Raw genomic sequence first — 57,671 nt, 5'->3', positions numbered from 1 at the left:
AATGGAGGCCATGCGCCAGCAGCAGCCACGCGTCAACCTCCCTAATCCCTTATTTTACAAACGTAGCAATGGCGTCGGCGACGGCGGGGAGGATGGTGCTGTTGGGAGCGGTGTAGCTGGCGATGTTACCTGCGCGGTCGGCGGGTCCGGCTTTCAGCACGTGGTTCATACCGTCGATGAGCAGCAGTTGGGCGTCGGGGCGGGCAGTTTTGAGGCGTTCGACCTCGCTCACCGGCACCTGAATGTCGTGCCGTCCCTGAATCAGCAGCACCCGCCCTTTGTAGGCCTGTAGGCTGCGGGCGGGGTCATAGCGCATCCACGAAATCAGATACGGCTGATTGACGGGGCTGAACAAACTGGCCAATGGGGCCACGGGTTTCTGCACGCGCTGCCCCGCCCGCAGGGAGTCGAGATCGCGTTGGGCGAGGGCCAAATTGTCGCCCGAAATGCCCGCGTCGGCAAACTGCGTTTTGAGTACGTCGGCGATGTTTTGCCCCGCCCCGGCAATCGACACAAAGCGGTCGACGTTGGTTTGCGCCGCGGCCAGCATCCCCACCAGCGACCCTTCGGAATGCCCCGCCACGATCACCCGCGAAAACCGTTTATCGGCCTGCAATTGCCGGATAAAGCCAACGGCGTCGCTCACCACGTAGTCGAACGACAGCCCCGGCTTGATCAACTGCGTAGCCGCCACGAAGCTGTTGGTGCCGCTGAGCCGTTTGTCGTAGCGCAGCACCGCCACACCCCGTTTGGTGAGGCTGTCGGCCAGTTGGCGGTACATGTTCAGGTTGGCGCCGGGGGCATTGCCGTTCCGGTCGGTGGGACCGCTGCCCGCGATCAGCAGCACCACGGGCAGCGGCTGGGTGGCGTTGGCGGGCAGGGTGAGCGTGCCGTCGAGCGTGACGCTGACGCCCGCTGGCTGGGTAACAACGTACCTGACGGGCTCTTCGGTCTGGGCAAAGGTGCGGCCGGCACCGACCATGAGCAGCAAGGCTACGCATAGTCCCTGCTTAAACAGTCGGTAGGAGTAGACAAACGGGATAATCGCCAGCACCATCGGCACCGCAATGGCCAGCGCGATCTTGAGCGATGTGGGCAGGAAAAAGTTGATCACAAACGCCAGCAGCCCCCCCGCTACCCAGAGCTTACCCGCGAGGCGGTGCGTTTTGCGCCAGTTGGTGTCGCTGTTGAGCGTCCAGGGCGTGCGGATGCCTACGACGTAGTTTCTGGGTACGTTCAGCATGACGTTGCCAATGCCCGCGAACAGCAGAAAAACCGTCGACAGAATCAGGTTGATGACGGCTGAACCGGTCTGTTGCGTGTGGATGATGTAGAGAATCACCGTGGCTATCCCGGCCAGAAACAGATTGATCGTGAGGCGCATCGGTCCGTAGATCGCTGGTGTCAGGCGGCCGGTGGGGTCGATCGCGGGCAACACGCGCAGCAGGCCGTAGAGTAGCCCCATGCCGAGTACGTACCCGATAGCCAGTCCTTCTTTCGAGGAATATCCGTCGGGCTGGCCGGTCGGTCCGAAGTGCGTAGGTACGTTGGCAGGGAACTGGGTATAGATGGCCGCCAGATAGAGCAGGGGCAGGGCCGTTATGGCGATGAACACCCATTCGGGCGTTGGCGACGAGGCCGTTTGTGAACTTGTAGACGAAGACATGCTGGTGAGGTATTTAATCGGTACGTGGGGATGGATCGGACGAGGGCAGGTCGGACGGGGTTGGCGGCGACGTGTTCAGGACCGATGATCCCGTAAACCCCATGAGCCAGGCCAGCAGCTCGTCGAGCACGGTGGTGTTGAGCCGGTACGTAATAAACTGTCCCTGTTTGGTGGAGTCGACGAGGCCCGCCTGCCGCAGCAGGTCGAGGTGGTGCGAAATGCTGGGCTTGCTCATGTCGAACTGCTCGGCGATTTCGCCCGCTGTCAGGTCGCCCTGCCGAAGTAGCTCCAGAATCTGCCGACGGGTGGGGTCGTTGAGGGCTTTAAACAGTGCGTTCATGGTATGCTTGTATAATTAGCCAAATGTCTAAATACTAATTGAAAAAGCAAGGGATACTGTGATAAATGGTTGACAATAAAGGCTGATAGGGGTAAACGAGCGGATGGAGTCACACTTGCCGAGGTGAGGCTTCGTATAGCGTCTTCACGAAAACGTAGAAATTCAGTAAGCTATATAGAGGATGTAGTGAGTTATATGATTGGTAATGAATGATTTAATTAATGATTTTTTGTCATCCCGACGATAGGAGGGATCTTGAACTAACCTTGCTACGAGTTAGGAAACCTCAAGATCCCTCCTATCGTCGGGATGACAAAAAACCATTACACCTTAAAAACGACGTTCATAACTCCCGTTGGTCAGTTTTACCCCTTGCTACAAATAAGCCCGTAGCTTCTCGCGCAGGTACGTATTCAGTTGAGGGCGGGGTACGCCTAGGTACGTGTCGATGGCCTGATACAGGACGGCATCGGTGCGGCCCGCGTTCATGACCTGTTTCAGCAGGGGATAGTCGCCTTTCTCGTGTATTAACTGGCAGAGCAGCCCACCCAGCGCGTAACGGTAGTCGGTGTATTCGTCGAGGTTGCGCAGGGTCAGCAGGTTGGCGAGGTTTAGCTCAGGGTGCTGTGTCAGGTACGTTGCCGTGCGGTGCAGATGCCAGCTTAGCGGTTGGCCCCGGCTTCCGCCCAGCCAGGTGGCCACGCCCTCGACCACCCACGGGTGCTGGTTGGGAAAGTGCGGATTGAGCAGCACGTGTACCACCTCATGCGGGTAAAATTCACCCAGTCCGCTGCAAAAAACGCGGTTGTCGACAGCCCGGCCGGTGGGTTTACTGGCTCCGCTGAGGGTGGCTTCGTAGTCGATCCCGCGCAACTGGCGCAGTTCTTCGGCCGTATCGGCGAGGTAGTATTCGATGGCTTGGGGCGGAACGCTGAAGTCGCGGCACAGTTGCTCGATGAAGTCGTTGAGCTGCAGGGCTTTGCGCTTGTCGAAGACGTGGTAGCGCGGGAAATAATACTGCACATAACCGACCCGCAGTCCTTGCCACAGTTTGTCGCGGTTGATGGGCAGGGCGTTGTAGAGCTGCCACGGGGCGGTGGCGTCGGCGGTGCCGGGGCGGGCGTAGACGTTGGTGATGGCTACGAGGTTGGGGCTGCGGCCCTTGGGGTTGTTGCCACCAAACAACGACTTGATCTGGTACAGGCCGTTGTAGTTGACCACGCTCAGGATCTGCACGGGATAGCCCCGGTAAAGCGTCGGCTCAAACTCGCGCTCGAGCAGGTCGAACCGGCCGCCAAAGGCCGCCGCTGCCTGCTTTTCGGCGTCGTTCCAGTACGGATTGTCGTAGAGGCTGTCAGGACGCGAGCGCAGGTACGTTGTCCAGAGGGTCACCGCCTGCCGGATGTCGGACTGCGTGGTATCGACCAGCGGGTGCAACGAAATACTCGATTGGGCAACCGATTGACACACCACCAACAGGCTAACCCAGAGAGTCAGCATCAACCCGTTGCCCTGTCGCTTCATCGAACCGTGTCGCGTTTCATCGTTCCCTGGCTGGAATCGGGTGGCAGGGGGGCTTTGTCCATGTTGCGCCGACGGTCGGGAAGGGTGCCGTATTTGGGGCTGGGCATGGGCTTGGCGGTGCCCCGGCTGCGGCGGGTAGGCATGGTTTCGGGCTTTGGCTGCGGCTTTTTGACCATCATGGAGTCCTGCGCCTGTGCCGCCGTAGCGACAAGCAGCCCCAGGCCAAGTAGGAGTGCGTTGATTTTCATGGCGTTGAGTTGGGTTGGACCGGCCCGACGGGGTTGCCGGGCCGTTCTTCTAAAACGCTCAGACTGATACGGTTGTTGCCAGAAACCGATCCAGCAGGGCAACGTACCCGGCAATGCCCTCCTCGATTTCGTGGAGGTAGATGAATTCGTCGGCGGTGTGGGAACGCTCCGAATGGCCGGGGCCGCACTTGAGCGACGGTACCGGCATCAGCGCCTGATCCGATAGGGTGGGGGAGCCGTAGGTGGTGCGTCCCAACGCCAGGCCCGCCTGCACCAGTGGATGCTCGACCGCAATGCCCGACGACCGCAACCGCACCGAGCGCGGCGTGACCTCCACCGTGGGTACGTTGGCGCGTACAATGTCGAGCACCTCTTCCAGCGTGTATTGTTCTGTCACGCGCACGTCGACGGCGAACGTGCAGGTGTCGGGCACAACGTTGTGCTGCGACCCGGCGTTGATGATCGTCACGGTCTGTTTCACCGGTCCCAGCAGCGGCGACACTCGCGGGTACTCGTACGTCTGAAACCAGTGGATGGCGGGTAGTGCTTTGTAAATAGCATTGTCGCCTTCGTTGCGGGCGGCGTGTCCGGCCCGGCCGCGCACGGTGCAGTCGAGTACCAGTAATCCTTTTTCGGCAATCGCCAGTTGCATTTGTGTGGGTTCACCTACGATGGCCAGATCAATGGGCGGCAGGTCGGGCCAGAGCTGTTCGATGCCTCCCCGCCCCGAAATCTCTTCCTCGGCACTTGCCGCCATCACCAGGTTATGCGACAGATCGGCGCGGTCGTAGAAGTGCACAAAGGTGGCCAGCAGACTCACCAGACAGCCGCCCGCATCGTTGCTGCCGAGGCCGTAGAGCTTGCCATCGGCCACCGTGGGGCTGAACGGGTCGCGGGTATACGAGGCGTTGGGCTTTACCGTATCGTGGTGCGAGTTGAGCAGCAGCGTTGGTTTAGCCGGATCAAAGTGGCGGTTTTTTGCCCAGACATTATGCCCGTTACGACCATACGGAACCCCGTGCTCAGCCAGATACGTGGCGATGCGGTCGGCGGTAGGGCCTTCATCCCGGCTAAGCGACGGGGTGGCGATCAGGTCTTTCAATAACGAAACGGCGTCGTTGACAAGAGCAGGCGGGAGATTCATAACCGCGAAAGTACAGGGATAATGGACAATGCACGATGTACGATGTACAATGAGAAATGAAGATCGACCACTCATTATACATCGTGCATTGTCCATCGTACATTATACATCGTACATTATACATCGTACATTGTCCATCGTGCATTATCCATTATCCAACACCACCTTCGCCGTGACCAGCAACTGTCCGGTATGGCGCATGCTGTGTTCGGCGGCGTGGAAGAGTAGCCCGCCAACGGTGGAGGGCAACCCGGCGCGGCCAACGGGGCGGAACTCGGTCAGGGTAGCGGGGTCGGTTTGGTAAAGAGCCGCCAGGGTGCGGTCGGTTTGGTGGCTGAGGCGGTCGAACAGCGCTGCTACGGTGTCCTGCCCGGTGGTGGGTTGGCCTTCCTGTTTCAGCGCGGCAAACTGCTCGTCGGTCAGTTTCTCGCCACGGGCGTAGGTGAGCATCCGATCCTGCACGCCGGCGATGTGTTGGAGGTGAAACCCCACCGACGCCAGCCCGGCAGGACGTACCCAGAGGGCTGAATCGGGGAAACCGACGAGGGCGTGCCGGATGTCGTCGCGCGCCTGCAACAGGGCGTGGGCGGCAGGTTGCAGCAAGGCGGGTACGTTGGGTAGGGGGCCGCGGAGCCAGTATTCAGGTACGTTGGTTGGCTGATTCATGGGGTGTTGTGGTTTTTGTATCTTTGTAACAAACGCATACTGGCATGACACTCAGTCTCGAAAACCTGCCCCAGGAGCAACTGGAAGGAATGAACGTCAAATTTGGTCTCGACCGAATGGACGATGATGCCTTCTATGATTTTTGCCGACTCAACGAGGAACTCAAGTTGGAACAAAATCCAGATGGTACCATTGTTGTTATGCCAAATACAGGCGGGAAAACCGGAAATCGGAACGCGGCGCTTACCTACTTCATCTATGGATGGACCATGCAATCTGGCGGGATCGGCTTTGACTCGTCTACGGCGTTTAAACTGCCTAATGGGGCTACGCGTTCGCCTGATGCCGCCTGGATCAGCGATGACCGCTGGGCTTCCCTGACCGACAAACAGCGGGAGAAATTCCCGCCGCTGGCCCCCGATTTTGTGGTCGAATTGATGTCGGCGAGTGATCAGTTACCAAAGGCCAAAGAGAAGATGCGCGAGTATATCGACAATGGGGTTCAACTAGGGTGGCTCATCGATCCTGTTCGGCAGGAAGTATTCATTTACCGGGCCGATGGGACCATCAGTAAACACACTGATTTTGAGCAACCCCTGACCGGCGAGACTGTGTTGCCGGGTTTTGCCTTCGACCTACGTTTATTACTGCGTTAAAGGACCATTGGCTCAAACTTTTACCGCAAACAGGCCGTTTCCTATACATATGGAAACGCTCGAAAAAATCCGTAAGGCATACACCGAGTATGTCCTTGAAAACGGCAAACAACCCACCTCCGTCTTCCAGTTTGCAAAAAAGCTGAAAATCACCGAGAGCGAGTTTTACGACCACTACGCTTCCTTCGACGCCGTCGAAGCCGACGTGTGGGCGACCCTGTTCAACGACACCCTCAAACTGCTCGACGCCGACCCGACCTATCACACCTATTCGGTGCGGGAAAAACTGCTGGCGTTCTACTACACCTGGATCGAACAGCTTAAGGCGCAACGCAGCTTCGTGGTCTACAGCTACGGCAACCTGCGGGCGGGCGGCGAACTCGCTGCCGATTCGCCCCGTGCCCGGCTGGCGATGCGGGGTCGGCCGTCGGCCGGTCGGCAGGTGCTGATGCCATTCAAAGAGGTCTTTTACGACTACGCCCGCGATCTGCTGGCCGAGGGCCGCGAAAGCCGCGAAGTGGAACCCCGCCCGTTCCTGACGGACCGGTATCCTACGGCGTTGTGGACGCAGGTGCTGTTCATTCTCGATTTCTGGGTGAAAGACGTGAGCAAGGGCTTCGAAAAAACGGATACGGCCATCGAAAAATCGGTCAACACGACCTTCGATCTGATCGGTCGCTCGCCCCTCGATACTCTCTTCGACTTCGCCAAATTCGCGTACCAGAACCGATAAAAAGGAATGTACAATGAACGATGTATACTGTACAATGGCTACGCAGTCACTTGGCAAAGTCAGTTCAGTTGTACATTATACATCGTTCATTATACATTCTAAAGCCCTTTTGGCCTATGAAAACGCAAAACTCCGTTCCAACCAGCAAAGTAGCCCGCGCCTCGCAGTTTGTGAAGGCAGGAGTGAAAGTGGGGGGCAACTACATTAAGCATTACACCAAAAAGCTCGTAGATCCCGACTCGGTAACGCGCGAAGACCTCCACGCCGATAACGCCGCCGACATCTACGACGCGCTGAGCGAGCTGAAAGGGTCGGCGCTGAAAATGGCGCAGATGCTGAGTATGGATCGGGGGCTGCTGCCAACGGCCTACAGCGACAAGTTTGCCATGTCGCAATACTCGGCGCCCCCACTCTCGGGGCCGCTGGTGGTGAAAACCTTTCGCACTTATTTCGGAAAAGCACCCGGCGAACTGTTCGATACGTTTGATGCGATCTCGGTCAACGCGGCGAGCATCGGGCAGGTGCATCAGGCCTGGAAGTGGGGCAAAAAGCTGGCCGTCAAGATTCAGTATCCCGGCGTGGCCGACAGCGTCACCTCCGACCTGAAAATCGCCAAACCCCTGGCCGTACGACTGCTGAACCTCGACGAACGGCAGATCGATCGGTTTATGGGTGAGGTGGAAAGCAAGCTGCTCGAAGAAACGGATTACGACCTCGAACTGCGCCGGTCGGTGGAGATTTCGGAAGCCTGCGCCCACATCGACGGGCTGGTGTTTCCTAAGTACTACAAGGAACTGTCGAGCAAGCGCATCCTGACGATGGACTGGCTCGACGGGCTGCACCTGAAAGAGTTTCTGGCCACCAACCCGTCGCAGGAGGCCCGCAACCGCATTGGCCAACTGCTGTGGGATTTTTATGACCATCAGATTCACAACCTTCGGCAGGTACACGCCGACCCACATCCCGGCAACTTCCTGATGCGTCCTGATGGTACGATGGGCGTTATCGACTTCGGCTGCGTGAAGGTCATCCCCGATTACTACTACGACAATTACTTCCGGCTCATCAACCCCGATACGCTGAAAGACGAAGCCCTCACGCAGCAGATTTTCCAGAACCTGGAGTTTCTGGTGCCACAGGATACGCCGCAGGACCGCAAGTTTTTCTCCAACCTGTTTGTGCAGATGATCGAGATGCTGGGCGCGCCCTTCGCCGTCGATCGCTTCGACTTTGGCGACGACGAGTACTTCACCAAAGTGTACACCTTCGCCGACCAGCTCTCGAAGCTGGAAGAACTGCGTTCATCGAAAGTGGTGCGTGGCTCGCAGGACGGCCTCTACGTGAACCGGACCTATTACGGCCTCTACGCCATGCTCAACGAGCTGAAGGCGGTGGTCGATACCAGAAAGCCCGAGTGGCTAAAACCCCAAAACGAACTGGTGGCCTAGCGTATGTAATTTCTGTGCAAACGTCCACTAGACTGACTTTAGTGGACGTTTGTTGCTTCTATAAAGCAGCAAGTAGCGCGAATTCTTACGCCGAGGCCGTACGAACGCGTAACTCTCTCAATTACCTAACCGGATTTTGCCTGTACCTTGTAGCTGCATGTTACCGCTGCCAATTAGTTTGATGCTTTTAGCCTGTCCAGTGTATGCATCAGGAACGGTGACCGTATGTGCATCCAATATGTGAATGGAACGTGTACTATCTGGTATACAGTTGCATGTCCAAGTATAAGGCTGATTCCAGCCACCAGACTGTACTGATTCCACTGTATCATTACCACCAGTGTAGCAGCCGCTTGAACCGCAGTCGAATTCATACGCGCCCATATCGACCCGCCCTCCCCGCAGGCGCGGGTTGCCGTCCAGATCGGTGGTGGTTAGGTACATCGCTGTGGCCGGGTCGCCCGCGTTGATAGCCGGGCTATTGGTGGAAAGACGATAGTTGCTACTTTGTGCATTGATAAAAACGGGGTCCCGCGCCAAATTGTTGGCCCCAATATAGATCACTGGGTCATATCCCTGAATGAGCGAATAGTTAGTGAGGGGGCGGTTACTGTATTCGGAACCGTAAACAGCATGGTATGCTGGCGACGTTGGGGCTGTATTTCCCCACAAAATACAATTGGTGAGGCGGGTAATTGTTGCATTTGGGAAAGTGCTACCAGGTCTCGCCTGACCAAACTGATCATTGTAGAAAGCACCTCCTACCACTGACGCCGCATTGTTGGTAAAGGTACAGTTGATAAACACCTGCTCCGTCCATTTGGCGATGGAAGTGCTGTAAACCGCGCCCCCTCGATAAGCCGTGTTTCCCGAAAAGAGACAGTCCCGGTACTGCGCGAGCGTACAACTCGAAGCATCAATAGCCCCACCACCGCCCGATGGCGACGTATATATCACGTTATTGCCGATAAACTGGCACTGACTAATCTCAATTGGCTGGGTGCCGGTAACGAGGGCTCCGGCCAAAAAGTAGGCTTGATTTCCAATGAACTGACAGCGGGTTATACTTACTTGATTGCCAGTGGCTCGTTCTAGGTATCGTGCCGAAACGGCTCCACCTTCCTGAGCTACGTTGCGCTCAAAAGTCGTATTGCTAATGTAAGTAGCCAGTGTTCCTCCCTGAGTCACCAGACTAACGGCCCCGCCGTACCCTGCCGTACTGCCTTGAAAAACACTTCCTTCGATCCGTAACTGGCATATAGCACCATTGTTGGCCTGAAAGGCTATGGCTCCGCCGCCGCTCAGACTTGGCAAAATCATATTGTCGATGAATTGGCAATTTGTAACTTGAATGGTAGTAGTGACCGCGGCCGAATAGATGTCGAGACCCGCTCCACTGTGGACATCATCGAAAAAAAAGACACTCCCGCGCCTGATAGTGAGCTGATCAAACCTGACTGCGCCGTTTACATCCCGTACCTGTATAACCTGCTTACTATTATCGGTGGCATCATTGGGTATACCAATATCGCCTGAGAGCACAGTCTCATAGGTTGTAGGTGTCCTAGCATCGGGCGTCGACTCAATTCCTGCAAACCCACCATATAGCGAGACTCCCGATGCGATACTGAAGGAGGCAGAGCGGTCGAGTGTCGTGGTCGGTTTGTACGTACCAGCTGCTATCCAGAACTGCGTTCCGGCCGCGGCGGCTGGTAGCCGGTTGGCCAGCAACGTACCTGGCAGGGCGTTGGCCCACGACGTACCTGAGCCGTCGCCGCCGCCCGTTTCGGTTACGTAGATAATGGATTGGGCGTTAGCCAGCAAACAAAAGAAAAGAAAGCAGTTGAGCAGGAGAAAGCGCATAGAGTAAACGGCCACATCTATATAGACGGTCAGGCTTAATCGGGTCACAAACTATGCCAGTAAAGATCGATAAATGACCGATTGTGCGCTATTTATTGACAAAATAAGCATAACGTACAGCGTCGCCTATGGCAGGAAACCGCTCGGGTTCACTCACTTGCTGAGGCTCAGTGCGTAGGGCCGCCCGACCGGTCGACGCAGCCGGTGAGGGCGCGGTAGGTATGGTAAGCGGCCTTCCAGATGTGGCCTTTGTTGCCCGTGCGCCGTTGCGGGTCGTTGTCGAGGCCTTCTTCATACCAGTCGCCGTGTTGGTGGTCGATCAGGTACGTTTGGGTGTAGGTCCAGAGCCGTTTGTACTTATCGAAATAAGCCATCGGGTCGTTGGGGTAGAGATCGGCCATCAGCAGCAGCGTGTTGAGTCCTTCGGCCTGCGACCACCAGTTTTTGCTCTTGTCGATGATGGTTATGGTAGGCTTGTCCTTAAAATAGTACCCCTGATCGTAGAAGCCGCCCACTTGCTTGTCCCAGCCATTGGCCAGTGCGTGATCGACCATCCGCTTGCCTACTGCCCGCGTTTTGGCATCGTTTTTCAGGCCCAGCGCGTGCGAGGCTTCCAGCATTAGGTACGCCGTTTCGACGTCGTGCCCAAACGAGACGTGGTCGATGTAGCGATGCTTCAGCACCACCGCTTCCGACGAATCCCGGAATGAAACCGGCGTCCAGTCGGGCTGGAAAAAGAGTACCAGATTGCCTTTAGGCGAGGTGATCACGTCGCGCACCAGGTGGAGCATCTCGTCGAGGCGTTGGCGCACCAACGGGTCGGGCCAGACAGCATACAATTCGGTAAAGGCTTCGAGCAGGTGAATCGAACTGTTCTGATCCTTATAACCCAGATCCGACGTCGAGGCCACCGTGGCGTCGCGCCGGATGGGCGTGCCATCGCGGCGCAGGTGCTGGAAATAGCCTTTGTGCACCGGGTCATGGCTGTGCTGTTCGAGCCAGCCAAACGCCTTTTTCGCCAGCGTCAACGCCGCTGTATCGCGCGACTGATGGTAGTAGGCACTGAGCGCATATAGCCCAAACGCGTTGCCATAGGCTTCTTTGTTGGCAGGTCCTTTTACCTTCCCGGTCCGGTCGACGAGCGTGTAAAAGCCGCCGTATTCCTTATCCCACAGCATATCGCGCAAAAAGCGAAAACCATGTTGGGCGTTGGCTTTGTAGTGCGCTACCGACGGATAGCGTTCGGCGGCTTTGGCGGTGGTCCAGGTGTGGCGGGCCTGCGTCACAATCATCTTGTCCTGCGGGCCCGTCGGCTTGAAATCGTAGGTAAACGTGCTCAGAAAACCGCCGTATTCGGTGTCGACCGCCTGCGGATACCATTTGTTGAGCATCTCCTGCCGAATGGAGCGTTCCATCTCGGTGGCAATGCGGTTTCGCTCGGCCGATGGCGATTGAGCCAATCCAACCTGCGTGAGGCTCAGCAGGCAGAACAGGCCGCTCTGGTGCAGGAACGGACGGAATAGGTTGAGTAGACGCATACGGAAGAGGAGATGCTATACGACAAGCAAAGCAACCGCCCCCGCTACCCTAACCAACCGGAAAACACAGTCCCTCGGAACGTACCCAGCCGATGGACCTCACTCGATCAGAGAGCGGCGCTGCACCGCGACAGGCGTATTGAGCGACGAAGCCGTGGCGACGTACTCAAACGCACCCAGACTGACGGGTTGGCCCGGCTGCCGAACGTACCCGGCCAAATCGCTCGCGGGCAAGTCAAACGCCCGAATCGATCCTTTAAACAAGGCCGGGCTGTCGGGGCGAAGCCGGTAGTCGCCGCCCGAGGCATCCACAAACAACGGATCGGCGACCCGGTTGCCTTCGCCGGGAAAATCGCCTTCGATAAGCGAATAGGTTACCCGGGCCTCGGCTCGTTTGTCGCCCAACGGTTGTGCCCCGAAAAAAGGCGTATCGGGCGCCACGTTACCCCAACTGATGCAGTTGACGAAGAAAGCTTTCGTCGCCGATACGCTGAGGGCGATGGGCCGCCGTTCATGGCGCGACAGCCGGGCGCTCATCACCCCGCCACGAACGGCGGCGCTGTTGTCGGCAAAGGTGCAGTTGATAAACGTGGGCGCGGTCGGGCGCTCATCGGAAAGGCTCTGAACAACCCCGCCCTCGTCGGCCCGGTTGCTGGCAAACAGGCAGTTCTGAAACGTCGGGCTATTGTTGAAACAGAACACCGCCCCGCCACCGCCAGCGCCGGTTGTCGACACCACTTTGTTGCCGATGAACGTGCAGGCTTCCAGTTTCTCGACGCCACCGCCCGTGGTGATGCCGCCGCCCGTTGCTTCGGCGACGTTGCGGCTGAAGGTACACTTACTGAGGGTCAGTAGGTTGTCGGGCGAATGCTCGACAAACCGGCTCGATACAGCCCCGCCTTCCTGCCCCGTATTCTGGTCGAACGTGGAGTTGGTGATTGTCGTGGTGAACGTGCCGCCCTGCGTGCTCAGGCCAATAGCCCCGCCGTAGCCCGCTTCGTTGCCACTGAAAAAGCAGTCGTTGATCGTCAGCGTCGAGCGGGCGTTGGTTTCGGTCAGCAGCGACAGCGCCCCGCCGACCGTCAGGCCCCGGTGTATTTTGTTGTCGATAAACCGGCAGTGCGACAGCTGAACGGTCGAGAGGTTCAGCGACGCTTCGATGCTGAGCCCCGCCCCGCCAAAATGGCCCTCGTCATACGATTGAATACGCCCGTCGCGGATCGTCAGGTTGTCAAGTATGATAGGGTCTTGATTGTCAATGACCTGTACGACGTGGAAGCTGTTGTCGGTGCTGCTGTTTTCGTCGCCAATATTCCCCGACAGAATCGTTTCGTGCTGGCCGGGTGCTCGTGTCGCCAACGCGGTTTCGGTGCCCACAAACCCACCGTAGAGCTGCACGCCCGATGCCAGCACAAACGAGGCGTTACGATCGGTGGTGACGGTGGGGTAGTAGGTGCCTTCAGCCAGCCAGAACTGCGTGCCGGGCCGGGCGTTGATGAGGGTGCTGGTGAGGCGCATGCCCGACAGCGCGTTTTTCCAGGACGTACCTGACTCGTCGCCGCTCCCGAACGGGGTCACGTAAACAACAGGCGGTGGCGTACTCGCTGGCGCAACGAGCAGGTAGTAGAGCAACAAAAGGTAACGCATGAGTTAGGCTGTGGGATAAAGCTGGATAAAACAGGTACATCGGCCATTTGCTACACACAGGCAATAATATGATACTATTTGTTATTCGCTACTGCCGATAAGCAAAATAGGTGCCGTTTTTGCTCTGTAAGCCAGCTTTTTACAGGTGGCTGAAGGGCTTTGCTCGAAACAGGAAGGCAACAAGCCGCCTGCGGTTTCTGAAACCGAATTAACAAGCGACCAGACTGCATGGGGAGGATGTTGCGCGTTCATCCTGTAGTGCCTGCTGGAATCATGCCAACCTACGCGCCTGATTGACACCCTACCGAAGCTCTACACCCTCTTGACGCGGAGCAAAGGGGGCGAGTCACAAAACCGGAACGAGTCATATGAACTTTTACCGTTCAGCCGTTTTTCGGTGGCTTTGGACGCAAAACCTCCGCCGGATTATCGTTATTTTACAGCCTGACTACCCCACGTACTGTAGATCAAACCTGTCTGTGAAGCCCCGTTTCGACGATATTTTTATGGAGTTGGCCGTCAATCTGGCCAAACGCTCGCACTGCATCAAAGCACAGGTGGGGGCCGTACTGACCAAAGACACGCGCATTATTTCGATTGGCTACAACGGTCCGCCCGCCGGTACGCACAACTGCGACGAGGAATTCCCGGAGGTGGGCTGCCCCCGCGACTCCAAAGGCTCGTGTTCGCTAGCCCTCCACGCCGAGCAAAACGCCATTCTGTATGCCGTCAAAAATGGCTCGACCATCGACGGAGCTACGCTTTACGTGACCCTGTCGCCCTGCATTGCCTGCGCCCGTATCATTTACAGCATGAAAATCGACCGGGTCATCTACTTCCATTCCTATGCCGAATACAAAGGCATCCCGTCAGACGAAGGCGTGGATTTTCTGCGGAAATTCGGGGTGAACGTTGAACGATATACGCCAACAGAAGGCTTTCTGGTGCAGGATCAGCCCCCGTTGTCGGCTGCGGCGCTGACCAACGTACCCAGCCCGTCGGCCTTATGAACCTGCTGGCCCACGCCTGGCTCTCCGACCGCAACGACGCCTGGCTGATCGGAAACTTCATCGGCGACTTCATCAAGGGCGATCCGGCTCATCCGCGGCACGGGCTGCTGCCCGGCGAAATCAACGGCGTCCGGATTCACCGCGCCATCGACTCCTTCACCGATACCCACCCCGACGTGGCGGCGGTGCGCGAACTGCTGCATCCGCGCTGCCATAAATACGCCGGGGTCGCCGTCGATGTGTTCTTCGACCATTTTCTGGCGACCCAGTTCCGCGAGGTGACCGGCGACGACCTCATCGAGTTCACCACCTGGTTTTACTACACCCTACGTATCCACACCGACCGCCTGCCACCCGGCGCGGCCCGCATGGCGCACTACCTGATGGAGCAGGATTGGGTACGTAGTTACCAGACTACGCAGGGCATCGACCGCGCCCTCAGCGGCCTTTCCCGACGTACCCAGTACCCGTCGAGCCTCGACACGGCTGTTGAGGACCTCATCGCCCACTACGATCAGATCAACACGCATTTCCATCGTTTCTGGCCCCAATTGGTGGCTCATATAGCGCTTACCATCAGCATACAACCATGAAGTCGTTTTTACTCCGTTATGCCCTTTCTGTTCAGTACTGTTTATTGGCGGCTGCGGCCGGTTATGGTCAATCAACGCCGCCCCGTTCGATGTCGGTAGAAAAAGGCGTGGCCCAGACGCTGGCGCAGGCGCGGCGGCAGACCGTCAGCCAGTTGGCCTATGCGCTGCGGTTTGAACTGCCTGCCCAAAAGAGTCAGCCGATTCCGGCGAGCGAAACCATCCGGTTTACGTGGAAAAAAACGGCGGCTCCTCTCCAACTGGATTTCAAGGAGCAGCCCGATCAGTTGCAACGCATCGCGGTCAACGGCAAAACCATCCCGATTGTGTTTCGCGATGAGCACATCCTGATCGAACCAACGTACCTGAAGGCGGGCGCCAATACGGTGGCCATCCAGTTTACGGCGGGCGATCTCTCGCTGAACCGCAACGACGATTACCTCTACACGCTGCTCGTGCCCGACCGCGCCCGCACGGTGTTTCCCTGCTTCGATCAGCCCGATCTGAAAGCGTCGTTCCAGCTCACGCTGACTCTTCCCCGGCAATGGCAGGCCATGACCAACGGCGCCCTCCAGGACTCGGTGGTGGCGGGCGACCGGAAAACGATGACATTCCGCCCGAGCGAGGCTATCAGCACGTACCTGTTTGCCTTCGTGGCGGGCCGCTTCACGGTGGTGACCGACAAACCCGGCAACCGCCCGATGACGCTCTTTCACCGCGAAACCGACACCACTAAAATCCGGTTGAGCGTGCCGTCGCTGTTTACGCTGCACGCCGATGCGCTGCGGTTTCTGGAAGACTACACCGCCCGGCCGTACCCGTTTCATAAATTCGATTTCGCTGCTATCCCCGACTTCCAGTATGGTGGCATGGAACATGTCGGCGCCATCGATTACAAACTGTCGAGCCTGTTTCTCGATAACGGCGCGACGCGTGACCAGCAGATTGCGCGGGCTACGCTCATCGCCCACGAAACGGCGCACATGTGGTTTGGCGATCTGGTCACGATGCGTTGGTTCGACGATGTGTGGCTGAAAGAGGTCTTTGCCAATTTTATGGCCGATAAGATCGTGGAAACCGCCATGCCCGGGTCGAACTACGACCTGCAATTTGTGGTCGATCACCTGCCCGCCGCCTACGCCGTCGACCGCACGGAAGGGGCCAACCCCATTGGGCAGCCACTGGCCAATTTGCAGGAAGCCGGGTCGCTCTATGGCGGCATCATCTACCACAAAGCCCCGATCATGATGCGGCAGCTGGAGCGGATTATGGGCAAAACGGCCCTGCGCGATGGCCTGCGTGATTACCTGAAAACCTACGCCTTCGGCAACGCCACCTGGGCCGACCTCATCGCCATTCTGGATGCCCGCACGCCCGTCGATCTGCAAGCCTGGAACCACATCTGGGTCCGCGAGACGGGTCGCCCCAAGGTGACGTTTCAGCTTGATCAGCAGAACGGCAAAATCAGTCGTTTTGTGCTGACCCAGACGGGCGAAGACGGCACTCGCCGCCAATGGCCGCAGGGATTCGAGGTCGCGCTGGTGTACCCCGACCGGGTGGAGGAACTGACTGTCGCCATGAACGGGGCCGACGTGACTCTGACCGAGGCTGTTGGTAAAGAAGTGCCCGCTTTTGTGTTGCTCAATTCGTCGGGGCAGGGCTACGGGCTGTTTCAGGTCGATACGGCTATGCTGCGTCGCCTGCCCACGTTGAAAAACCCGGTCATGCGGGCATCGGCCTACATCAACCTGTACGAAAACATACTGGCGGGGCAGGTTATCAGTCCGGCACAACTGGCCGAACTGGAACAGACGTTGCTGACGACCGAAACCGAAGAACTGAACCTACGCCTGCTGACGACCCACCTCGGTAACCTTGTCTGGAGCTTTACCCGCCCCGAAGGTCGGCTGGCGCTGGCGACGGCGGTGGAACAAACGGCGTGGCAGGCGATGGAAAACCAACGGACCCCCGGCACCCGCAAGCTGCTGTTTCGGCTCTATCAGCGCGTCGCTTTCAGTAAACCCGCGCAGGATCGGCTCTATGCCATCTGGCGCGACCAGAAAGCCCCGACGGGCGTCACGCTCACCGAAGACGACTACACGTCGCTGGTTCTGGCATTGGCCGTGCGCGACTACCCCGCCAACGACCTGCTGACGCAGCAACTGGTGCGGATCAAGAACCCGGACCGCCGCAAACGCTTGCAGTTTATGATGCCCGCGCTGTCGGGCAACGTAGCCGATCGGGATGCGTTCTTTGCGTCGCTGGCCAGTGCTACTAACCGCGAGCACGAAGCCTGGGTGACCGAGGCGCTAGGCTACCTGCACCATCCGCTGCGCGCCGCTACGTCGGCCCGGTACCTGCCTCAAAGCCTGGCCCTGCTGGAAGAGATTCAGCGCACGGGCGATATTTTCTTTCCGGCCTCGTGGCTGCAATCGACGCTGGGCGCCTACCAGACACCCGAAACGGCCCAGCTCGTGCGTCGGTTTCTCGCCGATCACCCCAACTACAATACCCGGTTGCGCGAGAAACTGCTGCAAGCCGCCGACACGCCCTTCCGCGCCAGCAAACTGTTGTATTGATTGACGGTTTTGTCATCCCGACCGGGGCGCGCAGTCGCAAGGAGGGATCTTGAGGTTTGCTTGTTTGAGCATTGTGCTACATCAAGATCCCTCCTCACGTCGGGATGACAAAGTAGTCAGATGACAAAAATTGCCGCCATCAACCCTTTAACGATAAACCAAACGATGTACACACGCACGCTTGCCTTCTTCATCAGCCTGTTCCTGACGCTGAATGGCTTTGCCCAATGGCAGCCGCAATCGGTCGGGACTACGGCACACTTCCGGTCCATCAGCGTACCCAGCGCCACGGTGGCCTGGATTGGCGGGACCAAAGGCACCTTTGTCCGAACCATCGATGGGGGACGTACCTGGCAGACGGGCAACGTACCCAATGCCGACGCCTGCGATTTCCGGGACGTGAAAGCGTTCGATGCGCAAACCGCTTTTCTGATGAGCGCCGGACCCGCCGAAAAAGGGCAGGCCCGCATCTACAAAACCACCGATGGCGGCCAAACCTGGACCATCCAGTACCAGACCGAACAACCAGGCGTCTTTTTCGACAGCATGGATTTCTGGGATAAGCAGCACGGTATGGCCGTGAGCGACCCCGTGGATGGCCGGTGGTTTATCGTGAAAACCGACGATGGGGGACGTACCTGGCAACCGATACCTGCCGCGTCGCTACCGCCCATGGAGCCCAACGAAGCGGCGTTTGCGGCCAGTGGCACCAACCTCATCGTGCAGGGTACCCAACACGTCTGGATTGTGTCGGGTGGGGGACCGGCCGGGCGTGTCTTCCGGTCGACCGATCGGGGACGTACCTGGGCCGTCAGCACCACGCCCATTCCCGGCGGCGAAATGACCGGCCCGGTGGGAATGCAGTTTCAGAACAAAGACTTGGGCATGGTGATTGGCGGAACGTTCAAACCGCAAACCGAACAGCCTCAGCCCAACGCCGCCATCACCCGCGACGGGGGACGTACCTGGCAGCCGATCACGCAACTCAACCCGGCGGGGCTTAAAGAATCCGTGGCTTTCCTGCCGGGCAACCGTATACTTGTGGTTGGTTCGTCGGGAACGACGCTCTCGGCCGACGGGGGACGTACCTGGGAGAAGCTCGACACCGAACCCTATTATTCGGTGGCTTGCGTGGGCAACACCTGCTACGTCGTCGGCGCCAAAGGCCGCGTAGGCAAGCAGGTATTTAAGTAACGCCCGGCTCCAGCCGGCGGCGCCTAGCCGGGGGCGCCTAGCCGGGTTGGAACAGGTTATTAATCGTACAACCCTGGGGCCGGGCGTTACGGTAAAGTCGTTACCAGCAGGTTTTTCTGCTCGATGCGCGACAGCTCGGTGAGTTTACCGGCAGCGTACTTCTGGTCGTAGTGCTCGACGGAACTGGTATCGCCCTTGTCACCCTGGTAATTGATGTAATTCTGAAACCGGATCCCCCCGACCACGACCGGGTTGATGGCTTTACGGAACCGCGCCCCGCCTTCGCTATAGGCGAGGTAATCCATCGTGTGTGTTTTCTGGTTGAACCAGTAATAAAACGTGTCGCCGTGGTCTTTACCACCGCCATCGGCCCGGAAACGAACCCGGACTTTATCGTACCGCTGCCCGTCGACAGTGCTTTCGCCCACGTGCTCGGCAATCACCGCCGGGTCGCGGAGTTTGAACGGCAGCAGCACAAAATAGGCCACCGAGTTGACGGCCCGGCTGTAGCGCCCATATTCCGTCGTGTCCAGAATTTGCAGGCGGCCGTTGAGCGTGCGCCGGAACGAATTGTTGGTAAGCACCTCGCGGACCGTCGTGCCCGTTGAGTCGCGGTGGGTACGTTCGTAGTGGAAATGGCCTTTCTGATGCGCCAGCACCAGATGGTAATTCCGGAAATTGAAAGCGATCTGTTTGTTCTGCCAGGCATCGCCACCGTGGGCTTTGATGGCCTGCTCGATCAGGTTGTCGGCTTTGTCCTCGGATTGTTGGCAGGTGATGAGCAGAAACAGGCTGGGAAACAGGAGCAGTAGGGCGCGCAGCATACGGTCGATCGGCGAAAGGTCTGCCGAAGCAACACAGGGCAACCGCGCATTTGTTCGGGTGGGCGCGGCAGTGGGTCGAAAATTGATGGTGCCGAAAACAGCCGCCGCCCGACCGCGTGGCCCGACCGCGTATCTTTGCAGCCCGGTGCCCGGTTGGTGCACCACCTGTTAGCCGTTACTGCCTTGAGTGCCACCGTCGACACCGTTCTGAAAGACATCCGCAATAAGCGCATTGCGCCCGTTTACCTCATTCATGGCGACGAGCCCTATTACCTCGATCGCATCGCCGACGAGCTGGAAAAGGTGGTCGTGCCGGTGGCCGAGCGGGGTTTCAACCAGTTTGTGCTGTTCGGAAAAGACGCCGACGTGGGGGCCGTGCTCAACAATGCCCGCCGCTACCCGTTTATGGCCGAGCGGCAGCTGGTAGTGGTCAAAGAGGCGCAGCAACTGGCGGGTATCAAGGAAAAGCCGGGGCAGCAACTGCTCGAAAGCTACGCCATGGAACCGCTGGGCAGTACCGTGCTGGCAATCTTCCACAACGAGCCACTCGACGAGCGCAAAGCTTGGGTAAAGGCGTTTGCCAGTAAAGGAATATTGCTGAACGCCAAGAAGTTATATGATAACAAGCTGGTCGATTGGGTGGGTGAGTATTGCCGCGGGCGGGGTGCCAAAATCAGTCCGAAAGCCTGCCAGCTACTAGTCGACGCCATCGGTAACGACCTGAAACGCATGGCGGGCGAGGTCGACAAAATCCTGCTGAACCTGCGCGTCGATGAAGAGATTTCGGCCACGACCGTCGAGCGGCTGGTGGGCATCAGCAAGGAGTACAACGTATTCGAACTTCAGAAAGCGCTCACGCAGCGCGACGTGGTGAAAGCCAACCGCATTGTCGATTATTTCGGGAAGAACGCCAAAGACAACCCCGCCGTGGTGGTGCTGGCGCAGTTGTATCAGTATTTCAGCCGGGTGTTGCTGGTACAGGCGAGCAAAGATCAGAGCGAACGCGGGCTGGCGCCGGTGCTGGGTGTGAACCCGTTTTTTGTCAAAGATTACCTGGCTGCCGCCCGAACGTACCCGATGGTGAAAGTGGCCGATATTATCCATGCCATCCGCCGCGCCGACGCCCAGAGCAAAGGCATCGACGCGGCCACGATGAGCGAAGCCGACATCCTGAAAGAACTGGTCTTCGCCATTCTACACTGATCGCTTAGCGGCCAGCGAACCGTCCGAACGTACCCGGAAAGAGTCAATTGGTGAAACAGGCGTCGCCTTTGTCGCCCATATAAGCCCCCCAACGAACGGTTTTGGCGGGTAAGCCACTCAGCGACCGGCGGGCAAAGTAGGTGACGGGTGCCGGCAGTGGGCGCATAACATCCACGCCGGGGTAGCTAACCGACGTGGCCCCCAACGCCCCATACAGCACATCAACCGAGCCGTCGTTGTCGAGGTCGCCGATGTAGGGCGTGATGGCAAAATTGGCGCCGGGCAGAGCGTCGCTGATCCGCGATTGGGTGTTGTTTTTGATATCGAACCCAATGAGTTTGCTCTCTACTTTCGACTGCGGCCCGTGCGGATCATCATCTTCGTTCACGTTCAGCACCACGTCGTCGAAGCCATCGTCGTTCATGTCGAGCGTGAGGGGCGAGCCATAGGAGAACCCCATCGTGGCGTATTCATGCACTGGCCGCCCCGTGGCTCCGTCGAGTAGAAACTGAATGCCCCGCCCATAAACCGGGTACGTTCCTACGGCATACGAGACAAAGAAATCCGGGATGGAGTCGTTGCCAGTGAAGTAACCCACGGCGGGCATGCTGTAGGTTTCGGCGCTGGGCGCCGAAAAGGTCCAGAGTACCCGGTCGGTTTTACCATCGATAGCCAGGGTGCGCGCCGCTACCGTCGTAACGAGGTAATCGGGCGTGCCGTCCCGGTTGAGGTCGCAGACCAGCGGAGGGGCCACCACCCCTTTCCGGGCTTCGGCCACCAACGGCCGGGCGTTCGACAAATCGTTGTGAAAAAGATCACCCAGCGTAGCCTTATACAGGCAACCGCCAATGGCTTCGCCGCCCGTGCCGATCAGCACCAGCCATTGGGCGGGGTCGGTCCCTCGTTTGACCACCACGGGCGAGCAATAGGTTTCTTTCCCGTCAGGAACGCGCGCTTCGTGCAGCACCTTGCCCGTGCGCGTGCTCAGGAGCAACAGGCGACCAACGGGCCGGGGCGATTTGGTGTCCATGATGCTGGCGTCGCCGCCGTTGGCAATCAGCAGGTCGTCGAGGCCGTCGGCGTCCTGATCGGGAATGAGCTGCCCATTGGTGAAGTTAAACCAACCCGCCCGTTTGTGGGCCATGCTATCGGTAGCGGTAAAAAATTCCCAGATGAGGTGGCCCGTTTTGCCGTCGATCGCCTGTAACTCGGCAGAACGGCCACCGATGATGACATCGGGCGTGTGGTCGCGGTTGATGTCGAGAAACGTAGCTGAGCCAAAAATCTGGTTGCGGCCCGGCGTGTGCCAGAGCAAATGCCCATCCCGGCCGTCGAAGGCAAGCACCGCCGAATCGGAATGAGCCCATTCGGGCCCGCCGCCACCCAGAACGATGTCGCCAATGCCATCGCCTGTCAGATCGGCAACGCGCGGCGACGAGGTGGCCTGCACACCGGGCAGCGTAATTTGCCAGTCATTTTTCTTAGTTGTACAACCAATTACCAAGTATAAAATCACTAAAATACATAGGTAAACTATACTATATGCGTACCGAAACCCCGTAAAATTGCTCTTCATAACGATACACTTTACCTGATAGTATTCAAATATAGTGATCGAGATTAGTCCAAATGGTACGTATAGAGTCTCAACGTTCAGTTAAAGTTACAGAAGCTAGTCAGCGCGTTTACGTAGCCTGCTGGTTTTGGGCGTTGAGCTGATTGATGAAGTCAGCTAGTTCAGGTACGTTCAGCAGGGCGTCGACGGCGACGCGCTCGATCGCCTGCTGAGGCATGTAACCTACCTGCGCCGTATCAGGGTGCTGAACTATAGCCAGGCCGCCCGCCCGTTTGATGGCGTTGAGGCCTTCGGTGCCATCGGCGTTGGCCCCCGACAGTAATACGCCTACTACCGACGAGCCATAGCTATCGGCCAGCGACTCGAAGGTGACGTCGATGGCGGGGCGGCTGTAGTGGACTTTTTCGGAGTCGTCGAGTGAGAAGGTGCCGTCGCGTTCCAACAGCAGGTGATAATCGGCCGGGGCGAGGTAGATGTGGCCCGGCAACAATTCGGTTTTTTCGTCGGCTTCCTGAACGGGTAGCTTCGTGCGAAGCGCCAGCAGTTCGGCGAGGGTGGAGTCGGCGGTGTTTTTGCGATGTACGACAACCACGATGCCCATCGACAGGGGCAGCTGTAAGGCAGGCAGCAACTGAAGCAGCACGTCGATGCTACCCGTCGATCCGCCAATCACAATGACTCGATAACCCGGTTTTACTATACGCTCCATCACCCCACTTTCCGCCATATTTTTTCACTGCCCAACTGCTTGTATTTCGCCTGAATGCTCGAAAAACGGAGCGTTTCTTTAGCGCCCAGTGCCAGATAGCCGAGGGCACTCAGGCTGTCGTCGAACAGCGTCAGTACCCGCTGTTGCAGGTCTTTGTCGAAGTAAATCAGTACGTTACGGCACAAGATGAGGTCAAACTCGTTGAACGAACCGTCGGATACCAGGTTGTGGGTAGAATAGACCATGCGCGTGGCTAGCTCTTCGTCGAACTTGGCGTGCCCATAATGCGCCGTGTAGTAGGTTGAAAAATCCCGAGTGCCACCCGACAGCTGGTAATTTTCCGAATACTGCTTCATGTTCGACAGCGCAAAAATGCCTTTGCTCGCCGCCGCCAGCACGTCGGGATTCAGGTCGGTGGCATAGAGCAGCGCTTTGTGCAGCAGGCCGGCTTCGCGCAGCAGAATGGCCATCGAGAACACTTCTTCACCGGTGGAACAGCCCGCGTGCCAGATCCGGATGAATGGTTTGGCCGTAAGCGTGGGCAGTACCTCCGTGCGCAGGCATTTGTAGAAGGCCGGGTCGCGAAACATCTCGGTGACGTTCACCGTCAGCTCGGCCACGAAGCGCTTCAGGTAGTCGGCGTCGGAACGTACCCGGTAGCGCAGTTCGGCAAAACTGGGAAACTTGTCGAGCAGCCACAACCGGTTGATCCGCCGTTTCAGCGAAGCCCGCGTGTATCGGGTAAAATCATACCCCGACAAGTCCATGACGTCTGTTAGCAATAAATCGACTTGTTCCTCCTCAATCATACTCCTCGTTAACTACGTGGCAACAAACTCAACAGCCGATCCACGTCGATCGGTTTGGCAACATAATCCGTAGCTCCCGCCTGCAGGCACTTTTCGCGGTCGCCCACCATCGCCTGCGCCGTTACGGCAATAATCGGGGTCTGACGGCGACTGTCGATATTTTTGATGCGCGGAATGGCTTCGTAGCCATCCATATCAGGCATCATCATGTCGATCAGGATGGCGTCGACGACCTCATCTGTTTGTAACATCGTGAGGGCGTCCCGCGCATTCAGGCTCGACAGACAATCGAATCCTTTGGCCCGCAACGTGGCGGTCAGGGCGAAGATATTCCGCGCGTCGTCGTCGATAATCAAGACTCGTTTTTTGCTCATATGGTTTGCAGGGCTTAGGGCCGGTCATACAGCCAGACACGCAGCAGCGATACGAGCTGATCGATGTCGACCGGTTTGGTGATGTAGTCAGACGCACCGGCTTCGATGCATTTTTCGCGGTCGCCCATCATGGCTTTGGCCGTTACGGCAATGATTGGCAGGTTTTTCCACTGGTAATGCTCCCGAATTGTCCGGGCGGTTTCGTAGCCGTCCATCTGCGGCATCATCATGTCGAGCAGCACGATGCCGACGTTCGGGTTTTCGCGAAGTTTTTGCAGGGCTTCCTTGCCGTCCAGCGCCGGAATGACCGTCATGTTGTACTGCTCCAGCGCTTTCGACAGCGAGAAGATATTCCGCACGTCGTCGTCGGCCACCAGCACGGTTTTTCCGTTGAGCACCTGGGTGAGCGCCCCCAGTTTTTTGGTGGGGCCGTTGTTTGCTGCCTGCTTGTTTTCTTCGACCAGGTGCAGGAACAGCGATACCTCGTCGAGCATTCGCTGGTAGGAGTGGGCCGTCTTCACGATAATGGAATCGGCATACTGCTTGATCTTCAACTCCTCGGTCATCGACAGGCTCTTGCCCGTGAAAATGATGATGGGCAGGTTCTCGAGCCCCGGATTCTTCTTGGCGACTTCGAGGGTTTCGTAGGCCTTGTGATCGGGAATGCCCATGTCGAGAATCACGCAGTCGACCTCGTTGCGTTTCAGCGCGTCGATCCCCTCGTTGATGTTGCTTTTCAGCTCCGAGTTGATGTTGAAGGTTTCGAGGAAATAAGCCAGCGCTTTGGCGTGTTTGGGGTTGTCTTCGATGATCAGCACCTTTTTGGGGTCGCGATCGAGTACGTATTCGATCTTCTGGAAGACTTCCTGCAACTGCTCGAAGGCCATTGGTTTATCCACGAAATCGATGGCGCCCTTCAGCCGGCTTTCGGTTTTCAGCTTGTGCGACGACATGATGTGCACCGGAATGGGCCGGGTACGTGGGTCGGCTTTCAGCGCGTCCATAACCTCCCAGCCACTCATAATGGGCAACTGAATGTCGAGCAGAATGCCCAGGGGTTTGTACTGCGCCGCCAATTTCAGACCTTCGTCGCCCCGCACCGACACCAGCCCTTTGTAGCCTTTGCGGCGGGCGTAGTCGAGCAGCGACTTGGCAAAGCTGGTGTCATCTTCAATGATCAGGATGATCTTATCGCCTTCGGCAATGGTGGCCCGATCGTCGGGAATGGCTTCCGGGATGGTCGGGCTAATGTAGCGTCGGTCGGGTTGGGCCGGTGCGCTCTCGGTGGGCGGCGGTGTGGGCGTGGCCGGTGCCGGGAAGGCGGGCTGAATCGGTTGAGCGGGTAATGTAACGAGTACGTCGGTGGTGAGGGGTAGCCGAAGCGTAAACTCGCTGCCTTCGCCCACGGTGCTTTTTAGCGTCAGGTCGCCGCCGAGTAGCTTGGCCAGTTCGCGGCTGATCGACAGGCCCAGTCCCGTGCCGCCGTATTTCCGTTTGGTGGAGCCGTCGGCCTGCTGGAAGGCTTCAAACACCAGTGGTTGTTTCTCGGGCGGAATCCCGATGCCGGTATCTGACACGGCGAAGCAGAGTACGTTGGCACCGGGCCTTTCGCGGCTGATCGACAGGCCGATATGGCCCGCCGCCGTAAACTTGAGGGCGTTGGAAAGCAGGTTTTTCAGGATCTGCCCCAGGCGCATCCGGTCGGTTTCGATCGGGCTGGGTACGTCGGGAGCCACGTTAATCGCGAACTCAAGCCCTTTTTCTTTAGCGAGCAGGCCAAAGAGGGCCTGTAATTCGTCGGTGACGTCGGTGACGGCTACCTCCTGGAAGTCGAGTTTCATCTGCCCTGCCTCGATCTTCGACAGGTCAAGAATCTCGTCGATGAGCCCCAGTAACCCGTTGCCCGATCCCTGAATCACCTTGGCGTATTCGACCTGATCGTCGGTCAGATTTTCTTCGTTGTTTTCGGCCAGCAGGCGGCTCAGCAGCAAAATGGAGTTGAGCGGTGTGCGCAGTTCATGCGACATATTGGCCAGGAACTCCGACTTATAGCGGGTGGCAAGCTCCAGTTCGTCGGCCTTTTTCTGGATGTCGCTGTTGCGTTCTTCCAGCAGCATACCCCGTTCTGCGAGCTCGGTGTTGGTTTGCTGCAACTCTTCCTGCTGCACACGCAGTTCTTCTTCCGACGCCTGTAGTTTCTGGGCCTGCATTTCCAGTTCGGCGTTGAGGTTTTCCATCTCCGAATGCTGCACCTGCAATTCTTCGGCCTGCACCTGGGTCTCTTCCAGCAGACTCTGGAGCCGGATGAAATCGAGCGTGGCATTGACGCCAATGGCCATCATTTCGCTGTTCTGCTCCAGGAAATGGACTTCCTGCTCGGTAGGCTGGCGCAATAGCCCCACCTCAACGGCTCCCACGCAGGTGCCGTCGTAAACCAGCGGCGTGATCAGCACGGTATTCGGCGGGGTAGCGCCCAGCGATGAATTAACCGGGCTGTAATCGGCAGGCAAGCCCGATACGATCATGGTTTTCTGGGTGGCGATGGCTTGCCCAACCAGCCCTACGCCGGTCTGCACGGTGGGCGGTGCCTGTTGCGCCGCGTAGCTGCCTGCCAGTTTGAAGGTGCCGTCGGTATCGGTCAGGTACAACGTACCCAGCGGTGCTTGCAGGTAGTTGGCAATGGCGTCGATGAGGCGGGCCCCCAGCTGACCCAGCCCTTTTTCGCCCCGAATAGCCTCGCCCAGGGCCACCACCCCCTGTTGCAGCCAGTTTTTGGTTTTCAGGTCGGTAAACGTCTGTTCGAGGGAGGCGGCCATACCGTTGAGCGCTTTGGCAATCCGGCCCAGTTCATCGTCCTGTTCGTCGGTGCTGCGCACGTCGTAGTGGCCGTCGGCAATCTGGCGGGTGATGCCTTCCATCACCGTGATGCGGTGGCTGGTTCGGCGGTATTCGGCTTCGGCGGCCAGTTGTTGCGCCAGCCGGGCATCCATATCCCGTTTAATGCGGACATACGCAAAGGCGGTGATCAGGATGGAGATAATGGCCGAGAGAATCAGCAGGTAAGGCGTGAAGACAATGTAAGTCTGCTGCTGATCGGTCCGGCGTTTGAGCAACGTCTGCTCTTCCATTTTCATCCGGTTGATCTTCATCCGCAGGTCGTCCATAATCGTTTTGCCACGCAGCATTTCTTTGTTACGGTTCACGGTATCCCGGCCGAAATAGGGGTTGCGCTCGGTCAGTTCGATAGTGCGCCGCATCTGCGCAAATTTGGCGTCATACAGGGCCTTGATTTCAGTCAGTGCTTGCTGCTGCACGTCGTTGTCGCGCGTGAGGGTGCGCAGCTCTTCATAGCTGTTCTGCACCTTTTCGTAACTGCCGGTATACGGTTGCAGAAAGCTGCGGTTGAGCGTCACGAGGTAACCCCGCTGCCCGGTTTCCGCATCTTTCATGTACGAAATAATATTCTCCGATTCGAGCAGTACCTGATTGGTATGATTGACCAACTGCGAGTTGTTGATCAGCTGCCGAATGCTGTAAAACGACGCCATCAGGCTAATCAGCAGCAGTACTGTGGAGACGGAGAAAACAACCTGAAGTTGTCGAATAACCGAGTTGGCTAATTGCGGCATAAGAAAGAGGTGATAAGCGTCTAGGAACTGCTACCGTCGGAGGTGAGCGCTGGCTGCCTGACGGGCAGAACCACGATGAAGGTGGCCCCCTCGCCGACCTGGCTGCGGGCCTCGATCAGGCCGTGGTGTTTGTCGACATTCTTTTTGGCGATAGCCAGCCCAATGCCCGTGCCTTCGTAGGTGCTTTGGGTGTGCAACCGCTTGAAAATGACAAAGATCTGATCTGCGAATTTCTGATCGAAGCCGATGCCGTTGTCCTGCACCACAATACGGCAAAAGGGGCCGTCGGGCGTGGGTTGCCCGTCGATGGCTTTGGTATCAATGCGTTCGGCGCTGATGCGGATGCGGGGCGGCACGCCCGGTCGGGCAAATTTGAGGGCATTGCCCAGTAGGTTCTGAAACACCTGCCGGATACGCGTCGGAATGCTGTCGATAACGGGGAGCGCCCCCACCGAAACGGTCGCCCCCTTGCGGCTGATCACGTCGTCGTAGTCCACCAGCAGTTCATCGACGACCGCGTTGAGGTTGGTAGGGTGGAACGGCTCGGGTGCCGACAGCTGCGAATAGGTCAGCAGGTCGTTGATCAGGCTGGTCATCCGTGCCGACGACCGAATCGACCGGTCGAGGTAGGTGATCGCTTCGGGGTTGTCTTTCAGGTATAGGGACCTGATGGTGTCGTTGAGCAACTGAATTTTCCGCAACGGCTCTTTCAGATCGTGCGACACCACCCAGGTGAATTGCTGTAATTCATGATTGGTGCGCTCCAGCTCGCCGTTTTTCAGCAGCAATTCGTGGGTACGTAGGGCTACTTCCTGTTCGAGCAGTTCGGCGGTTTGTTTCTGCGCGTGGATGTCGGTAAACGTACCGATCCAGCGCATCACCGCCCCGTCCTGGCGGATGGGCAGCACCCGCAACAGATGGTATTGAAAGGTGTCTGTGGTGCGGTTCTTCAAGCGGACCTCCCGAACCAGCTCCGTGCCGCTGGCCAGGGCTGCTTCCCAATGGCGCCAGGTATCATCGTCGGGGTGGGTGTCGGGAAAAGCCGTGGCCGTAGTGGCGTACCGAAACCAGTGCTCGTTGACGTATTCGAGCTGACCGCCTGCGGTGGTGGTAAAGGCAATCTGCGGCAACGAGGCCAGCACGGTCTGTAGTTGCGCCACCTGCGCGGCCAGCTCCTGCTGAGCCTGTTTGCGTACCGCCACCTCGGCCCGAAGTGACTCCTGCGTGGCCCGGAGTTCCTGTTGCTGTTCGTACAGCTTCTGAAGCGTTTTGACCTTAAGTACCAGAATGTCCGGGTCGAAAGGTTTGGTCAGGTAATCGACGCCCCCGGCTGTGTAGCCTCTGGTAATGAAGCGCTTTTCCGTATTGACCGCCGACAGAAAGATGATGGACGTGTCGCGCGTTTTGCTGAAACCGGCAATAGCGTTGGCGACTTCGAAGCCGTCCATATCCGGCATCTGTACGTCCAGAATGATAACTGAGTAGGCCGTACTAAGCACTTTTCGAAGCGCTTCTTCGCCCGATTCAGCCGTGTCGACAGCAAACCGATGTAGTTCGAGAATCTTCTTTAAGGGTAAGATATTTTCCCGCCTATCATCAACAATAAGAATCATGGAAAGCGACTTGTCTGTAGGGAAGGTGTTGAGTAAATACGTCGTGAAGATAGAAGGGGATGAGCATACTCACTCCATTTTACTTGTGAAGTACTACGTAAGTCGCTACCGTTAAGGCGTTTTCGTCGGGATACTTATTCTCTGGCCCGTCGGCCGGCATACCTGCTGACAGGCTGAATGGCGGTACGTGTGAACAACGGCTACTCGGCCTGTAACCGATCTAAGTCGGCGATGAGTTGAGCCTTCCGGGGGGGCGCCGTCGTACATATAAAACGTACACCGATTAGTCATGGGCTGTGGAGATTGTTCATGGCTAATCGGTGTACGTTTTAGCGGCGGCAATGCTTTTCTTCATCTGGTCACGTACCTGCCTGATCTCAGCTTGCTGGGTTCTCAGGTACGTTAGGGCGCTGTCCTGGCTAAGTTTGGTCAGGGTATCACCTTTGTACCGATGCATCCAGCCCATCATGTGGTCGTCGGCCTGCCGCAACTGACTGCCGATGGTCAGCCCTTCGTCTTTTGTCGGTCCGGTAGCCTTGGCGATTTTCTCGGCTACCGCCCTGCGCAACTGGATCAGCTCACTCATGGCGGGCATGATGCTGTCGTGCAGCGCCATCACTTCTTTTTCCAGGTCGGCTACCGGCCCTTCCGTAACGGTGCTCATAGCTACGTGGCCATGGTGAGTAACCGTCTCGTTGTCAGTACTGTACGGCGAACAAGCGGCCGTGAGCAGGCATAGTGCCAGACAGGCCACCAAGGGTTTGTAACGTCTCATTTTGCTTGTGGGCGAAAACGGTAATTAGGGTGCAGTCGTTAGCCTGCCCAATTCATCGATGCGCAGAAAATGGGGTTGCTTCAGACTGACGGAGGCGGTCAGGGTTTGACATAAGCCGTTGGTTGCCGCTTGAAGCGTTCTTTACACAGTTTCGAGCAAAAACCATAGTGTTTCCCCGCGTAATGGGCGGTGTCGGCGACCGTCTCGGCTACGGCCATCTGGCAAACCGGGTCGACAGGTGAGGCCAGTTTGCTGGTAGGCTGTGAGGGGTGACTGTGTGTTTTTTTGCTCTTAGGGGTCGGCTGCGAAAGGGCCAACGTGCCTGACAGTAGCAGGCAAATCGCGATGAAGTGTTGCATGGTAAGGTATGTTAAAACAGGAAGGTGACGTGCGTACTCAATTGGTCGTTGGCCCGTAGCTCGCCTTCGGACAGGTGTTGCGCGATGGGGTGTCGGTAGCTTACGCCTACCGAGATTTTATTGAAATACACTTCGGTGCCCAGATTGAGGTGCGCCGCGTAGCCGCCCGTCTGTTTATTCAGCACGCCCTGATTGCTATCATGCCCGGCCTGCTCGACAAACAGACCTGCGTTGGGCATAATCGACCGGCTCCCCAAACTCGACAAATAAAACACCGAGGCCGAGGCATTGAGCCGGTTACCAAACCGGTACCCGTTGGGGTTAGTCGCCGTCAGCCGGTACGAGACGTCGGCGTTGGCCCCCCAGTTTTTATAGCGCGCCGTATAGATGGCGTTCAGCATCCAGTCGGTGCTGCCGGTGCCCAGCTGGAAATTGGCGTTGGCGACCTCGGTCAGGCTGTTTTCGTCGTACTGATACCGGCCCGTGGGCAGTTTCACGCCCCCGCCCACCAGCAGGTTGTGGTTGATCGTCCGCACGGCGTCGGTATCCATAAACGTGTTCAGCAGGTTATACTGCACCAGCGCCGATATGTCGCCAAGCCCCCGCAACGGCAATTTCTGCCCCGTCTTGAGCAGCGTCTGTTCGTTGAACTGATAAGGCACAAAGGCCAGTACCTGCACTCGTTTCAGCGGGTAAAAACGCCCCCAGAGCTCGGTCGTGCGGAAGGTTTCGCGGCTGCTCAGGTTCAGGCTGGTCAGGTGCGAGTTGTAGGAACCATAGCGGTAACGTACCCCCACAAAACCGCGGTGCGCCTGTGGCAGAATACCGAAAAAAGAGCCGCTGTTGCTACAGCCGCACAGATCGCAGGCCTGCGTTGGCAGGGCGAGGCACCCCAGCAACAGCATCAAGAAGTAGTGTTTCATACGAAGTGTATCAAGGCTCCACAAAGCGGGAGTCGCGTAAAAACTGATCGTCGGTAAGTGTTTTGAGAAAAGCGATAATCTGCCGTTTCTCGTTGGCAGTCAGCGGGATACCGGGCTTCAACTGCCCTGCTGGTTGTAGCAGCGGGTCGAGATTTTCGGTCGGCTGCACATTGTCGGCGTAATGGTCCAGCACGGCTTCGAGCGAATAGAACCGGCCGTCGTGCATGTAAGGCAATGTCTTCTCCACGTTGCGCAGGCTGGGCACCTTGAACCGGTAGCGGTCCTGCGGTAGCTCGGTGACGTGCGCGCGCCCCAGATCGTTACTTCCCTGAATGAACAGCCCGTTGTTGCGAAAGCTGTTGTCCGTAAATAACTCGCCCGCGTGGCAACCGCTGCACTTGGCCTTGAAGGCTGTGAGGCCCGCCCGTTCGTCGTCGGTAAGGGTGCCGCCCGGTTCCTTACGGACCCATTTGTCGTACCGCGAATTGGCTGATACCAGCGTGAGCATAAACTGCGACAGCGCCTGCAAAAAGCGGGGGCCGTTGATCGCTTCCGTCCCGAACGCCGCCTTGAACAGCGGTGGATATTTGGTGCTCTTCCGCAATTTGGTGATCACATTCGTCGATTGTTCGTCCATCTCCAACGGGTTCTCAATCGGCGCAATCGGTACCAGATCCAGGTCGTGTACGCCACCGTCCCAGAAGAATGTAGACGACCAGGCCAGATTCTGAAGCGGCAGCGAGTTGCGGGTGCCCACCCGGTTGTCGATGCCGTGGCTCACGTCGTGCTGATGGTGCGTAAACGCGTAGGCCTGATTGTGGCACTCGGCGCAGGCAATGGAGCCGTCGCGCGAGAGCAGGGCGTCGTAGAACAGGGCCCGCCCCAGCCGAAAACCGGCTTCAGTGGGTTGGTTCTGCTCAAGGGCATATACCGGCTGCGGGAAGTTGGCCGGTTGCTGAAACAACACCTCCGGTTGGGCGGTCGGCTCCGTTGGCTGGCAACCCAGCAGCGAGAGGCAACCGACTGTAAACCAGCCTATCGAAAACAGGCGCTTGTGTGCTTGCATAAGGCAACAGCAAGGCCCCGGCCACTACGGGCCGGGGCACTGGCATTACTGTTTTTCGTTGTGGACGTGGTCGACCTGGAACATGGTCTTGTAGTTGTCGGCCACCGGCCCGGCCACCGCCGGGCTGTGGATGGCGTTAGTCTTGGCCAGGCTCATCTTGGTGGGGCCGTCGAAGATAGTCAACACGTTGGCAAACAGGTGAATTTCGGGCGCGATGTTGCCGCGAACGGTGGCCGGGTTTGCGATGGGAACCGTCACGGTGCGCAGGTTGTTGGCCGTTTTGGCCGCGCCGTTCCAGCCACCACCGTAGCCGCCAACGTGGATCGCAAACGCCTGATTGGCACTGGCTGTCGTCGGGATTGCCGTCGAGGTACCTTCCAGTTTCATGAAGATGTAGCCCGAATTCCACGACCAGTACATGCCATCGTCGCCGTAGCTGGTAGGGTCGAGTACGCCCGTGCGTTCGGCCACCGGCGAGATGCTCTTGAGGCTATCGACCCCAACCATAAACGACAGTTCGGTGTAGTTACCCGACGGCACGTTTTTCAGCGTGATCTTCTGCGAACCGGCGTCGGTCTGCCGCACCAGAAAATACTGATTCGGGAATGTCAGCACGGTGCCGTTTTCGTTTTTCAGCGCGATGTTGCTGACGAAATAGTTGATTTTGGTAACGGCAAACGGTTCGCCCGCGGCATTTTTATAAGCAGGCGTGTTTAACACCAGTTTTTGATCGCCGACGCGATTCTCAAAATCAAGCGACACACTGTTTTTTACGTTGGGGTCAACCGTGTCGACGCTCTCTTTTGAGCAGGAAACCATCAGTACACCGGCCACGAGCGCGGTGCCCATTATTTGAGCAAATGACTTGGTAATCATTTAGGTACGAAAGAAAAAGCAATTGATTGTGAACGGGAAAAGAACGCGCGGGAAGGGCCTGACTCGCGGTTGCGAATCGGCAACACATGACTGAGAGATAGCCTGTGAACAGCACGCTATGAGGCTGCCTGTAGGCCATGAAAGAGCCTAGGGCAACGTACCTGAACGTACCTGACGGATATACAGCGAGCGGCTACCCTGCACTAGGATAGCATGAGCCGAGGTTAGCCTATACAGGCAACCGTAGCAAAGAAGGATCAGGCCAGGCTGACGGGTGGATGAAAAGGGGGCGCCAGACAAACGCCATACGTACCCAACGCGTAGGCGAAGCGGGGCTTGGGTTGCCGGGCCGGGGCGGCTAGCGCGAATGAGAAGGCAATGACATCGTCCCAGAACAGCTGGAGAGCAGGGATTTTCTGCACCCGTTCGGTGGTTTCCTTGTCCTGCCGATCCTGCTGGGCTTTCAGCTTTTTGGCGAGGTAACATTTACCGTCGCAGTGCAGATCGGGGCGGCTGCGGTTTTCGCAGAGGACGCGGGCGATGTAATCCTTATTGAGCTGGTAGTAAGCAATGGTTCCCCACGGACTGATGCTGGGGAGCATCGTCGCAATAAGCAGGAGATAAACCAAGGCCTGTTTCATACCGCCGCAAAAGTACAGACGGACGGCCAATTAGTAGGGCAGGGTGTACAGATTTATGCGCGCCTTGCAATCAGGTAATCGTGACGTTCTGGCTGACTACTCTTACAACAGACGGTTGCGAATTGGGCGGGCTCGCCAGTATATGAGTCAACGCTTAGGCGGAAGCGGGCGGTTGGGTAGGTGAGGCAATACCAGCCGGGCAAACCAGCCGGCTTCGTCGATGAGCGGATAGCCCGAGAAAATAAACGCCCGGATGCCCATGTCCATGTAGCGGTTGATTTTGTCGATGATCTGATCGGCGCTACCTACCAGCGCCCCGCCAGCGCCCGAGCGGGTTTTGCCGATATCAGTCCAGAGCAACGGCTCAACAAAGCCATCGGCATCGGACTGGGTACGTAGTTGATTCTGCCGTTGCACCCCCAGCGACCATGAGCTTTGTGACGCATTTTTTAGCGCCAGTCCACGAACCGGGTCAAATTTTGACATGATGTGCCGCGACCAGGCCCGGGCTTCTTGTTCCGTTTCGCGCACGATCACATGAATGCGTAACCCAAAATCAATTGTACGGCCGTAGTCGGCGGCCCGTCGAGCAACGTCCTGCATGGTTTCGTAGAGCATGTCCTCCGTCTCGGGCCACATCAGAAAAACGTCGCAGTAGCGGGCGCAGAGGTCCCGGGCTCCGTCTGATGTACCGCCAAAGTACAGCATGGGTCCTCCGTTGTCGTGGTAGGGTTTGGCGGGGGCCGCATCCAGGCTGATCCGGCCATACACGGGCCCATCGTGCTCAATGCGGGGTTGGGTCCAGGCCTGTTTCAGGATTTGAATCGTTTCGGCGCAGCGCTGATACCGCAGTTCGGCCGCTTCCCGATACCCCGGCAGGTCGGAGTTGATGATGTTGATGGCCAGCCGACCCTGAAGCATGTGGTCGAGTGAGGCCAGCGTACGGGCCAGCATCGGCGGGTGCAACTCTCCGCAGCGAATTGCCGTCAGTAGCTTGATCCGGTGCAGCGCTGGTGCAACCCCGGCGGCGAAAGGAATGACTTCCTGCCCCACCATAAATGACGTTGGTAGCAGCAGGTTACTGTAACCCAGACGCTCGGCTGTCAGCGCGATATCGCGGCAGTGGCTAAAGGTTGCTTTGGCAGGGTCGCGAATACTCAGAAACTCAGTGTCTTCGCCGCACAGGTCTGAAAACCAAGCCACCTCGCAAAGGCGCTCCCTGGTTCGGTTGGGTACGGCGGTTATGGGTTGATGAAGCATATCAAGAGTAGAAAAGCCAACGTCGGGGCTGGTCAGGCGGGGCGGTTGACCCGGCGCATGACTACAAAAATAAGTAGCCCGGCAACGCCGGTGATCGTTACGTCGCGGGCTTCACGGGCCGAGCTATTGCTCAACAGCCAAAGGGATAGCAGTACTGCTAGTCCCGAGATTGCCCAGCCGCCCACTACCTGGAATTGTGCTGGTGGCAGTGTCGGCATATCCATGCCACCTTGTCGCGCGTCGCGCCAGCGGAGCGTTGGCAAGGCAGCGCTGGTCAAGATAAAGTAAGCCAGGCGAATGATCGTGCTGAGGGTTAGCGCATACAGGAACGTACCTGTCAGGGCGAGCACCAACTGTAGCGACGCCGTGACCAGAATGGCCCGGTGCGGCGTGTGAAAGCGGGGATGTGTAGCGGCCAGCCAGCGCGGGAGCTGTTCTTGCTCAGCCATGGCATACAGGAGGCGGGGGGCCGTCAGCATCAGCGCGTGGAGCGTACCCAGCGCCGTCAGCAGTGCAACCACACTCACCACGTAGGCCCCGGTACTGCCTATGAACTGACCGGCCGCATCGGCCAGCGGGCGTTCCGACTGCGCCAGATTCGGAAGTGTACCGATGCACACGATCTGCACGGCTATAAAGAGGACGGCTACCGTACCAATCGCCACCAGTAACGAAAAGGGAACCGTGCGTTGCGGCTGCTGCACCTCACCGGCCGGAATTGCGGCCACATCGAACCCCGAAAAGGTGAATATCAATAGCAAAACGGCCTTCGAAAAGGGCGCATAATCAGGCCGCGCAGGCAGGCTGAAGGCGGTGGGCTGTACAAAAAACAAGCCGCCAAGAGCAAAGCCGCCGATGGCCAGCAGCTTACAAATGGTAAAGAGCGTGTTGACCCGAGCCGACCGCTGTACACCCACATAATTGAGTAAGGCCAGCCCGGCAACAAGCCCAGTCATCAGGAGCGTTCGTTCGACACCCTGAGCCAGTTGCGGTCGAAACAGGGCGGCATAGCTGACGAAGAGGTTACAGATCGAGGCAAAGCTGGCAATCCGGGAAAGCCAGAACAGCCAGCCCACTTCGAAACCCACCAGTGGCCCGAAGGCAACGCGGGCATACAGGTAGGGGCCACCGGTACCGCTAAACCGGCTGCTGACCTCGGCAAAGCACAGGATAATCAGCGTGACCACGGCCGCACTGACGATATACGCGACCAGACTCCAGGTGCCGACCAGATCGTACAGTTTGGCGGGCAGGCCCAGAATACCCGCGCCGATGGTAATGTTGATGATGAGCGCGATAAAGTCGAATCGACGAATGCCGCGCACTAAACTCGGCGGGGTTGGACTGGCTGACAAATGTAGAGAGGATGTAAAACAACGAGCACCCGACTCGCTGGGTACGTCTGGCAGCATGCGCCAGTTTAAAGGTACTCGGTCCGGGGCTACAGACAGTCGCTACGGGTGGTTAAATCTAGCCAAATAGCAGGTAGGCGATGGCCAGGGTGATAACAATGTTGAATCCCTGCGCGATCAGAAATGCCCAGAGTGGCCGTCGGTTATCGGCGTTGATGAGATCGGCAAACCGGGTTTCCAGCCCAATACTGGTGAAGGCCAACGCAAACCACAGCCCTTGCAGGCTTTTTAGGCTGTCTTTCACCGACGCGATCGCGGTCGAAGGGAGTACAAATGAAAACAGCAGGGAGGCCGCCAGAAAGCCGAGAATGAATTTGGGAAAGCGTTCCCAGATAAGACCGAACTGCTCCGAGGTGCCGGTGGGTTGTTGGGTAGCCGGGTTGTTCGTTCCTTTTTTCGTGTAAGTCCAGTATAGGCTGATGGCAAACGCCGCCACGCCCAGCAGCACGTTCTGCGAGAACTTAACGATAGTGCTGATTTTCAGGGCCGCTTCGCCCGCCAACGAACCCGACGCGACTACCGCGCCCGTTGTGTCGATGGTACCACCCAGCCAGGCTCCCGTCACTTCGGGCGAGAGACCCAGCCCCTGCGCGGCCCAGGGCATCAGCAACATCATAGGAATGGCCGTTATCAACACCAGCGAGATGACGTAGGAGAGTTTTTTAGAATCGCCCTGAATGGCTCCTGACGTAGCAATGGCCGCGGATACGCCACAGATCGACACCGCCGACGCCAGCATCATGGTCAGCTCCTCATCGACGTTCAGGCGTTTGGCCACCCAAAAGGCAAAATACCAGACGGATAGTACCACCAACAGGGCCTGTATCAGGCCTAGCGATCCGGCTTTCAGGATATCGCCGAAGATGACACTCGTGCCCAGCAGCACTAACCCAATTTTTACCCAGAGTTCGGTCGACAGCGCCGCCGAGAGCCACTCGGGAAGCCGGGCCAGATTTCCTACGGCCAGACCAATTGTAAGGCTGAAAATGACGGCTTCGAGGTTGAGGTCTTTCAGGGTTTTATTGCCCGCGAGCAGAAGCGCCACCACGGTCAGCCCAAACACGACCGGGAAGCCCAGCAGCATGGTGCGGAGTGGTTTGCGGAGCAGCGCCGCACCCGCCAACGCAACACTGTAAGTAAATACAAACTGCCCCAGCACCGCCATCAGGTTGCCGGGTGCAAAGACTTTCGTGAGCAATTCGTTCGGGTGATTCCAGCCAAATGACGGTGCCGGAACGATTAAGCCCGCCAGCGAAACGGCAATAATCAGCAGCCCCAGCGCCACCACGGTCCAGTCTTCGGTGAGAAGTGGTGCCCGACGGCTCGCCTGCGGCAAGGTTGTTGGTACGCTCATAAGAAGCTTATTTACGGTTGTAGCCCGCTGATTGGGGCAATGGGTTTGTGTATATCGGATGAATGACGCTTATCGCCAGTTTTCCGGTTTGTGCAAGACCTGCCCATCGGCCTTCACCAGCCAGCTGGTAATTGGGTTGAGGTGGTAACCACCCATGTCGGACCCGCGGGCGTCGAGTAGCTGACGAAAGGTGGGCTGCACGTAGCCTGTTTCGTCGGTCACGCGGCTCATGATCTCGGTGGCGGCCCCATTCCACTGCCACAGGTGCCGGAATCGCACATGCGCTTTGTCGAGTACCGGCTCGTCGACCTGCGCCAGTTGCCAGCTGTTGCCGGCGTCGGTGCTGACTTCCACCCGAACGACCTTGCCGCGACCACTCCAGGCCAGCCCACGAATTTCGATCCAGCCGCGTTGCACCTGAACAGGATAGGCTGGGTACGTAATGATGCTGCGCGCATCGATGTCGAAGCTGAACTGGCGGATTTTGCCGCCCTTGATGGTTTCGGAATATTTGGCCGTTTCTTCACGCGTTTGCCAGGGGGCATCGCCAAGCTCCAGCCGCCGGAGCCATTTTACGCTGGCGTTGCCTTCCCAGCCGGGCAGAAACAGCCGCACGGGATAGCCCTGTTCGGGGCGGAGAGCCTCGCCGTTCTGAGCGTAGGCGATGATGGCGTCGTTCCAGCCCTTGGCAACGGGTATGCTCCGCGTCATGACGGCGGCATCGCCGCCTTCGGCCAGAAACCAGCTTGCGCCCGGTTTAACCCCTGCCTCCCGAAATAGCGTCGACAGCCGAACGCCCGTCCATTCACTTTGGCTGGTCAGTCCGCAGATGTCCTGCGGGGTCATGGTCTCTTTACCCGTGCGAAAGTTGCCCGAACATTCCAGAAACGCGATGCGCGACACGCCCGGAAACCGCTTCAGATCGGCCAGCGAAAACGTCGTGGGGCGTTCGACCAGCCCGTGAATAACCAGTTCATACTTTGCGGGATCGATGACCGGAACGCCGTTGTGGTGCCGTTCAAAGTGCAGATCGGAGGGCGTAATAATGCCGTGGAAATCTTGTAGAGGCGATCGTGACGAGATGTCAGACGGGCTCTTAACCAGCTTTTCAAAGCCCGAGCGCGTACCCACCTGCCCCGGCGGGACACCCATCTGCTTGGTGGGGTCGTCGGGTACGTCGGGCAGGCCAATCTGTAGCCCTCGGGTAAACGACGTCTGAACAACGGCGACGGCCGCGGTGGCCGCACCGCCCAGTAGGGTTCGGCGGGTCAGTTTCGGGGTGTTGTTACGGGGTTGCTCGTTAGCCATAGCGTACTAGTGAATCTCGGGCCCGCCCCGCCGATCGTCGGGAACGAAGCGGGGTTGGGCGGGCATCGTTACGGTCGGTAAAGTGCGGGCGTTCAATTCGGTTTTTTCGTCAATCAATCCGTTGGCATGCAGCAGATAGGCCGTTAGCGCGTAGACCTCCTTATCGGTCAGTGAGCCGGGTTGATTGAACGGCATGGCCCGCCGGATGTAATCGAAGACGGTGGTGGCGTAAGGCCAGTAGTTGCCGATGGTTTTTTCGGGGCGTTTACCTGCGGTAGAGTTGGTGGTCACCAGCGAACCGTTCGGCCCGCCCACACCACCGGGGCCGTGGCAGGCGGCGCATTTGGCCGCAAACAACGTAGCCCCGGTGGTCGCCGTACCCGATCCGGCTGGTAAACCCTGCCCGTCGGGCCGAATGGCCGTGCTGAGCTGAGCGATGTGTGTTGATGAAGCGGGTTTACCAAAACCGAATCGGGCGGGAAGTGAGTCGGTTACCAAACGTACCTGAGCCAGGTGGCTGGGCTTGTGTGGCGGTGTTATCCAGCCGCACAAGCCCAGCGTCAGTGTGGTCGATAGCCAGACCGCTTTACTCATAGAGGCCAGCTTTAAGTGTGCTTTCCGACAGGGCGTAGTTCCGTTTGTAACGATCCAGCACGACGTAGATCGAATCCCTACGCTCGTTTAACCCCCGCAGAATAACCCGGTTGCCGCCATCCTGAACGGTGTAGGCCAGCACCATCCGGTTGCGTTTGGTCGGTTTGCTTTCGGCCTTGATGCCTTTGGTCCGGCGCGTCGAGCGAGCGATGGGGTCAATCTTCGGATCTTCGGGGCCAATAAGGGCCTGTACGTCTTTAGGAATGAAGGCAATCGCTTCCAGTGAGTCCCGCGTGGCTGTGGCTTTGTCTGCTTTCGCCGACGGTTCGTTGGGGCCGGCCGGGCGCGCTCCCTGCCCACCGAGGTCGCGGTTGTTGACCAGAAACTCCCGGTTTTCCTGCGGGCCGCGTTCGGCATTGCGGGCGCCCCGGTTTTTATCCTGCAAGTACAGCACGTGATGCACCGTATCGGCCTCGTAATAGAATACGCGCTGTCCACCGGCTACGCCCGTCAGCTCAAACGTCCGATTGATGTCGCGCATGGGCGCGCCGCCGCCGTTGGAAAGGTCGAGTTCAACAGGTTTGGCCGTTTTGAAGGTCAGCGTGGTCCAGTTTTCAAAGGTCGCCTGCTGCCAGCGCGTCGTGTCGGTGGCCGATTCGGGCAAGGCCTGACCGTTGAGTTTAAACTCGCTCACGGCATAGTTGCCGCGCAGTTCTTTCAGGCCCTTCTGGGCGGGTTGTTTGTAGGGGTCATAGCGGAAGTTGACCCATTGCAGCCAGAAAAGCAGGCCCAGGAAGATACCGATTGTGGCCGTTTTCAACCCGACGCGCACGTATTGCTGCCAACCGGTAAAGACGGGAGCGAAGTAAGCGGGTACCGTGAGCCGCTCCTCGATGAGCAGTTTGTACAGGTCTTTTACGTAATAAATCAGCAAAAACGCGCTGAGCAGCACGAAGTACGAACTGTAGACGTGCACGCCTCCGTCGTAGGCGAGATTGACATACACGATGTCGGCGAGCGCACCACAAAGCAGCACGGCACCCCAGAACGTGGTGGCCCGGAAAAACAGCAGCGCTCCCGCTGCCACTTCGACCACACCCGTGAAGACCTCGTACCAGGGGACAATGCCGATGCTTAGCCAGTAGATTTTCTGGGCGGTGAGGTCGCCGAAGTCAGTGTTGAGAACACCCAGCGACGGATAGGGCAACTGGGTGGGCATGAGCTTGGTAAACCCAAAACCGATGATGCCGATACCCGCCCGGTAGCGCACCACCACCCGCAGCCAGTAATAGAGCCATTCGTAGTTCAGCACGTCGCGTTTTCGCCAGGTTACCACCGCCGTCCAGACACCACCGGCTACGATGGCAAAGGCCAGCGTGATCAGCCAGGTGGCGTAACCGTTGAGCGTAGAGCCGAACAGCCGGTTGCCAAACAGATTGAGACCGGAGCCAAAACGGGCCACGTCGTAAAGGTCGCGGTAGTGCAAATGCAGCCAGTTGAGCGACAGCACGTTTTTATACCAGCTCCAGTCGTTGGGCAACGACATGGCGACAAAAAATACAAAGGCGATGCGGAAGAGCACGTTCTGGGTGTTAGTCCAGCGCCGTTGCGTGATGACTTCGCGGGGGGCAGCCGTCGTTGGGTACGTTGGCGCGTCGGCGGGCCGTTTGCCCAATTCGATTTGTTCGGGAATAAGGTTGTACGTAGCCATAAACACGTGGATTAGAGGGTGAGAGCCCCGCGCCGACCCGCTTTGGCGGCTTCCTGCAACAGGTATTTTTTGGTCACTTTGGTCAGTTTGGCTTCAATGGCATGCCCCTTTGCATCGGTGCCCGACAGCAGGAGGGTGCCCTCGGTGGGCCGCGAAATCGTGACGTTGCCCACCAGCAGCGCATCGGCCTGATTGGGTCCTGTCAGCGTCAGCGTCGTCTGGTTGCCCGGCTGGGTTTGCCCGGTGGTGTAACGGTAGTAATGCCGACCCTGCGAGCCCGCCCGTTCGTAGTCGCGTTGCGCATCGCTGGTTGGGAGTTCTTCGGTATTGGCTTCCTGCAACGCAACTGGCTGATTGGAGCGGATGCTCAGCGTATTCCAGGTTTCAAACACCACGTCCTGCCAGCGGGTCGGGTGGGTTTTCGAGTAGGGGATAGGTTGCCCGTCGGTGGTGAACGTATCGACCCGGTATAGCCCGGCTGCACCCGGTAGACCCGGTGTCTGAGGCAACCGAAGCTGCCCGCTGCGGGCCGTGGTGAAGCCATATAAACCGACTACCAGCACCAGAAAAACACCTTTCAGCACCAGCCGGGCGGTTTGTTGGGACTGTGTGAGGGCGAGTGTCAGCCGGTTGGGTTGTGCGGGCGCTTCGAGCGACACCAGCCGGAATAACCGAACGGCATCGTGGCCAAATAGGAACAGCCCGAACGTGAGCAGCAGGCCACTGTAAACGTATTCGCCGCCTTCGTAGGCGAGGTTAGAAAAGAAGACATTGCCCAAAAACGGCAGCAGAATCAGGGTGCCGATAACGGTCGTTTTGCGGTTCAGCAGCAGCAGGCCACCCAGCACTTCTACCGATCCGAGAAACGATTCATAGCCGGGCACGATACCCAGCGAAAGCGAAAACAGTTTCCAGGCTGAATGATCGCCGTAGGCTGTGTTGAGGTTGCTCAACGAGGGTAGCGGAGCCTGAATCGGGAACAGCTTGATGAATCCGTAAGCCAGCACGGCCAGCGCCAGCCGATACCGCACCGCCACGCGCAGCCAGGCATATACCTGGTTGTCGAACTGGTGGTTGCGGCTGCTGGCATTCCAAAGGAACGTACCTGCCAGCGCCAATAGGGCTATTGCGCCCCAATCTGTAAACGAAGGCGTCGGGCCGAAAAAATGCGGCGCGTATTTCGACAGATCGAACAGGTAACTGGTGTAATTGAAAGGCCCCTGATCGCCGAGTCTGAACAGGTTCCTGATGAACGTGGCATCGATCGGCAGGAGTTGGATCCCCACATAGAGCAATATGAACCGGAAGAGCGTTGTCTCAGGTACGTTCCGTTTACCGGGCTGGAGCCGTGGCGCGGCCGTTCGGGCTTCCCAGGCAGGGTGTGGCTCGTTATAAGCCCATTCATCGGCCATTGTGTCGCTGATTCGTTTTGGCATGATCGTGCGTTGTTTAGTAGCCAGGATTTTGGGTTAATACCTTATCCGACAGCAGTTGCTGAACCGGAATGGGCAGGATGTAACGGTTAACGTCGGTCAGGCCGAAGACAGCGCCGGCGCGGCCCGTCCTGACGACGTCGAACCAGCGGTGGGGTTCCAGCGCAAACTCGACGCGGCGTTCATTTTCAATCGCCAGCAGCAGGGCGTCCTTGGTAGCCGTGGTGGTGCTGGTGAGCGCGGTAAGCCCGGCCCGATCCCGAACGGCGTTCAGGTCCGTGAGGGCGTCGGTCGTTTTGCCCTGTTGTGCGCGGGCTTCGGCCCGGATCAGGTACGCTTCGGCAATACGGAAGATGTAGGACGGGTCGGAGGCCGGGTTTCGGTAATAGAGCGTACCGTACCAGCGGTTCTGGTTGTCTTTGGCCACCAGCACCGAGCGATTACCGCCTACAGCCGGGTCATTCAGCAGGGCCACGAGGGCGTCATTGGGTGCCCACTGCCGGGTGCCGCCGTTGGTTTGCGGCTGCCACTGCCCCCGGTGGCTGTTTACCTCCGTCGTGCCGTTGTAAAAGATCTCCCAGACCGATTCGGCCGTGCCTCGGGCATCGGCCAGGAAAAAGGCACCGTAGGGTTTTAGCAGGCGGTAATTCGTCGCATCGGTAATGAGCCGCCCGGCAAAATCTTCGGCTTTGGCCCAGTCCTGCTGGTAGAGGTAGTAGCGCGCTTTGAGGGCATAGGCCGTTTTGCGTGTTACGCGGTAACGGTCGGTGGTAGTGGGCAGCAGGGGCTCGGCCGCGTCGAGGTCTTTGATTACCTGCGCGTAGGTCTCGGCCACGGTGCTGCGCTTTATGCCCAGATTATCCGTTGGGAGAATCGTCGGGTTTGTGATCAGCGGTACCCCGCCGAAGGTGCGGGCCAGATCAAAATACGCCAGCGCCCGGATGGCGTAAGCCTCGCCGAGGTACTGGTTTTTCAGGGCCGTTGTCAGCGCAGGGTCGGTGACAGCGGGTACTTTAGCCAGCACGTTATTGGCCCGGTTGATGGTCCGGTAAATGGCGATCCAGGCGGCGCTGATCGTCGAATTATCGGCGTTGACGCGCTTGTTGATAAACTCCTGTACCTGCGACTGCGACCCCGTCCACTGAATATTGTCGCCCGACAAATAGCCGATGGACTGGAAGCTGGTGCCATAATAGTCGCCGCTACCGAGAGAACTGTAAACGCCCCGGAGTGCGGTCAGCGCCGAGTTCTGGTCGGTGATAGTCTGGGTATCCGCAATCGATTCGAGGGGTTTGACGTCCAGGAAGTTGGTGCAACTGCTGAGGGCAAGAAGCACAAGTGCACAAGTGATTTGACTTAATTTCATCGGAATAAGTGGATTTTCCTCTGTACCCCCCGCCCTAAAGGGAGCCTTGCTTGCGCTTCCAGCTTTGCGTCAGTGTAATCCAGCGCAAGCAAGGCTCCCTTTAGGGCGGGGGGTATTGGGGCGGTTTTAAAACGTCAGACTGATACCGCCCTGAATACCAACGGGCTGCGGGGGCGTGCCGAGGTCGATACCCTGGGCGTTGGGGTCGCTGCTGGCGCTCGATTCGGGATCGAGTCCGGTGTATTTCGTGAGCAACCACAGGTTGGTGCCTACGGCATAGACGCGCAGGTTCTGTATCCCTACCTTCTGCGTGAAGGTGGTGGGGAGGGTGTAACCAACGGTCAGTGATCGCAGCCGCAGGAAGGAACCGTCTTCGAGCCAGCGGCTGCCGCCGTCGCGGTAGTTATTAACATTGATACCGTCGGGGCGGGGTACGTCGGTGATATCGCCGGGCTTCTGCCAGCGGGCCAGATTCGAGGCGAAAATGATGCGGGCGGCATCGCGGGCGCCACCCCCTTCGCCGAAGAACCGGTTGTGGTTATAGATGGAATTGCCGTACTGAAAGGCGAAGAAGAGGTTCAGGTCGAAACCCCGGTAAGTGACGTTGTTGGTCAGCCCGCCGAACAGTTTGGGCCATATGCTCCCTACAATCTGCCGGTCATCGACGGTGATCTTGCCATCCTTATTGACATCTTCATACACCGCGTTGCCCGTCTGCGGATCGACGTAGAGCTGCTTATAGACCCAAAACGAATAGAGGGGCGAGCCCTGCTGTTGCAGAATCAGCTCCCGGCTGCCATAGCGGAGCGGATTGGCCAGTTTCTCGATGTTGTTGACGTTGCGCGCCAGGTTCAGGCTGGTGGTCCAGGTGAGGCCGCCCCGTTGAATATTTGTCGTGCTGATGGCAAACTCAAACCCCCGGTTGCTGATTTCGGCGGCATTGCTCCAGTACTGGCTGAAGCCCGTGGTGCCCGGCAAGGCCAATTGAATCAGGCCATTGGTGGTGTATTTGTCATACAGGTTCAGCTCCAGCCGGATGCGGTCGTTGAACAGGCCGATGTCGGCGCCCGCGCTGAACTGCCGGGTACGTTCCCACTGCAAATCCGGGTTGCCGAGTTGTTGAGGCGCAATACCGGCGCTACCTTGGTAGCCGGCGCCACCCGTCCAGAGACCCTGCGCGGCAAAGTTGCCGATGCCGTTCTGGTTGCCCGTCACCCCCCAGCTACCCCTAATTTTTAACTCGCTGAGAAAGCCGATCTGTTGCAGAAAGGCTTCCTGCTTGGCCCGCCAGGCAACCCCCACGGAGGGGAAGTAGCCCCACTTGCGCGACGCACCGAATCGGCTGCTGCCATCGGCCCGCAGGCTGGCGTCGATCAGGTAGCGCCCGGCGTAATTGTAGTCGACTTTGCCGAAGAACGACGCCAGCGTGCTCTTGCTCCAGTTCTGCGACGCTGCCGTGGTAGCCGCCGACGAAATCTGGGTGAAGCTGTTATTGGCGAAGCCACGCCCTTCCGCGTAGGTACGGGTCAGCACGTCGCTTTGCAGCGTATTGCCGACCAGCACGCCGAATGAATGACGGGCCCCGATCCGCTGCCGGTACGTAAGCGTTTGTTCGTTGAGCCAGGTCGTATACTGGCTGACGCTCGACGTTGCCAGGCCATTCGGGCTGCCCGCGATCAGGAGCGAATTCCAGTATTCCGATTCGTTGTAGTTGTTGTAATCGATACCCCAACTGGTACGAAACTTCAGACTGGCCGTCGAATTACTCGGTAGGAGCTGGGCATCGGCGTACAGGTTGCCGATATAGCGCAGGCTGGTCGTGTTGACGTTGTAGTTGTCGAGCAGCAGGGTCAGGTTATCGAAGCCAGCGCGGCCAACCAGCACACCCTGCTCATTGACGGGCGACAGGTACGTTGGCGTATGAAGCGCGGCCTGAAGCAGCCCACCGGCGGGGCCATCACCGGCACGGGCCTGATTGCGGTACGTGCGGGTAAAGGTGTTGCTGACGCCTACCTGCACCTTATCGCTCACCTGCTGGTCGAGATTGACTTTGAAACTGGCGCGGCTAAAATCGACCGGGCGGATGATGGCCTCCTGGCTGTTGTAGCCCGCCCCGATGTAATACTTGGTCGTCTGGGTACCGCCGCTCAGCGACAGATCGTAGTTGCGCAGTTGGGCCGTGCGGAACAGCTCGCTCAGCCGATCGTAGGTCTGTTGCTCTTCGGGCAGGCCGCGTCCCCCTTCGGCTACGGGCCGGAATGGGCGATTGGCGAATGTGCGGTTGAGCGAAGGATCATCTTTTCCCGTGTTGATCCACCATTCGTTGACCAGCGTGGCGTGTTCGGGGCCGGTGGTGAGGTCCCACAGCTTCTGGGCTTTAGCAGCCCCCGCCGAGGCATCGAACCGGATGGTGGGCTTCTGGCCGAAAGCCCCCCGTTTGGTCGTGATCAGGATCACCCCGTTGGCGCCCCGCGACCCGTATAGCGCCGTGGCTTCGGCGTCTTTCAGCACCTCGACACTTTCGATGTCGGAAGGGTTGATGTCGGCGATGGGGGAGGTTGCTTTGCCGCCCGTACCGATTGTCTGAAGGCTATTGCCGTTAATAAACACCCCGTCTACCACATAGAGCGGATCGTTGCTGCCGTTGATGGAGGTGGCGCCACGTACCCGGATGTTGGTCCGCTCGCCCGGCACGCCCGTGGCGGAGGAGATCTGCACGCCCGGCACCTTACCCTGCAATTGTTGATCAAAACTGCCAACGGGAATGTTCTTCGTTTCGGCGGGGTCAATTTTGGTGATGGAGCCGATCAGGTTTTTTCGCTCCATGGTGCCGTAGCCCACCACCAAAACTTCGCTGAGCTGTTTGGAGTCGGTGGTGAGGCTGACCTGAATCGTGCTTGTTTCAGCAACTACTTCTTTTGGTTCATAGCCAATGAAGCTGATTACCAGCGTGAAAGGAAGCTTTTGGCCGGTTCGTAGATTAAAACGACCGTCGACGTCTGTCGTGCCCCCGTTGGTGGTTCCTTTAATGACCACCGTGGCGCCGATCAGGGGTTCTTTTGTTCGCTCATCGGTAATACGACCCGAAACGGTCGCATTAATGACAGGTCCATTGGGCTGAGCCTGAGCTATAAACGAAATAAATAGGCTTAATCCCAGCAGGAATATACCTTTTGTCATTATTTTGTAGTGGTTACGTGAAAAATGAGGGCTGCCAGGCCCTTGTTTAGTACCAGCCGGAACGGTTGCCGCCGTTTCGGCTTTTTTATGTCATCCCGTCTGGTTGCCGCCAGAAAGGATGGAATCAACTCGCATAACAGATGGCCAAATCGGGATTGTCGCCTGCGAGAAAATCGTGTGTACCGCAGTGGTTAATCGGCCCTGGGTACGTTATTGCTGTTCGTTCAGACTAGTTCAGGTACGTTGGCTGGCCAGCTGATTTCGTGCATTTCGTTTGGTGCATGTTGTCATATTCTGTGTTGTGTTTAGTGCCCTCGACGATGCCGAAATCTCGCCTACGCCCAACAAGCTGCTGGGATTAAGAAAGGGCTTTAACCTCGAATAGACCATTAATCCCTCGTGTAGATAGACTAATAGTACTTATAATCTATTGATATTGTAGACTTTACAAAGAAAGTATACTGATACCGGCACTTCCAAATTTTAAGGAAAGAATTCTGAAAAAGAGGAAGGCTAGGGTATACGCTTAGAGGTGCTCAGTCTCTGTTAGCTCGCGCAGGCTGACGTTTTCGTAAACCGCCAGATTGGCATCGCGTACCCGTTCCATGATCGGCCGGAGCCTACATGTTTCTTCATCGACGCAGTCGTCGCAGCGTACGTAGAAGTGTTTCGACACGCAGGGGGTGGGGGCAATCGGCCCATCGATGATGCGCAGCACCTGTGCCAGATTGATTTTTTCCGGATCGATCCGCAACATATACCCACCTAATTTCCCTTTCTGACTTTGCAGTAATCCGTGGTTACGGAGGTCGAGTAAAATGGTCTCCAGAAAGCGCTGGGGGATGTCGCCCTGGGTAGCTAACCAACTGATCTGCACCGAGCCTTTGCCATATTGCTCGGCCAGTTTTACCAATGCCTTCAAGGCATACTTAGCCCGCTTCGAAATCATAGTCAGCTAAAAAAAAAGTGCTCAGAATTTGGAAACGAGTGCAATCTACTACTTTCTTTGAAAATCCTATTAAATCAATAGACTATAAGTACTAATAGTCTATCTACAACCGGGACTATTGGTACTTATCAAAATGAATACACATCGGGCTACTCAACTGGCCAAAACGACAACCTGCATGACACTGAAACTAGCCGCCATAACGGGGCGGCACATGACCACCACAAGCGGCGCACCACCCAGCAACCATCTATAGGTTTTTCCTGATAGACGTCCGGCAACACGGCCCGTTTTGGGTGATCTGGACAACAAACCGTGGGCTGCCACCACACTATTTCTTCACGTTTTCACAAGTTTTTACCATTTTTCATGAAACTGAACTTTACGGCGCTTCTGGTAAGCTCCATCTTGCTGCTACCACTCTGGTCAGCGGCTCAGAATACACCAATCATTAATGCAACTGTGTCGGGGCGGGTTATCGATGCCCGCACCGAGCGCCCACTGGTTGGCGCAACCATAACCATCAAGGGTACCACAAACGGCTCGCCAGCCAAAGAAGACGGGCGTTTCACTCTCGTTACCGGCCAGAAGCTGCCCTTCACCGTCACGGTTTCCTTTGTCGGCTACAAAACGACCGACATCGTCATCAGCGATAACAACGTCGAAATCAGGCTGGAAGAAGGCACCAATCAACTGGAAGACGTGGTAATCACCTCTCGTCGTCGGCAGGAATCCGCCCAGAACGTACCCATTCCGATTTCGGTCGTGCGGGGGCCGCTGATCGAAGATGCCGGGGCGTTCAACGTCAACCGGCTAAAAGAAATAGTGCCTTCGGTGCAGCTGTATGCGTCGAATGCCCGCAATACAACACTTAACATCCGGGGCCTTGGCTCCACCTTCGGGCTCACCAACGACGGGATCGACCCCGGTGTGGGATTCTACGTCGACGGGGTTTACTACGCTCGTCCGGCCGCTACTGCCCTCGATTTTGTCGACATCGATCGGATCGAGGTATTGCGTGGGCCGCAGGGTACGTTGTTTGGCAAAAACACAACCGCCGGTGCCTTTAACATCACCACCCGGCCCGCCAGTTTTGTGCCGGGGGCCACGTTTGAGGTTAGCTACGGTAATTATAACTACATACAGGCCAAGGCCTCCGTTACCGGCCCGTTGACCGACAAGCTGGCCGCCCGCGTGTCGTTTTCCGGCACCCAGCGTAATGGTCTGATCTACAATGTACGTACCCAGCAACCGCTCAACACGCTCAATAACCTCGGTATTCGGGGGCAACTGCTCTATACACCCAGCGACAATGTAAAGCTGACGCTGGCGGGCGACATGACCGACCAGAAACCCATTGGTTACTCCGTCATCTACGCCGGGGTGGTGCCTACGCAGCGGCCAGCCTATCGTCAGTTCAATGCGATCATCGCCGATCTGGGCTATAAATTACCCTCGACCAACCCGTTCGACCGGATTACCGATCAGGATACACCATCGCGGGCGGGTAACAAGTTGGGTGGGGTGTCGCTGAATGCCGATATTAAGCTGGGTGAGGGCACCCTGACCTCAACCTCAGCCTGGCGGTACTGGACCTGGGATCCGCTCAACGACCGGGATTACATCGGGCTGCCGGTGTTCACAATTTCGGCGGGTAATTCCAAGCACGACCAGTATTCGCAGGAGATTCGCTACGCTGGCAACATCTCCTCGCGCGTGAGCGGGGTAGTGGGGGCCTTTTACCTCTACCAGGATTTACAGTCGGATCCCGTACAGACCGAAGAAGCGGGCTCAGCTCAATGGCGGTTTGCCCAAAGCTCAACCAGTGCGCTCTGGAAAACGCCCGGCCTGTTCGACAACTTCGGGATCCGCACCACCAACCGCATTCGTAGCACTAGTGCCGCCCTGTTTGCGCAGGCCGACTGGGCCATTACCGAGAAGCTCCACGTGCTGCCCGGCATTCGCTACAATTACGACAAGAAAATTGCCAATTATAAGCGGGAGACCTACGGTGGCCTGCAAACGACTGACCCCGCGCTGCTAGCGCTCAAAAATGCCGTTTACACCAATCAGGCGTTCGATGCAAACGTAGACGAAACCAACTTTTCGGGCCAGTTGACGCTGCAATACAGAGCGAGTGAGCGGTTCAATGCCTTCGCTACGTACTCGACGAGCTACAAGCCTATCGGTATCAACATCGGCGGGCTACCTACGGCAAACGGTCAGGTATTGACCGACCTCGCCCGGGTGAATCCCGAATTTGTAACGCACTACGAAGCGGGTATAAAAACCAAACCCTCGCCCAACTCGGTGCTGAATCTGGTGGTGCATAACAGCGATATCAAAGACTACCAGACCCAGGTGCAAACACCCGAACCCGGCGTAAACCGGGGCTACCTGGCCAATGCAGAAAAGGTGCGGGTATGGGGTGTCGAACTGGATGGTAACCTGCGGGTTAGCAACGCCTTCTCACTCTATGGCGCGTTGGCCTATACCGATGCCAAGTACGTATCGTTCAAGAATGCGCCGGTGCCGCTCGAAGAAACGGGGGCTGCGCAGGCCTTCAAGGATGTGTCGGGCGGGGCACTGCCGGGTGTATCGAAGTGGGCTGGTTCGCTGGGTGGCGAAGTGAGTGGAAACGGTAAATTCCTGTCGCAGGAAGGACGGTATTTCCTGGCGGCCGACACCTATTACCGCTCATCGTTTTCGTCGAGCCCATCGCCCTCGCAGTACCTCAATATCGACGGCTATGCGCTGGTGAACGCCCGTGTTGGTTTCCGGGCGTCTAACGGCACCTCTGTATTTTTGTGGAGCCGTAACCTACTGAATCAGAATTATTTCGAGCAGCTGTTGCCGGCGCCGGGTAACGCCGGGCAGTACGGTGCCGTGTTGGGCGACCCACGTACCTACGGCATAACGCTGCGCTACTCGTTCTAACCCCTCAGCTGCTGATCCCGACGATTGGCGGGCCTAACGTACCTGAACTAGCCAAGGCTGGGTACGTTGGGCCCGCCTGCCGGGACGGAGCAAAACAGACTTTTTGAATAGACGATGGTATACGTCAGTGCGCTGGCCCGCTTTGGTAGCCTGTGGCTGGTAGGGCTATGCCTGAGCGTAAACGTATTCGGGCAGGCGCATTATCAGCATAATGTCGTTTGGGGGCGGTTGGCCCTGACCGACACCATCAACAGCAGGCTGCGTTGGGAACTGTACATTCAGGGACGGTTGCAGAACCGGGAGGTCGGCAGTCTGAATGCCTTTACGGCTCCGCAGTTTGTCAGCTATTGGCCCTGGCTGACCTACTCGATACGTCCTACGCTGCGGGTCGGTTTGTCGCCGGTGGGGTATTTCAAAAGCTGGCTGCTGATTGCCGATCCGAGCGAGGCAGAGCGTCAGCCAATTCGGGAGTGGCGGATCGCTCTCCGGCTCGATCAGGAACAGCGGTTTCGCCGGTTTAGCTATACCAATCGCTACAGTCTGGAACGACGGTGGCGTGATCTGGCAAACAATGGGCTGTTTCTGCCCAACTGGCGGGTACGTTATCAGGCGCGCCTTGACGTACCTATCCGGGCTAACTGGGTGAAGTATGGATTTACCGTATCGGTATCCGATGAGTTGTTTCTTCAATTTGGTGAAGCGGTGCGGGCCAACCCGAACATCTTCGACCAAAATCGTCTGTACGGGGGGATTACGTATGGGCTTTCCAAAAGCGTGCGCGCCAGTATAGGCTACATCAATCAGATTCAGCAACGCAACTCTGGGAAGGAATTCGACCACGCCCATGTGCTGTTTGGCGTGCTGACTATTGACAATCTGCTGGCGCCGTTGCGGCGGTGGCGTAGAGCGGGCAAGTCGCAACCGCCAATAAATGGGTCAATTCCTGAATAACATCAGCCACGCACAAATCTGACAGCGGGAAGTTGAATTCCAACTGAGGCTTCGCTTACTTTGCAAAACCTACTAAATCAATAGAGTATAAGTACTAATAGTCTATCTACAACAGGGACTAGTACACCGGGTATCGTTTTTCTGACTCGACTATGGATACGAACTGGCTCGCCTACGCCATCCCTTTTTTTCTAGCACTGATCGGGCTGGAATACTGGCTGACCAAACGGCAGGGGAAAACTTACTTCCACTTTAACGAAACCATTGCCAACCTAAGCACCGGCATTGCCGAGCGGTTGCTGGATGTGTTTGCGGCGGGGCTTAGTTATGTCTTCTACGACTACCTGCATCAGCAACTGGCCCTGTTCGATATTCGGCCTACCGTCTGGAGCTGGGTTGCCCTGCTCATTGTTACGGATTTTGTCTGGTACTGGTATCATCGCCTTGGGCATCAGGTCAATTTGTTCTGGGCGGCTCATGTCGTGCATCATCAGAGCGAAGATTTCAACTTTACCGTCTCGGCCCGCATTACGGTTTTCCAGGCCATTGTTCGTACCGGCTTTTGGAGTGTCCTGCCCATTCTTGGTTTTCCGGCGGGCATGATCGCCACGATCTTGCTGGTGCACGGTCTGTATCCGTTCTTCCTGCATACCCGCACCGTCGGCAAGTTGGGCTGGCTCGAATATGTGCTGGTTACGCCCTCACACCATCGGGTACACCACGCCAACAACCCACAGTATCTCGACAAAAACTACGGCGATGTGCTCATCATCTGGGACAAACTCTTTGGCACGTTTGCCGAGGAAACCGAAGAAGCTACTTATGGCCTCACCAAGCAGCTGAAAAGCCATAGCTTTCTGTGGCAGCAATTTCATTTTTTGCTTGAACTACTGGTAGCGGTCTGGCGGACGCCGGGTATCGGGGCTAAACTGAAGCTGCTCTTCGGCCGCCCCGACAGGGTAGATGCAGGCATTCGGGCCGAGCTGGAAGCACGGCTGCTACAACGATCGACCGTTGTAGCTAATCAGGGGCGGTTCAGGGGGTATGTATTGGGGCAGTTGGTTGGGGTACTGCTCATTCTGTTTGTGTTTTTGCTCTTCGAACAGCACATACCCGGCTGGGTACAGGCCCTGACGGCACTGTTTATTCTCTTCACCCTTGTCAATATGGGTGCGCTGCTGGAACAAAGGCGGTGGGTACTAAACCTGGAACTGGCTCGGCTGCTGGTGCTCTGGGGGCTGATCTACGCGGCATCGGGCGTTCAAATGCTGATCGTACTGGCCTACATCGGGGGCCTGTCGTGGTGGGTATACCAGACCACCATTCGGCGCTACTATTTCACTTTTCTCTACGGCACACCCCGGCTAGCCTAGCGCCACACCCTGTTCACCGAGTCTGAATCAGTCTTTCATTAAAATCTACAAATACAATCTGCTATGTATACTAAATCAACGCGTTTTCGGCCGACAAGTCTGTTGTTGGCTGGCCTGATCGGGGTCTCGTCCGGGGTATCAGCGCAGTCGGTTGCTCCGCTGCCGGATGGCCCGTATCGGGGCGAATTCCAAACGGCTTCCGGCAAGGTGCCATTCAACTTTGCGGTAAAAGGCACGACGGCCTACCTGCTCAACGCGGGTGAGCGGGAAGCACTGCCGGGTATTCAACAACAGGGTGACTCGGTGTTTATTGCCATTCCGCTCTACGACGCGACACTCCGCTTCAAACGGGAGGGTAAACGCCTAACGGGGATTTACCGGGCCGGGGCGGGGCAACCGATTCCGGTCACCGCCGAGTTTGGTCGTACCGACCGCTATGAGCAGGGGGCGGCCCCCACGGTTAGCCTGGCTGGCAAATGGGAGATTGGGATTCAGCGGTCGGCGGGTAATCCGGCCGACGTTAACCAGACAGTCGGGGTATTCTCGCAACAGGGGAGCCGCGTAACGGGTACTATCCTGACAACCACGGGCGACTATCGCTACCTCGACGGACATGTAACGGGGAATCGGTTTGCCTTGTCTGCGTTTTCGGGGGCGTCGCCGGCCGTTTTTCAGGGCGAGATCGGCTCGGATGGCAAACTGACAGGCGAGTTTCGGTACGTGCGGGGCGCCTCTCCGGCAACAGGGGTTAAGAATGCCGCGGCCAAGCTGCCCGACCTCTACAGCCTGACGTACCTGAAGCCCGGCTACAAGAAACTGGACTTTACTTTCCCGGATCTGAACGGAAAACCGGTGTCGCTGACCGACGCCAAATACAAGGATAAAGTGGTCATTGTGACGATTTTAGGGAGCTGGTGCCCCAACTGCATCGATGAAACCGCCTTTCTGGCTCCCTGGTACAAAGCCAACCGGCAACGGGGCGTCGAAGTGATCGGGCTGGCGTTCGAGCGCAAAAATGACCTGGCTTTCGCCAAAACGGCCCTGTCCCGGCTCATCAACCGCTACGACGTGCAGTATGACATTCTGTTCTCGGGCCTTGCCGACAAGAAAATAGCGTCTGACGCCCTGCCTGCCCTCAACAAAGTGCTGGCCTTCCCCACGACCATCATTCTGGATCGGCAGGGAAATGTTGCGCAGATCCATACGGGCTACACCGGTCCGGCTACAGGTACGTATTACGACGAATACGTGGCGGAGTTCAACCAGACGATTGACAAGCTGCTTCGGAACGAGCCGTTGGCAACAGAAACCGCTCATGGCGGTAAATAAACTACCTGCTCATTAGCGGTAGAAACAATTACCTCCATCTGGTCTTCGGCAAAGGGCCGGGTGGCGTCGATACCAGCCAACAGGGCGGCAACCATGTTGGCGGGTACTAAGCAAGGGGCTGGCCACCGATCCGTCGGGCCACCGATTCGTCGGGTCGCTCATTTTTCACGTAACCAACACAAAAGAATGCACAAGTTTTATCAACTGGTAGTGGTTTTACTGCTACTGAGTCGCGGTTTGCTGGCACAGACCGCGACGGTTTCGGGCATCGTACAAACGGCCGACGGGGAAACTTTACCCGGTGTGACCATTGCCCTCAAAGGCACCAATCAGGGAACGACGACAAATGCCGAAGGGCGGTTTGTTCTCACGTTATCCGGTACGAATCCAACCCTAATTGTCAGCGCTATTGGGTACGTTACCCAGGAGATCAACCCCGTAGGGGCGACGCTGACTCTTACCTTGCAGCCCGACGTGCGGCAGCTCTCCGAGGTGGTCATTACGGGGTATGGCGAGCAAAGCCGAAAGTCGCTGACCAGCGCCATCTCAACGGTAAAAGGGGCCGATCTCAAAACCATTCCCGTGGCTAGCCCCGACCAATTGCTGCAAGGGCGAGCGTCGGGCGTGCAGGTGCAGGCCAATTCGGGCGTACCTGGGGGCGGCATCTTTATTCGGGTACGTGGTACCAACTCGGTCAACGCGGGTAACGACCCCCTGTATGTGGTGGATGGGGTGTTCATCAACAACACCAATCTGGTAGCGACCGGGCTGGGGAATCAGGTGCCTTCCAACCCGGTCGCCGATCTGAACCCCGCCGATATCGAGAGCATCGAGATTCTGAAAGATGCCAATGCAACGGCTATTTATGGCTCACGCGGGGCCAACGGCGTGGTGCTCATCACGACAAAACGGGGCAAAGCGGGTAAGACGCGGCTCACCTTCGATACCTATCAGGGTTGGTCGCGGGCGGCGAAAGTGTTTTCGCTGGTCAACGGCCCCCAACTGGCCCAACTGGAAAACGAGCGCTTTATCAACGACGGTGGCAGCTCCGCTCAGGTACCCTATCGGTCGGTGGCCAGCGGGGGGCTGGGCCTGCCCGAAGAACAACCCACCTACGACCGGATCAGCGACCTGTTTCGCACGGCCCGCACGAGCAATTACGAGCTTTCGGCGTCGGGTGGCAACGACAAAACCCAGTTTTATGTGGGCGGGGGTTACTTCCGGCAGGAGTCGATTGTGCGGCCGTCCAACTTCGAGCGGTATAGCCTTCGGGTCAATGTAGACAACCGCGTGAATGACCGGTTCCGGCTGGGTACCAGCACCGCTCTGGCCCGAACGATCCGGAATGTGAGCAGTAACGACAACAACCCGGCGGGCGTGATTAACTCGGCGCTGTATCCGCGCTCAAACCTGCCCGTTTTCAATACCGACGGGTCGTATGCCAAATATGGTAACTTCGACAACCACCTGGCGCTGATTCAAAACCTGAACAACAACGCCGTCGGATCGCGCATTATCAGTAACGTGTTTGGGGTCTATGACCTGTTGCCGACGCTCAGCTTGCGGAGTAGCTGGAGCATCGACTTCAACGACATGTATGAGAACAACTACAATAACACGCTGCTGCTGGCCGGGCAACCGCGCGGTACGGCCACGTCGTTTTTGTCGCGCGATATTACGTTGCTGAACGAACAGGTGCTGACTTATCGCCAGACCTTCGCCGACCGGCATTCGGTGCAGGTGCTGCTGGGCAACACGATTCAGCAAAACACCTTCCAGCGGACCACGCTTAGCGGGCAGCAGTTTCCGTCAAATGATCTGCAAACGATTGCTTCTTCGGCTACACAAACGGGTTCCTCAACCCGCTCCCAGGCTGGATTACTATCGTTTTTTGGTAAGGCCAATTATAGCTTCCGTGACCGCTACTCGCTCGATGCCAGCCTACGGGCCGATGCGTCGAGCCGGTTTGGGGTGTCGCGGCGGTGGGGTTATTTCCCATCGGTCGGGTTGGGCTGGCGGTTATCCGAAGAGTCGTTTGTGCGCGACCTGAACACGTTCGATGAGCTAAAACTCCGGGCAAGCTGGGGGCTTACCGGCAATCAGGCCGGCATTAGCGATTTTGCCTCGCTGGGGCTCTGGCAGGGTGGGGCCAACTACCTCGATCTGCCCGGCACGGCTCCGCTCCAACTGGCCAATTCGGACTTGAGTTGGGAGACGACCCGTCAGTGGAACGTTGGTCTGGACGTGGCGGTGCTGAAACGGCGCCTGTTTGTGGAACTCAATTACTACGA

General features: G+C 57.6%; 46 protein-coding genes (1 of these 46 cut by a window edge). 14 read left to right on the top strand and 32 right to left on the bottom strand.

Annotated features, from left to right (window positions below; translation table 11 throughout):
- Positions 1-49: 49 nt before the first annotated feature.
- The 6 genes from ACAW74_RS23195 to ACAW74_RS23170 form a co-directional block, all read right to left on the bottom strand.
- Complete coding sequence (locus ACAW74_RS23195; RefSeq protein ID WP_370700631.1) at positions 50-1,666, bottom strand: alpha/beta fold hydrolase; 1,617 nt, start codon at positions 1,664-1,666, stop codon at positions 50-52.
- A 13-nt stretch (positions 1,667-1,679) separates the two neighbouring features.
- Positions 1,680-2,006: an autorepressor SdpR family transcription factor gene (locus ACAW74_RS23190; protein WP_370700630.1), complete on the bottom strand. Its 327-nt coding sequence runs from the start codon at positions 2,004-2,006 to the stop codon at positions 1,680-1,682.
- A 375-nt stretch (positions 2,007-2,381) separates the two neighbouring features.
- Complete coding sequence (locus ACAW74_RS23185) at positions 2,382-3,530, bottom strand: hypothetical protein (protein WP_370700629.1); 1,149 nt, start codon at positions 3,528-3,530, stop codon at positions 2,382-2,384.
- The gene (locus ACAW74_RS23180) at positions 3,527-3,778 is read right to left on the bottom strand and encodes a hypothetical protein (RefSeq protein ID WP_370700628.1); all 252 of its coding nucleotides are present in this window, start codon (positions 3,776-3,778) and stop codon (positions 3,527-3,529) included. The genes ACAW74_RS23185 and ACAW74_RS23180 overlap by 4 nt, the downstream gene beginning before the upstream one ends.
- Before the next feature lie 58 nt (positions 3,779-3,836).
- Positions 3,837-4,922, bottom strand: a complete 1,086-nt coding sequence (locus tag ACAW74_RS23175; protein WP_370700627.1) for a M20 family metallo-hydrolase — start codon at positions 4,920-4,922, stop codon at positions 3,837-3,839.
- A gap of 144 nt (positions 4,923-5,066) precedes the next feature.
- Entirely contained in the window at positions 5,067-5,588 is a 522-nt protein-coding gene (locus ACAW74_RS23170) for a DinB family protein (protein ID WP_370700626.1), read from the bottom strand.
- A 44-nt stretch (positions 5,589-5,632) separates the two neighbouring features.
- Here ACAW74_RS23170 and ACAW74_RS23165 point away from each other — a divergent pair, with 44 nt between their 5' ends.
- The 3 genes from ACAW74_RS23165 (at position 5,633) to ACAW74_RS23155 (ending at position 8,425) form a co-directional block, all read left to right on the top strand.
- A complete protein-coding gene (locus tag ACAW74_RS23165) occupies positions 5,633-6,244 on the top strand; it encodes a Uma2 family endonuclease (protein ID WP_370700625.1) in 612 nt (203 codons plus the stop codon).
- Between the two features lie 49 nt (positions 6,245-6,293).
- The gene (locus tag ACAW74_RS23160) at positions 6,294-6,977 is read left to right on the top strand and encodes a TetR/AcrR family transcriptional regulator (protein WP_370700624.1); all 684 of its coding nucleotides are present in this window, start codon (positions 6,294-6,296) and stop codon (positions 6,975-6,977) included.
- Positions 6,978-7,093: 116 nt separating this feature from the next.
- Positions 7,094-8,425 carry an ABC1 kinase family protein gene (locus ACAW74_RS23155; protein ID WP_370700623.1) on the top strand — a complete coding sequence of 444 codons (1,332 nt, stop codon included), beginning with the start codon at positions 7,094-7,096 and terminating at the stop codon, positions 8,423-8,425.
- 117 nt (positions 8,426-8,542) lie between these two features.
- Here the strand turns inward: ACAW74_RS23155 and ACAW74_RS23150 are convergent, their stop codons facing one another.
- The 3 genes from ACAW74_RS23150 to ACAW74_RS23140 form a co-directional block, all read right to left on the bottom strand.
- A complete protein-coding gene (locus ACAW74_RS23150; RefSeq protein WP_370700622.1) occupies positions 8,543-10,288 on the bottom strand; it encodes a choice-of-anchor Q domain-containing protein in 1,746 nt (581 codons plus the stop codon).
- 167 nt (positions 10,289-10,455) lie between these two features.
- Positions 10,456-11,826 (bottom strand): AGE family epimerase/isomerase, encoded by a 1,371-nt coding sequence (locus tag ACAW74_RS23145; protein WP_370700621.1) that lies wholly within the window; start codon positions 11,824-11,826, stop codon positions 10,456-10,458.
- 99 nt (positions 11,827-11,925) lie between these two features.
- Positions 11,926-13,473 (bottom strand): right-handed parallel beta-helix repeat-containing protein, encoded by a 1,548-nt coding sequence (locus ACAW74_RS23140; protein WP_370700620.1) that lies wholly within the window; start codon positions 13,471-13,473, stop codon positions 11,926-11,928.
- A 506-nt stretch (positions 13,474-13,979) separates the two neighbouring features.
- On the opposite strand from ACAW74_RS23140, the gene ACAW74_RS23135 reads away from it, so the two are divergent.
- The 4 genes from ACAW74_RS23135 to ACAW74_RS23120 all read left to right on the top strand — a co-directional run bounded on the left by ACAW74_RS23135 (position 13,980) and on the right by ACAW74_RS23120 (position 18,846).
- Positions 13,980-14,483, top strand: coding sequence for a deoxycytidylate deaminase (locus ACAW74_RS23135; RefSeq protein ID WP_370700904.1), 504 nt, complete (start codon positions 13,980-13,982; stop codon positions 14,481-14,483).
- Complete coding sequence (locus tag ACAW74_RS23130) at positions 14,480-15,076, top strand: acyl carrier protein phosphodiesterase (RefSeq protein WP_370700619.1); 597 nt, start codon at positions 14,480-14,482, stop codon at positions 15,074-15,076. Before ACAW74_RS23135 ends, ACAW74_RS23130 begins: the two co-directional genes overlap by 4 nt.
- On the top strand, positions 15,073-17,652 hold the full coding sequence (locus tag ACAW74_RS23125) for a M1 family aminopeptidase (RefSeq protein WP_370700618.1): 2,580 nt from the start codon (positions 15,073-15,075) through the stop codon (positions 17,650-17,652). The genes ACAW74_RS23130 and ACAW74_RS23125 overlap by 4 nt, the downstream gene beginning before the upstream one ends.
- Positions 17,653-17,817: 165 nt before the next feature.
- Positions 17,818-18,846, top strand: a complete 1,029-nt coding sequence (locus ACAW74_RS23120; RefSeq protein WP_370700617.1) for a WD40/YVTN/BNR-like repeat-containing protein — start codon at positions 17,818-17,820, stop codon at positions 18,844-18,846.
- A gap of 86 nt (positions 18,847-18,932) precedes the next feature.
- Here the strand turns inward: ACAW74_RS23120 and ACAW74_RS23115 are convergent, their stop codons facing one another.
- Complete coding sequence (locus ACAW74_RS23115; RefSeq protein WP_370700616.1) at positions 18,933-19,670, bottom strand: DUF6503 family protein; 738 nt, start codon at positions 19,668-19,670, stop codon at positions 18,933-18,935.
- Between the two features lie 183 nt (positions 19,671-19,853).
- On the opposite strand from ACAW74_RS23115, the gene holA reads away from it, so the two are divergent.
- Entirely contained in the window at positions 19,854-20,873 is a 1,020-nt protein-coding gene (gene holA, locus ACAW74_RS23110; RefSeq protein WP_370700903.1) for a DNA polymerase III subunit delta, read from the top strand.
- A 43-nt stretch (positions 20,874-20,916) separates the two neighbouring features.
- Here holA and ACAW74_RS23105 read toward each other — a convergent pair whose 3' ends face one another.
- The 22 genes from ACAW74_RS23105 to ACAW74_RS23000 form a co-directional block, all read right to left on the bottom strand.
- On the bottom strand, positions 20,917-22,323 hold the full coding sequence (locus ACAW74_RS23105) for a hypothetical protein (RefSeq protein WP_370700615.1): 1,407 nt from the start codon (positions 22,321-22,323) through the stop codon (positions 20,917-20,919).
- A 235-nt stretch (positions 22,324-22,558) separates the two neighbouring features.
- The gene (locus tag ACAW74_RS23100; RefSeq protein WP_370700614.1) at positions 22,559-23,158 is read right to left on the bottom strand and encodes a chemotaxis protein CheB; all 600 of its coding nucleotides are present in this window, start codon (positions 23,156-23,158) and stop codon (positions 22,559-22,561) included.
- Positions 23,158-23,967, bottom strand: coding sequence for a CheR family methyltransferase (locus tag ACAW74_RS23095; protein WP_370700613.1), 810 nt, complete (start codon positions 23,965-23,967; stop codon positions 23,158-23,160). Before ACAW74_RS23095 ends, ACAW74_RS23100 begins: the two co-directional genes overlap by 1 nt.
- An 8-nt stretch (positions 23,968-23,975) precedes the next feature.
- Positions 23,976-24,341, bottom strand: coding sequence for a response regulator (locus ACAW74_RS23090; protein WP_370700612.1), 366 nt, complete (start codon positions 24,339-24,341; stop codon positions 23,976-23,978).
- A 14-nt stretch (positions 24,342-24,355) separates the two neighbouring features.
- Entirely contained in the window at positions 24,356-27,970 is a 3,615-nt protein-coding gene (locus tag ACAW74_RS23085) for a response regulator (protein ID WP_370700611.1), read from the bottom strand.
- Between the two features lie 20 nt (positions 27,971-27,990).
- Entirely contained in the window at positions 27,991-29,583 is a 1,593-nt protein-coding gene (locus ACAW74_RS23080; protein ID WP_370700610.1) for a response regulator, read from the bottom strand.
- A 313-nt stretch (positions 29,584-29,896) separates the two neighbouring features.
- Positions 29,897-30,247, bottom strand: a complete 351-nt coding sequence (locus ACAW74_RS23075) for a hypothetical protein (protein ID WP_370700609.1) — start codon at positions 30,245-30,247, stop codon at positions 29,897-29,899.
- 209 nt (positions 30,248-30,456) lie between these two features.
- Positions 30,457-30,717, bottom strand: coding sequence for a YHS domain-containing protein (locus ACAW74_RS23070; protein WP_370700608.1), 261 nt, complete (start codon positions 30,715-30,717; stop codon positions 30,457-30,459).
- 11 nt (positions 30,718-30,728) lie between these two features.
- Positions 30,729-31,640, bottom strand: coding sequence for a hypothetical protein (locus ACAW74_RS23065; protein ID WP_370700607.1), 912 nt, complete (start codon positions 31,638-31,640; stop codon positions 30,729-30,731).
- 10 nt (positions 31,641-31,650) lie between these two features.
- A complete protein-coding gene (locus ACAW74_RS23060; protein ID WP_370700605.1) occupies positions 31,651-32,706 on the bottom strand; it encodes a cytochrome-c peroxidase in 1,056 nt (351 codons plus the stop codon).
- A gap of 45 nt (positions 32,707-32,751) precedes the next feature.
- Complete coding sequence (locus ACAW74_RS23055) at positions 32,752-33,582, bottom strand: MbnP family protein (protein WP_370700604.1); 831 nt, start codon at positions 33,580-33,582, stop codon at positions 32,752-32,754.
- 257 nt (positions 33,583-33,839) lie between these two features.
- The gene (locus tag ACAW74_RS23050) at positions 33,840-34,223 is read right to left on the bottom strand and encodes a hypothetical protein (protein WP_370700603.1); all 384 of its coding nucleotides are present in this window, start codon (positions 34,221-34,223) and stop codon (positions 33,840-33,842) included.
- A 147-nt stretch (positions 34,224-34,370) separates the two neighbouring features.
- Entirely contained in the window at positions 34,371-35,483 is a 1,113-nt protein-coding gene (locus tag ACAW74_RS23045) for an LLM class flavin-dependent oxidoreductase (RefSeq protein WP_370700602.1), read from the bottom strand.
- A 32-nt stretch (positions 35,484-35,515) separates the two neighbouring features.
- Complete coding sequence (locus ACAW74_RS23040; RefSeq protein WP_370700601.1) at positions 35,516-36,838, bottom strand: APC family permease; 1,323 nt, start codon at positions 36,836-36,838, stop codon at positions 35,516-35,518.
- 115 nt (positions 36,839-36,953) lie between these two features.
- On the bottom strand, positions 36,954-38,249 hold the full coding sequence (locus ACAW74_RS23035) for a YeiH family protein (RefSeq protein ID WP_370700600.1): 1,296 nt from the start codon (positions 38,247-38,249) through the stop codon (positions 36,954-36,956).
- Between the two features lie 69 nt (positions 38,250-38,318).
- On the bottom strand, positions 38,319-39,557 hold the full coding sequence (gene soxC, locus ACAW74_RS23030; RefSeq protein ID WP_370700599.1) for a sulfite dehydrogenase: 1,239 nt from the start codon (positions 39,555-39,557) through the stop codon (positions 38,319-38,321).
- Between the two features lie 6 nt (positions 39,558-39,563).
- On the bottom strand, positions 39,564-40,151 hold the full coding sequence (locus ACAW74_RS23025; RefSeq protein ID WP_370700598.1) for a c-type cytochrome: 588 nt from the start codon (positions 40,149-40,151) through the stop codon (positions 39,564-39,566).
- On the bottom strand, positions 40,144-41,862 hold the full coding sequence (locus ACAW74_RS23020; RefSeq protein ID WP_370700597.1) for a hypothetical protein: 1,719 nt from the start codon (positions 41,860-41,862) through the stop codon (positions 40,144-40,146). Before ACAW74_RS23020 ends, ACAW74_RS23025 begins: the two co-directional genes overlap by 8 nt.
- 11 nt (positions 41,863-41,873) lie before the next feature.
- Entirely contained in the window at positions 41,874-43,298 is a 1,425-nt protein-coding gene (locus tag ACAW74_RS23015; protein WP_370700596.1) for a DoxX family protein, read from the bottom strand.
- A gap of 13 nt (positions 43,299-43,311) precedes the next feature.
- Positions 43,312-44,661 carry a RagB/SusD family nutrient uptake outer membrane protein gene (locus ACAW74_RS23010; protein ID WP_370700595.1) on the bottom strand — a complete coding sequence of 450 codons (1,350 nt, stop codon included), beginning with the start codon at positions 44,659-44,661 and terminating at the stop codon, positions 43,312-43,314.
- 126 nt (positions 44,662-44,787) lie between these two features.
- Positions 44,788-47,841: a SusC/RagA family TonB-linked outer membrane protein gene (locus ACAW74_RS23005; RefSeq protein WP_370700594.1), complete on the bottom strand. Its 3,054-nt coding sequence runs from the start codon at positions 47,839-47,841 to the stop codon at positions 44,788-44,790.
- A 526-nt stretch (positions 47,842-48,367) separates the two neighbouring features.
- Positions 48,368-48,790 carry an RrF2 family transcriptional regulator gene (locus ACAW74_RS23000; protein ID WP_370700593.1) on the bottom strand — a complete coding sequence of 141 codons (423 nt, stop codon included), beginning with the start codon at positions 48,788-48,790 and terminating at the stop codon, positions 48,368-48,370.
- A 133-nt stretch (positions 48,791-48,923) separates the two neighbouring features.
- Here ACAW74_RS23000 and ACAW74_RS22995 point away from each other — a divergent pair, with 133 nt between their 5' ends.
- From ACAW74_RS22995 to ACAW74_RS22970, 6 genes are all read left to right on the top strand, one after another.
- Positions 48,924-49,046, top strand: coding sequence for a hypothetical protein (locus ACAW74_RS22995; protein WP_370700592.1), 123 nt, complete (start codon positions 48,924-48,926; stop codon positions 49,044-49,046).
- Positions 49,047-49,159: 113 nt separating this feature from the next.
- Positions 49,160-51,727, top strand: a complete 2,568-nt coding sequence (locus ACAW74_RS22990; RefSeq protein WP_370700591.1) for a TonB-dependent receptor — start codon at positions 49,160-49,162, stop codon at positions 51,725-51,727.
- Between the two features lie 114 nt (positions 51,728-51,841).
- Positions 51,842-52,678: a DUF2490 domain-containing protein gene (locus ACAW74_RS22985; protein WP_370700590.1), complete on the top strand. Its 837-nt coding sequence runs from the start codon at positions 51,842-51,844 to the stop codon at positions 52,676-52,678.
- 152 nt (positions 52,679-52,830) lie between these two features.
- Positions 52,831-54,051 (top strand): sterol desaturase family protein, encoded by a 1,221-nt coding sequence (locus ACAW74_RS22980; protein ID WP_370700589.1) that lies wholly within the window; start codon positions 52,831-52,833, stop codon positions 54,049-54,051.
- A 63-nt stretch (positions 54,052-54,114) separates the two neighbouring features.
- A complete protein-coding gene (locus ACAW74_RS22975) occupies positions 54,115-55,380 on the top strand; it encodes a peroxiredoxin family protein (RefSeq protein WP_370700588.1) in 1,266 nt (421 codons plus the stop codon).
- 186 nt (positions 55,381-55,566) lie between these two features.
- Positions 55,567-57,671, top strand: the 5' portion of a protein-coding gene (locus tag ACAW74_RS22970; RefSeq protein WP_370700587.1) for a SusC/RagA family TonB-linked outer membrane protein. Its footprint extends 901 nt past the window's final position; the window shows 2,105 of its 3,006 coding nt (coding positions 1-2,105); it begins with the start codon at positions 55,567-55,569; its stop codon lies off the right edge, out of view.

The organism is Fibrella musci (assembly GCF_041321105.1).
Classification (GTDB): Bacteria; Bacteroidota; Bacteroidia; order Cytophagales; family Spirosomataceae; genus Fibrella; species Fibrella musci.
Note: the sequence above shows the minus strand (reverse complement) of the source record. Positions and strands in the feature narration are given on the sequence as shown.

Excerpts from the sequence above, each read along its gene's own strand:
- ACAW74_RS23195 (WP_370700631.1), bottom strand. The coding sequence starts at position 1,666 with ATGTCTTCGTCTACAAGTTCACAAACGGCCTCGTCGCCAACGCCCGAA.
- ACAW74_RS23190 (WP_370700630.1), bottom strand. The coding sequence starts at position 2,006 with ATGAACGCACTGTTTAAAGCCCTCAACGACCCCACCCGTCGGCAGATT.
- ACAW74_RS23185 (WP_370700629.1), bottom strand. The coding sequence starts at position 3,530 with ATGAAGCGACAGGGCAACGGGTTGATGCTGACTCTCTGGGTTAGCCTG.
- ACAW74_RS23180 (WP_370700628.1), bottom strand. The coding sequence starts at position 3,778 with ATGAAAATCAACGCACTCCTACTTGGCCTGGGGCTGCTTGTCGCTACG.
- ACAW74_RS23175 (WP_370700627.1), bottom strand. The coding sequence starts at position 4,922 with ATGAATCTCCCGCCTGCTCTTGTCAACGACGCCGTTTCGTTATTGAAA.
- ACAW74_RS23170 (WP_370700626.1), bottom strand. The coding sequence starts at position 5,588 with ATGAATCAGCCAACCAACGTACCTGAATACTGGCTCCGCGGCCCCCTA.
- ACAW74_RS23165 (WP_370700625.1), top strand. The coding sequence starts at position 5,633 with ATGACACTCAGTCTCGAAAACCTGCCCCAGGAGCAACTGGAAGGAATG.
- ACAW74_RS23160 (WP_370700624.1), top strand. The coding sequence starts at position 6,294 with ATGGAAACGCTCGAAAAAATCCGTAAGGCATACACCGAGTATGTCCTT.
- ACAW74_RS23155 (WP_370700623.1), top strand. The coding sequence starts at position 7,094 with ATGAAAACGCAAAACTCCGTTCCAACCAGCAAAGTAGCCCGCGCCTCG.
- ACAW74_RS23150 (WP_370700622.1), bottom strand. The coding sequence starts at position 10,288 with ATGCGCTTTCTCCTGCTCAACTGCTTTCTTTTCTTTTGTTTGCTGGCT.
- ACAW74_RS23145 (WP_370700621.1), bottom strand. The coding sequence starts at position 11,826 with ATGCGTCTACTCAACCTATTCCGTCCGTTCCTGCACCAGAGCGGCCTG.
- ACAW74_RS23140 (WP_370700620.1), bottom strand. The coding sequence starts at position 13,473 with ATGCGTTACCTTTTGTTGCTCTACTACCTGCTCGTTGCGCCAGCGAGT.
- ACAW74_RS23135 (WP_370700904.1), top strand. The coding sequence starts at position 13,980 with ATGGAGTTGGCCGTCAATCTGGCCAAACGCTCGCACTGCATCAAAGCA.
- ACAW74_RS23130 (WP_370700619.1), top strand. The coding sequence starts at position 14,480 with ATGAACCTGCTGGCCCACGCCTGGCTCTCCGACCGCAACGACGCCTGG.
- ACAW74_RS23125 (WP_370700618.1), top strand. The coding sequence starts at position 15,073 with ATGAAGTCGTTTTTACTCCGTTATGCCCTTTCTGTTCAGTACTGTTTA.
- ACAW74_RS23120 (WP_370700617.1), top strand. The coding sequence starts at position 17,818 with ATGTACACACGCACGCTTGCCTTCTTCATCAGCCTGTTCCTGACGCTG.
- ACAW74_RS23115 (WP_370700616.1), bottom strand. The coding sequence starts at position 19,670 with ATGCTGCGCGCCCTACTGCTCCTGTTTCCCAGCCTGTTTCTGCTCATC.
- ACAW74_RS23100 (WP_370700614.1), bottom strand. The coding sequence starts at position 23,158 with ATGGAGCGTATAGTAAAACCGGGTTATCGAGTCATTGTGATTGGCGGA.
- ACAW74_RS23095 (WP_370700613.1), bottom strand. The coding sequence starts at position 23,967 with ATGATTGAGGAGGAACAAGTCGATTTATTGCTAACAGACGTCATGGAC.
- ACAW74_RS23090 (WP_370700612.1), bottom strand. The coding sequence starts at position 24,341 with ATGAGCAAAAAACGAGTCTTGATTATCGACGACGACGCGCGGAATATC.
- ACAW74_RS23085 (WP_370700611.1), bottom strand. The coding sequence starts at position 27,970 with ATGCCGCAATTAGCCAACTCGGTTATTCGACAACTTCAGGTTGTTTTC.
- ACAW74_RS23080 (WP_370700610.1), bottom strand. The coding sequence starts at position 29,583 with ATGATTCTTATTGTTGATGATAGGCGGGAAAATATCTTACCCTTAAAG.
- ACAW74_RS23075 (WP_370700609.1), bottom strand. The coding sequence starts at position 30,247 with ATGAGCACCGTTACGGAAGGGCCGGTAGCCGACCTGGAAAAAGAAGTG.
- ACAW74_RS23070 (WP_370700608.1), bottom strand. The coding sequence starts at position 30,717 with ATGCAACACTTCATCGCGATTTGCCTGCTACTGTCAGGCACGTTGGCC.
- ACAW74_RS23065 (WP_370700607.1), bottom strand. The coding sequence starts at position 31,640 with ATGAAACACTACTTCTTGATGCTGTTGCTGGGGTGCCTCGCCCTGCCA.
- ACAW74_RS23060 (WP_370700605.1), bottom strand. The coding sequence starts at position 32,706 with ATGCAAGCACACAAGCGCCTGTTTTCGATAGGCTGGTTTACAGTCGGT.
- ACAW74_RS23055 (WP_370700604.1), bottom strand. The coding sequence starts at position 33,582 with ATGATTACCAAGTCATTTGCTCAAATAATGGGCACCGCGCTCGTGGCC.
- ACAW74_RS23050 (WP_370700603.1), bottom strand. The coding sequence starts at position 34,223 with ATGAAACAGGCCTTGGTTTATCTCCTGCTTATTGCGACGATGCTCCCC.
- ACAW74_RS23045 (WP_370700602.1), bottom strand. The coding sequence starts at position 35,483 with ATGCTTCATCAACCCATAACCGCCGTACCCAACCGAACCAGGGAGCGC.
- ACAW74_RS23035 (WP_370700600.1), bottom strand. The coding sequence starts at position 38,249 with ATGAGCGTACCAACAACCTTGCCGCAGGCGAGCCGTCGGGCACCACTT.
- soxC (WP_370700599.1), bottom strand. The coding sequence starts at position 39,557 with ATGGCTAACGAGCAACCCCGTAACAACACCCCGAAACTGACCCGCCGA.
- ACAW74_RS23025 (WP_370700598.1), bottom strand. The coding sequence starts at position 40,151 with ATGAGTAAAGCGGTCTGGCTATCGACCACACTGACGCTGGGCTTGTGC.
- ACAW74_RS23020 (WP_370700597.1), bottom strand. The coding sequence starts at position 41,862 with ATGGCTACGTACAACCTTATTCCCGAACAAATCGAATTGGGCAAACGG.
- ACAW74_RS23015 (WP_370700596.1), bottom strand. The coding sequence starts at position 43,298 with ATGCCAAAACGAATCAGCGACACAATGGCCGATGAATGGGCTTATAAC.
- ACAW74_RS23010 (WP_370700595.1), bottom strand. The coding sequence starts at position 44,661 with ATGAAATTAAGTCAAATCACTTGTGCACTTGTGCTTCTTGCCCTCAGC.
- ACAW74_RS23005 (WP_370700594.1), bottom strand. The coding sequence starts at position 47,841 with ATGACAAAAGGTATATTCCTGCTGGGATTAAGCCTATTTATTTCGTTT.
- ACAW74_RS23000 (WP_370700593.1), bottom strand. The coding sequence starts at position 48,790 with ATGATTTCGAAGCGGGCTAAGTATGCCTTGAAGGCATTGGTAAAACTG.
- ACAW74_RS22995 (WP_370700592.1), top strand. The coding sequence starts at position 48,924 with ATGAATACACATCGGGCTACTCAACTGGCCAAAACGACAACCTGCATG.
- ACAW74_RS22990 (WP_370700591.1), top strand. The coding sequence starts at position 49,160 with ATGAAACTGAACTTTACGGCGCTTCTGGTAAGCTCCATCTTGCTGCTA.
- ACAW74_RS22985 (WP_370700590.1), top strand. The coding sequence starts at position 51,842 with ATGGTATACGTCAGTGCGCTGGCCCGCTTTGGTAGCCTGTGGCTGGTA.
- ACAW74_RS22980 (WP_370700589.1), top strand. The coding sequence starts at position 52,831 with ATGGATACGAACTGGCTCGCCTACGCCATCCCTTTTTTTCTAGCACTG.
- ACAW74_RS22975 (WP_370700588.1), top strand. The coding sequence starts at position 54,115 with ATGTATACTAAATCAACGCGTTTTCGGCCGACAAGTCTGTTGTTGGCT.